We start from the raw sequence: 40,802 nt of genomic DNA on the forward strand, positions 1-40,802 counted from the left end.
GACGACGGTACGGGCTACTTCACTTTCGGTGGCGGTAGCAGCGATAGCCGCCCTGCAAATAACAACAACAACGACATCTTCAACATTTACAAGTTGAACAAGGACATGAAGGGCTTCGATGTGAGTTCCAAGACTCACCTGAAGATCGGTGGCCCGAAGGCGATGGAAGCTTCTTACATCCATAAGTACAAGGGCAACTATTACCTGTCTTACAGTACGGCAGACCTGCGTATTGCCTACGGCATGTCCAAGAACCCGATGGGCCCTTATGAATACAAGGGTATCTTCATGGGTAACCCGAACATCAACGGGCAGAACATCAACGCGAACAACAACAACCACCATGGCATTGCCGAATTCAAGGGCCACTGGTACGTTGCCTACCATGACCGCCGCATTGCGAACGGTTATGACGGCCTCGAAAAGATTCCTGCCGATGACGGCCAGGCGAATCCGGTACCCGCATACCACCGTAGCGTGAGCGTGGATGAGTTCTTCTACAACAACGACGGCACCATGAAGGAACTGACCTTCACGAAGGAAGGCCCGAAGCAGATCGAGAACTTCGATCCGTATGACTGGTACCCGGCTCTCACGAGCTCCAAGCAGAAGGGTATCCGTAGCCGTTCCAACTGGACTCCGGGCAAGGTTGCCGAACACCTGTTGCTCCCGCTTTCCACGAAGGAATCCTGGATTCGCGTGAGTGGCGTTGACTTCGGTACTGCCGCGACCGGTTTCGTGGTGCAGGCCGCAAGCACGGCTGATGGCGACAAGGTTGAAATCCACACGGGTTCTGCGACGGGTACGCTCGCCGGCACCTGCACGCTCAAGAATACCGGTAACAAGAATACCTTTGCCGAGAATTCCTGCGAAGTCACTGGCCTCAAGGGAATCGTGGAACAGGTGTTCCTCGTGTTCAAGGGCAGCAGGGATTCTACCATGGCTATCAAGGCCTGGGGCTTTGAAGGCAGCGGCACGACTCCGCCAGAACCGCAGAAGCCGTTCGGTGGCAAGGCCTGGGCTGTTCCGGGCAAGATCGAGGCCGAAAACTTCGATGAACCGGGTACGGGTCGCGGTGGCGATGTCGATTCCTACAACGAATCCGATTCCGAGAACCATGGCGATAGCGATTACCGCGATGGAACAGGCGTAGACCTGTACAAGAAGGCGACGGGTGTCATCGTGGGTTACAATACCGAAGGCGAATGGCTTGAATACACCATCAACGTGGCGAAGGAAGGCGACTACACGCTCTATGCCGCAGTTGCTGCCGCCGGTAACACCTCGAGCTTCAAGTTCTCCCTCGACGGGACGGACATTACCGAAGAAATCTCCGTGCCCGCAGCCACCGAAGGCGAGGAAAACTACGACGATTACAACAAGGTCAAGGCGAACATCAAGCTCCCCGCGGGCGAACATGTCCTGAGGCTCACGGTTGTCGGTTCCTGGTTCGATATCGACTACTTCAATATCCTCGAAGGCAAGGATGCACCGGATACGGAACCGATTGGCACGGATGCCATTGGGAAAGCCGTCACGTTCAAGGCAGTACCGTACGAAACTTACCGCGTGTTTGACCTGAAGGGCGCCATGGTCGGTAAGATCCGCCTGGACGGTGCGACTGCAGGCGAGGCCCTCCGTGCGGCAGGCTTCAACCAGGGCGTGTACATGCTCCGTTCCCTGACCGGCAACAAGAAATTCATGGTGAATACGGCAAAGTAATACCATAAAAGAGTCCCTAAACACCACACATCCAGTGATGCCTTTTCGGCATCATAAAAGTGCCCCAGGCGAGTCCCGGGGTACTTTTTTTACCCCTGCACTGAAGGTGCGCGTGCACTTAATCGCCGATGCCATAAAGCACAAACCCTGTTCCAAGCGATTATGCGCGCGTTGGGAGGGTCTTAGGGAGGGTGAGCCGTGCGAAACCCTCCCTATTTTTTATTGCCAAAACGTAAATGGAAAAATTTGTCCGGCGTGGGGAAAAGTTGCTTTTTGTGGATAAATTTATAGCGTAGGGATGGCAATGTTGTCATTTTTGGTGTAAAAAGGTGTTAAAATGAAAAAAGTTGCGACTTTTGCAGGTCTTGTCAGGACAGCCGCTTGGGTTTTTGGTTGTGGAATCCTGACACCGATGGCCATGGCGTCGACCGTGAATGTGAACCTGGATGAAGAGCATCAGGTCATTCGCGGCTTCGGCGGCATGGTCCATAACCAATGGCAGGGCGGAGGCGGACTCTCCGAAGCCGATGCCAAGCTTGCATTCGGTACGGGCGATGGCCAGATTGGCCTCAATACGCTGCGCATTCCCGTATATGCAAGCTCCAACGACTTCAACAAGGAAGTGCAGGCTGCGAAGTACGCCAAGAAATACGCTGGCGATGACTTTATCTTGTATGCAACTCCGTGGACTTCCCCGTATGCGGGGGCAAACCAGCATATGGCTTCCTCGAACTACCAGAAGTACGTGGATCACCTGAATAGCTTTACGGCCTACATGAAGAATCAGGGTGTTCCTTTGTACGCAATCTCCATCAGCAACGAACCGGACTGGTGCGGCGAATGGGCTTGCTGGAGCGCCGACGAAATCTACAACTTCACCAAGGGCTACGCCGATCAGATGCGCAAGAACGGCACCAAGGTGATTTCGACGGAATCTTTCCGCTACGACAAGAACCTTTACAACAAGGTACTGAACGATGCTTCTGCCCTCAAGAACTGGGACATTCTCGGTGCACACTTCTATGCGAGCGACAGAACGACTGGAGACAACTTCTTCCAGTATTCTTTGGCTGACCAGAAGGGCGTAGAACGCTGGATGACGGAACACTACACCGAAAGCCAGGGCAGCGGCAACTACTGGCGTACGATTACGAATACGGGTGACCAGGCGAACCAGAACAAGCGCGATACTGTGAACGCCATGGACGTGGCTTACGAAATTCACCGCGCGATGGTCGTAGGCAACTTCAATCAGTACACCTGGTGGTACATCCGCCGTTGCTACGGCCTGATCATGGAAAAGGACTTCGGCAACAAGCTCCAGGTTTCGCAGAACGAAATCGGTAAGGTCTCGAAGCGTGGTTACGTGATGAGCCAGTTCGCACGCTTTATCCGTCCGGGTGCAATCCGCGTGGGAGCGACTGACAAGCCCGAATCGAATCTGTTTGCCAGTGCCTACAAGAGTTCAGAAGGCGACTCCGTGATTGTGGTGCTCGTGAACCGCGATTACAAGAATTCCAAGACCGTAACGGTGAACGTGAAGGGTGCCGATGTGGAAACATTCCACGTGTACACCACGAGCCAGGCGAAGAATGCCAAGTATGAAGGTGAAGTCGAAGTGAAGAACGGCTCCGTGACTATCACCATGGATGCGGGTAGCTCGGAATTCAAGGACTGCATCGTGACGCTCGTGGGCGTGGGCACTCCTGCTGACCCCGTACCTCGTGAACCGTTCGGCGGCAAGGCGATTGATTTGCCGGGCAAGATCGAGGCCGAAAACTTCGACATCCCGGGTACCGGCAAGGAAAACAAGACCTATAACGAAAATGACTCCGATGATCACGGCGAGACCAACTACCGCGAAGGCACGGGTGTCGATATCTACAAGAAGGCGACCGGCTACATCGTGGGGTACAACCAGGCTGGCGAATGGCTCGAATACACGGTGAACGTGAAGGAAGCGGGCGACTATACCTTCTTTGCCGCTGTGGCATCTGCCAATGCGACTTCCGGTTTCAACATGACCCTCGATGGCAACGAGCTCACGGGCGATATCTCTGTCCCCAAAAACGATGGTGAAGAGAACTACGACGACTACAACAAGGTGCAGAAGAACGTGACGCTCCCTGCGGGTGAACATATCCTCCGCTTTACGGTGGTCGGTGACTGGATGGACGTGGACTACTTCACCTTCGTGAAGGGCAAGGACGCGGATGACCCCGAGCCGATCGGTGGCGATACTACGCCGATTGCGGGCGCGAAGTTTGCCGCGGATAACGCTCCGGTCGCTTACGGCATTTACGATGTGAACGGCATGTTCCTTGGAAAGGTCGAAGCTAGAAGCGCATCCGATGTCAAGGCGAAGACGGCGGAACTTGTCCGTAATGGCGGCATGTTCATTGCAAGGCCTGTCCGTGGCGGCAAGACGTTCAGGTTCACCTTGACGAAGTAAAAGTTTTCTTTAGATAAAATCAAGTCCCTCGGGAATGTGTTCCTGAGGGATTTTTTTTGTGACCTGGATTTGCGGGGCAAAGGCCTTTTCGGAATCTATAGCCCGGAAATCTCGACGACTTTCTTGTTGTTGGTCGACCCGATGACGACTTTCACGTCGCGCTTGTGGACTTTGTAATAGGAGGCGAGCAGTTCGCAGATGGCCTCGTTCGCGGCGCCCTCGACGGGTGGCGCCTTGACTTCGACCTTGAGGGTGCCGTCGGGTTGCGGAGTCACGCTTTCGCGCTTGCTCTTTGCGTGGACCTTGATGTTGACTCGCATGTGTTGAACGGGGAGGCTAGGCGAGGACGTTGCCTACGGGACCGAGGGGCGCGCTGGCCGGCTTGGGCTGTTCACGCTGGGGGGCGCTCCGGAGGTCGGACTGGTCGTTTTCCATGGCGGAGAGGAGTTCTTCCTGGCCGCGGATGAGGGCGCGGCAACGTATAAAGTAGTTGCTGCGGAGCTGCTTCAGCTGTTCGATTTCGGCGCGGAGGTCTTCGGCCTGTTTCTTGGTGGTCTCGACTTCGCGGACGGCCCTGGCCTTCGCTTCTGCAACAATCAGTTCGGCTTCTTTTTCGGCAGTGGCCTTCACCTCGTCGACGGTGCGCTGCATGGTGATGACGGCGTCCTGGATGGTCTTCTCGATTTGACGGTAGTAGTTTACGCGTTCTTCGGCGATTTTCAGCCGTTCGGTAAGGTCCGTCCGGTTCCTGGAAAGTTGTTCAAAGGCGTTTGCGGCCGTTTCCAAGAAGGCTTTTACCTCCTCGGCGTCGATTCCCCCGAGGGATTTCTTGTGGAAAGTCTGGTTGCGGATGTCTAGCGGAGTGAGTTCCATGGATGCCTTCCCGGATATTCTGTTTAATTCCAACTTAAAATATAATAAAAGGAGAAAAATTTTTTGGTGCTTTTTTTTCGGTTTATATTATGGAGACAAGGTTATAGATATGTTTGCTTTTTTTCGTGATTTTTGGAAGGCCCAGGACTCGGTCGAAAAGCGCCTCTTTTGGATCGTGTTCCTGGTCGAAATCGTCGTAACGGTCGCCTCCGCTGCGGTTACGTATCTTGAGGGCCAGAGTGTCTGGGGAGCCCTCGCTTGCGTCGTTTCGGGGCTCTTGCTGCTGGGTATAGGCCTTGTTTCCGTGAGGAGCCGCCGCTACGATGTCGGTTACATGGCGATGTTCTATGTGGTGGGACTGCTGCTTGTCCCGGCCATATTCTTCTTTTGCGGGGGAATCTGGAGCGGCATGCCCATGTATTGTTGCGCCGTCATGCTTGTAGACGCCGTGGCGCCGGTGAAAGCGCGGCACAAGTGGATTGCCTTCTGGATAGTCATGCTCTGGATTGCGGGCGTAATGGTTGTTTCGCTCATGGACGTGGACCTTATCCGGAAGTTCCTGAATGTGGTGCCGACGTCCATCTACGCTGTTGACGTGGTGCTTTCGTACGTCATCGTCTCCTTTGCCATCTTCTGCATCGGGACCTTTGTCGTGAACGCCTTTACCAAGGAGAGGGCCAAGACGGAATCGCTGGTAAAAAAACTCGATTACCTTTCCAAGCGCGATCCCTTGTCGGGGCTCTACAACCGCCGTTACGTTATCCAGTATTTCGAGAATATCGTCTGGCACAATAGGAGCCGTTTCTACCTGTTTATGTTCTGCGTTGACGGTTTCAGGGGTATCAACGAGGCCTATGGTCATGTCTTCGGCGACAAGGTGGTCTGCGACATCTCCGTTCTCCTGCAATCCACGGCCGACGAGGGGGAGGGCGAATGCGCGGCGCGCTATGGGGAGGATACTTTCCTCTATGTGCTGTCCTCGGATTCCGATGTGGATGCCTTCATGAAGGCGGACCAGTTCCGCGAGAGGGTGTGCGCTCTCATGTGGAAGGAATTCCCCCTCCTGAACGTGACTATTAGCGGCGGGGTCGTCTCCTGTCGTGACGACAACGAATTCGACCACGAGAGGCTCCTGAAAAAGGTGGACGACCTGCTTGACAGTATCAAGTCCCGGGGCAGGAACCAGGTTCGAAGCATGGTCGGCTAGGCCGGCCCGCTTTTCGACAATGTTAATAAAATGTTGATTAGTTGGGGAAGTCTAGGGAGTTATCCTCTCTGGCCGTTAAAAAAGGAGCCAAAGCGGCTTCCCGCCCTTGATTTGTGCAGATTTTTTGCTATTTTTGGAACTCAAAATTTTGCATTTTAAAAAGGTTTTATCATGAAAAGAACTTTCCAGCCTCACAATCGTAAGCGTGCCAACAAGCAGGGCTTCATGGCCCGCATGGAAGACCGTTGGGGTCGCGCCGTCCTGAGCCGTCGTCGTGCCAAGGGCCGCAAGCGTCTGACTGTCAGCGATTCCATCTACAAGAAGTAAGTCGGGGTGGCCTCGTGGCCGCACTGCGTTCTTACCGGCTGCCGAATCAGCCAGCCTACCGGCAAGTAGCCGTCCAGGGAAAATTCGTCCGCTCTCCGTCTTTGTCGATGCGGTGGATTGAAAGCCCGGACGGTTCTTGTCGTTTTTGCTTTTTGGCCAAAAAGAAGAACGGGAATGCGGTTTACCGCAACCGTTGCCGCAGGATCCTGCGTCCTCTCTTCTTCGGGATGATTCCCGCGATAGAAAAGCCCGTGTGGGCGATGGTCATCGTGAACGATAGTTCCGAAACGATGACTGCCGAGAGGCTTCGGGAATCTGCGGCCAAGATATTCCGCAAAATGGAATGGGGTGCGGCAGGGAATGCGGAAGGTTCTGGAGAAGGTTAGCTGGGCGTTTTCGCAGGTGCTCATCGCGCCGATCCGCCTCTACCAGTTGATCCACCCGTATTTCTTCCACGGGGTGTGCCGGTTCCGGCCGACATGTTCGCAGTATGCAATCGAGGCGATCCGCATTCACGGCCCCTTCAAAGGTTTCTATCTTGCGGTTTTTAGAGTTTTGAGATGCAACCCCTTCTGCAAGGGCGGCTACGACCCGGTGCCGCCTAGAAAGGAAAAGAGATGAACAAGAATACGATTATTGGCTCCATCCTCATGGCGGTGATTGTCATTTGGTGGATGACTATGAATTCCGCAAATGCCGAGGCACAGGCCAAGGCGAAGGCCGAAGCCCAGGCGAAAGCGGCTGCCGCCCAGGTCGAAAGCGCCCAGAATGGCGCCTCCGAACTGGTTCTTCCCGCGGCCGCACCGGAGGAGAAGGCTCCTCCCGTACTCGGCGCCGTTCAAGACGATTCCGCCAAGGCTTCTGACGCTGTGGCGTCCGACTCTGCGACCGCAGCAGCCGACAGCGCCGCTCCGGTGGTACCCGCGGTTGCTCCGCGTACCGTGACCGTCGAGACGAACAAGTTCATCATGACGCTTTCCAACAAGGGCGGCAAGGTGCAGAGCGTCATCGTGAAGGCGCTGAAGGATACCGCCGGCAACTATCCCGAACTCATCCAGGATACGGCGCTCGGCGCCCTCGACCTGAAACTCGGAGCCGCCGACCTGACCGACGCCCTCTTTGCGGTGGACGCTCCCGAATGGATTGTGGTGGATTCCGATACGAGCGTGCAGTTCACGTTCACGGATGCGAACGGCAATAAGGTTATCCGCAGCTACGGCTTTACGAAGGATGGGGCCGCCGTGCGCCAGGTGAATCGCTTTGTCGGGTTCAAGCCTGCCGCCTACGAACTTTCCTGGAAGGGCGGCATGAGGGAAACCGAGGCTATCCCGAAGGGCAAGAGCCTTGGCGGTGCAAGCTACTTCTTCAGCGAAGTCATCTACAGGGATAACGAGATGACCGAACGAGAAACGTTCTCCGATGCGATGACGTTCGACGATGCGAACTACTACTGGGTGGGCATGCGCCGCAAGTATGTCGCCATGTCGGTCCAGTTCGACAAGCCTGTCCCTGCCAAGGTGAACGCGAAGCATGTCGAGGTCCCGACCGAAGCGAATACGGATCCGGGGACCTACAGGCTCACTATCGCGGACGAGACCCGCGGCGCAGATTCCGTGGCCTACAGTTTCATGGTGCTCCCGCTCCAGTGGGACGAAGTCGAATCGCTCGGTCAGGGCTACGAGAAGGTAATCGTGACGGGTTCCAAGTGGTTCCCCGGTTCCAGCGTCTGGTTCGTGTGGATTTGCAAGTGGCTCCTGAAACTCCTCAAGTTCTTCTATGGCCTTATCCCGAACTACGGCGTGGCGATTATCCTTATCACGTTCGTGGTGCGTGGCCTTACGACTCCGTTCATGGTGAAGCAGATCAAGTCTACCCGCGGTATGGCTTCGCTCAAGCCGCAGCTGGACGAAATAAACGTGAAGTACAGGACCGATCCGCAGAAGAAGCAGGCTGCGATTATGGAACTCTATGCGAAGAACGGCGTGAATCCGCTTTCGAGCTGCACGGGCGGTTGCCTCCCGATGCTCATCCAGATGCCGATTTTCATGAGCCTCTTCTTTGTGCTCGGCCGTGCCATGGAACTGCGTGGCATGCCCGCCTTCCTCTGGATTAGCGACCTCAGCCGTAGCGATGTGGTGTGGAGCGGATTCTCTATCCCGTTCATCATGCCGTCCGGCCTTGCAATTCTTCCGTGGATCATGGTCGCGACGACCTATTTCCAGACAAAGGTGACGATGAGCTCCAGTGCCGGCATGGATCCTGCACAGCAGAAGATGATGGTGTGGATGATGCCTGCGATGATGTTCCTGTTCAGTGCCGTGATGCCTTCGGGTCTCGTGCTCTACTGGATTGTCGGCAATATCTGGAGCATTATCCAGTACAAGGTTATCCACAAGAAGATGGACGCCCCTGCCACCGTTTCTGACAAGCTAAAAGGCAAGGACGTGAAAGACGCCGAAATCGTCAGGAAGAAATAAATGAACAGTGCGCCGGCCGGCGCACTGTTTTTTCGGCGCCTTCATTGACATCCGATAGTGAATAATCTAATTTACGGACATGAAGAAAATCATGTCCATAATTTTTTTGTGTGCGGGCTTCGCCCTTTGCGATGAGATTGCGGAAGAATCTTCTGCCGATGTTGTGGAAAATGCTGCAACCGAAACGGCGGCAGTGGAAAATCAGACACAGGCGCTAGCTCCGACAGAAAAAACGGAATTGGGCTCGAGGTTCCGGGCCTTCGGTGAAATCGGTGCCGTGATTTTCGGTGCAGGCGTGCGCTACTACATGAACGAACCCAGGACGTTCTACGTGCAGGGTAGCCTTCAGTACGACGCCTTCGTTGCTTCCTTTATTCGAATTCCGGTACTCTTTTACTTGGGCGGAACCCATTGGCATGGGATTGTCGGTTTGACGATTAACATTGCCGATAACTACAAGACCGGGCAACTGGTGCATGCTGCCGCTGGTATCAACTACGATATCAACCGCCATGTCGGAATTAACATAAAGGTTCTTTCTCCGCTCAGTTGGCCCTCGGAAGTTCCCGTCTCCCCGTCTATTGGAGTACAGCTGGCTTATTAAAAATAAAGTCGCGCAAAATCCTGTGACTTTGTATACACGATTCCTGCAAGGCAAAAATTGCCTGTTTTATTTTATCCGAAACAAATTATATTTTGGCCAGTGAAGTGGTGCCCCAAGGTTCAATTATTGCCTGATTGAAAGCAATAACACGCTAGAATTAGATACTACGGTTACCTGGACTCTGGAATATACTCGATATGAGGGGAAACAGGAGGAGAAAGATTCCATCCAGGTAACCACTTTGTTTAAAGTAAAGTGACGGGCTACTTGTACTCGTCGCCTTCGAGCGGCCTGCCGAGCAGCTTGTACTTGGCCTTGATGGCCGTGCGCAGCAGCGGCCACCCGAACTTGTCGAAAGCGCCTTCCCATACGAGGTCGGCCTTGTGCTTTACGCTGGAATCCACCGGTGCGGGCAGCCACTCTTCCTTGAAGTCCGGCGCGAGTCCGGCCTGCTTGACGAGCGATGCGTAGTCGGTGTTGAGCGCGTCCTTGGCGCCCATGCGGATAAAGTGCTTTTTCTCGTCGAAACTGAAACGGCGCTGCAGGAGCTTGCGCTTGATGAAGCCCTGTTCGAGCAGTTCCCCGTATGCAAATATCGGATTGCGATCCGTCGGGAAGAGGGCTTCCATGCGGACTTCTGCTTCGATAAACTTTTCGCTCAATCCCACTTCCATGTGGCGGACTGTCGCTTCGAAACTTTCCTGCTCGGGAGTTTCGAACAGGTGCATGAAGAATGCGCCGAGGGCGGGTTGTTTCAGATAAAGGAAGAACGATTGCAGGTGCGGACAGAACTCATCACTCCGGGTGAGCGAGACTACATCGGCGTTACTTCTTTCCGCTTCGGCGAAGAACTTCTCGAAGTTGTCCTGGAAGTAGACGATGGAATCGTTCAGCACGAGGAGACGGTCAAGGCTGCCCATGGCGCTCTGCGTGCCGTTGGCTACCGGGCTGTTCACCTTGAGCTTGAGATAGCGGTGCCACATACCGAAATCGAACCCGTGATTTTGCGTGAGGAACAGCTCGATATCGTTGTCGGCGATAAATTCGAGCGATTCCTGCGAGAATTCACGCTCGTTTGTCAGAAGCACGACATGGAAATCGGTTCTCGCGAGATGCGAAAGTGCAAAGCGGACGTAGCCGGGAAGGTCTTTCCCGGTCTGGTAGCTTGCATAGAGCGCGATTTTCTTGTAGCTAGACATCCTACTCCTTGCATCTGCGGTTATCTTCTGCCGCTTCTGCCCCTGCCTCCGCGCTTGCCTGCGAGCTTTTCGCCGAAAGCCTTGGGACCTTTGGCGCCCTTGGTCTTGCGCGGTTTGCTTGCGACATGGAAGTTGTCGTCGTCGCGGTTTCGGGCTCCGCGTCCACCACGGTTGCGGTGTCCGCGTGCCGAGATATATTCCGGGGCGTCGTCATCGAAGTCGCGGTCGTCGTCGGGCTGGCTCACGTACCCGAGGGCTTCCGCCGCGGCGGCGCGGTCAGCGCGTTCATGAACGTCGCGGTTGCGGTAGTCGTTGTAATCGTCGCGAGATTCACCCTGACGGCGGCGCTTCTTCGGTTCGCTAGAGAGTTTTTCGATAATGCTGAAGTCCGCCTGACCGCGCAGCGGGTCTACCCGCAAAAGGCGCACCAGCACCTTGTCGCCGCGCCGGAACGTACGCCCGCTCTTCTTGCCAAAAGCGAGTCCCTGATCTGGGTTGAATACGTAGAAGTCATCGCCGGCAATGTCGCGGAAACGCACCAGGCCTTCGGCAATCGGGTCTGCGATAGAAACGTAGATACCCCATTCCTCGATGCCCGTGACGGTTGCCTCGAAGTCGTCGCCAATGTGGCTCTTCAAAATCCAGCAGCTGCACACCTTGATGGCAATGCGTTCGATTTTCTGGTTCTTGACTTCATTTGCCGAAATCAAGTCGCAAACTTCAATCACGCTGTTCTTGCGTTCGGCGGTAATTTCCTTGCCCTTGCGTGCGAGTTCACGGTGGCACCACAAGTCGGCGTAACGGCGAATCGGGCTCGTAAAGTGGGCGTAATCCTGCCAGTTCAGCGCGAAGTGGCCGAAGCTGTTGCTGTCGTAATGCGCCTTCTGCATGCTGCGTAGAATGCGGTTGGTCAAAGTCTCGTCGCCCTGGGCGCGCTTCACCAAATGTTCGTACAGCTTGAATGCCGTCGGGTTCAGGTTCGTGTCGCCGCTGCGGGGCTTGCCCAGGTCGCGCAACATCACCGGAGAATCCTTGAACAGGTCCGGGTACATGTAGTACAATTCCATGATGTCCTTGGTGTCCGGCGCCTCGTGGATACGGTAAATGCCCTGGAGCTTGCGTTTCTTGAGTTCCTTCGCGCAGCAGTTGTTTGCGATGAGCATGCATTCTTCCACCCACGAATTTGATTCGTCGGTTACGCGCGGGTAAATCTTTTCCGGTTCTCCCTTTTCGTTGAACTTGCAGCCGAATTCGGTGCTCTGGAATTCCAGCAGGCCATCCTTGGTGCGGTTCTGCTTCAAAAGCGCCGTCACCTCGGCGAGCGCCTTGATATCGTCGTCGCCGTTCTTCATCATTTCCATTGCCTGCTCGTAGGTGATGGACTTGGTAATCTTCACGATACTGCGGTGGAAATCCCAGCTGAGCACGTTCGCGTGCTTGTCGAGTTCCATCATGCAGGTGAATGCGCAGCGGTCCACGCCCTGGTGCAAGCTACAAACATTGCTCGAAAGCTTGTCCGGGAGCATCGGCACGGCGGTCCACGGCAGGTACTGCGTGTAGCTCCTTTCCAAAGCCTCTTCGTCGAGTTCGCTCCCTTCGGGTACGTAGTAGCTCACGTCGGCAATGTGCACGCCCAGCCTGTAGCCCTTTGCGGTGCGTTCCACGCTAATGGCGTCGTCGTGGTCCATGGCGCCATCGGGGTCGATACAGAGAATCGTGAGCTGCCTGTAATCCACGCGGCCCTTGAAGTCCTTGCCGCACGGTTCCTTGACGCTGTCCACATATTTCTTGATGGCGGGGCTGAAGTCTTTGGGCAAGTTCGCGTCTTCCATGAACTTGGTTTTGACTTCGTCCCAGCTGATGTTCATGGCTTCGGCGGTGCGGTCGACCTTTGCCAAGTAGCTGTGCTTGAGTTTCGGGTGCGGGTACAGCGTAAAGCTGATGGTTTCGCCTTCCTTGCCCGGAGCCTGCCTGCGGTGGCACATCTCGTACACCTTGCCGGTTTCGAGTTCGTGCACTTCCCATTCTTCTTCGCCCGTCTGGTGCAAAATTCCGCGCTTCACGCGGGTTTCGTTTTCCTTGCCCGTCTGCCTGCGGCTGCGGGCGCCAAGGCGGCGGTTGTCTTCGGGGTACTGTTCCGCAATCTTCTTCACGCGTTTTTCGCGTTTTTCTTCGACGCTTTCGCCATCGCCCAGCTGGTATTCCTTGTGGCTGGTACGCTTCAAAAGCCCGCGGTCCACCATGTCGGCGAGCAGTTGCTTGAATGCCATCTTCTGCTTTTTCGGGAGGCCGAGCGCGCTGCGCAGGCGGCTTCCGACCATCGGTTCGTCGCGCAGAATTGCAATAATCTGATCTTCACTAGGTAAATGCTGTGCCATTTTAGGCCTCCTTTGCGCCGGTATCGGCGTCTAAATTCTTTTGGGCAATTTCTTGCTGCTTGTACGGCAATGCGGATTCGATTAGGTCGTGCATCTCGTCTCGCAAGTCGTTCATGGGTGTGTTCTCGAAACTTTCGGGTGTCTGGAGCGGGTGGACGACAATGCGGACTACGCCCGGATTCATGGTCCACTTCACCTTCGGGAGACATTCGCTGGTGCCGATGAGCGTTATGGGCAGCAGGGGAAGCTTGTTGTCCTTGGCCATACGGAAGATGCCGTTCTGGAACTTGAACATGCGGCCGTCCTCGCTGCGGTGGCCTTCGGGGAAAACGGCGATGTTGTACTTGTCATCGAGGCGCTTCCGGACGAGTTTGCCCATGCCGGCATTCATGCGCGGGTTCTTGTGCACGGGAATGCAGCCGATGCTGTTGAGTACCCAGCCGAATACCGGGGCTTTCCAGAGGGCGGCCTTCGCGATGAAGGCGGTGTTGCCGAGTGCGGGCCAGATGACGTTGATATCGAGAAAACTCGCGTGGTTCGCGACGATGATGAATCCCCTTTCCTTGGGAATGTTCTCCTTGCCTTCAACGACAATCTTGATTCCGAACAACTTGAAGATGACATTCTTGAAATAGAAACTGCAGACGTTCGTGATTTCGGATTTGCGTCCGCAGATACTCTTGTAGATGATATAGGGCGTTCCGAGAATGATCATCCCGGTGAATATGGTGAGGTAGTAAAGAATAGCGCGAACGAATCCCATAAAAACCTGTAGGTTGGTAAATCCTTCCATAATGTATATTTTTTAAGGCGAGCGAAACATTAAATTCAAAATTTAATGCGATATAAGCAAAAAGACAGCCCCTAAAAGGGCTGTCTCCAAACTCGGTCGATTCTGTTAGTGCGACTTTATTTTCCAGTCGAGCGTCTGGCCGGCGGCGAGGGGGACGACTCCGTTGACTACTTCAGGAACGGTCCACGATTCTTTCACGACTTCAATCTGCTTTGTGGTCCGCGGGATTCCGTAGAAATCGGCGCCGAAGCCGCCGATGAAATTGGCGAGTTTGTCGAGGTGGCCTGCGCGTTCGAATTCCTGTACCAGGAGCGGGACGGCGACAGGTGCGCTGTAGACGCCCGCCGCACCGCAAGGGCATTCCTTTTTGCCCTGCTGGTGCGGGGCGGAGTCCGTGCCGAGGAAAAACTTCGGGTTGCCGCTGAAGGCTGCCTCGCGGATGGCGGCACGGTCTTCTGGTCGCTTCGGAAGCGGCTTGCAGAAGTGGTGCGGCCTGAGCGCGTCTCCGACGACGTCGTCGAGAGTCATCATCAGGTGGTGAACCGTGAATGTCGCCGCCACATTTGCGGGGAGCTTCTTGACGGCTTCGACCGACTTTGCGGAACTCAGGTGCTCAAAGACGATTTTCAACTTCGGGAACTTTGCCGTAAGCGTCTCGACGCGCTTGATAAACGCAGGTTCGCGGTCCAGGCAGAATTCGCCCGGTTCTTCGCCGTGTACGCACAGCACGAGCCCGAGCTTTTCCATCATCGCAACTACCGGGAAAACCGCTTCGAAGTCGCTGATGCCATCGGCACTGTTCGTGGTGACGCCTGCGGGGTAGTACTTCCCGGCGACGACGCCCACCGCCATCATGTCCTTCAAATCCTGCTCCGTGTAGTTCGGGTTCAGCTTGAAAGTCATGAGCGGTTCAAAGTCGGGCCGTACGCTCTTCGCAGCTTCGAGAATTTGCTTCTTGTAATCGCTTATCGCCTTCGCGCTTGTCATCGCGGGAACGGTGTTCGGCATGATGATGGCGCGTCCGAATTGCTGCACGAGGTCGCGTACGTATCCGGGCATGAGTTCGCCCTGACGCAGGTGCGCGTGAAAATCGTCAGGTAAAGGAAGGTGCATAATATGTTACCCGCTTGCGCGAAGGTCGCGGAAGAGTTCTTTTGTAATTTCGGTGTCCCCGTGAAGCCACGTGTCGAAGGAATGGGGCTCGGTCAATGTCTTTTGGGCAAGGAAGGTTATCTTGCAGCCTAGTTCCTTTGCTACCATCAAGTCGTGGGTGACAATGATGATGGACGTCTTGAACAGGGTTCGCATGTTGTCGATCAACGGCAGCAGGTTTCGGCGGTTGTAGTTGTCGAGGCCTGCAGTCGGTTCGTCCATGAGCAAGAGCTGCGGGCCCATGGCCCAGCTGCGGGCGATTGCGACACGCTTCTGCATGCCGACGCTCAACTGGTGCGGGAACATGCCGGCGCAGTCGCGGACGCGCATGAGGTCCATGGCCATGTTAATCTTGTCTTCGATTTCCGTCGGGGTGCCGACTTTGTGATAACGTAACGGAAGGGCGATGTTGTCTCGGACGCGGAGGTTCGAAATGAGGGCGCCGTTCTGGAATACGAACCCGACCTGGCGTTTTGCCACTTCGAGGGCCGTAAGTCTCTCGGGCGGGATGTATTCCCCGAAATAGTAGAGTTTCCCAAGGTTCGGGCGGGCAAGTCCTGCGATGACGCGGAGAAGCGCGCTTTTGCCCTGTCCGGAGCCGCCGCCGATGCACAACGTTTCGCCTTTCTTGAGGACGAGGTTTGCACCAGAAATCAGTTCCTCTTCGCCGGGCTGGATGCCGGATTCGAAAAAGCCGAGCGCCCTTGGCTTGGAAAAAGCCGTTCCGATCAGTCCCCGGTAGGACAGGTGCAGGTTGTCAATTCTGAGGGCCTCGTCAAACATCAGATTATCTTCGAAATCTCGTTGAAATAGTCGATGAAATAGAACAGGGAAAGGAATACGTCGGCGCAGACAATGTAGAAGAACGACTTGATGACGGACTTGCCGGTGGCTTTGGGCACCTGGCGGATGTCACGGGGAATGTTCATTGCCTGGTAGCAGGCGTTGGTGGTAATGATACTTCCGAAAACGAGCGGCTTGATGACGATGAAGATGAAATCCATGAATGTCATGGCGTTGAGGATTTCGGTCGACAGGTAGTCCCATGTGAGCTGCAGGTTGATGGCGTTGCCTGTGATGGCGATGGCAATCTTCGTCATCAGGAATCCGGCACAGATAGCGCTTGCGCTGAAGACTATGGTCATGATGAAGGTTGCAACGGCGCCGCCGATGAGTCCCGGCATTACAAGATAACGGATGGGGTCTACGCCCATGGATGCGAGTGCGTCGACCTCGGAGTTGATGACCATGCCGCCGATGTAGGTGGTGAGCGACGAACCGCTACGGCCTGCAATCAGGAATGCCGTGAGGATAGGCCCGAGTTCACGAATGATGACGACGACCATGAGGCCGCCGACCACGTCCGAGAATCCGACCTTGCCCATCATGGTAATGACTTCGACAATGACGACGGTTCCAAAAAGGGTCGCGACGACAAACAGGATGGGGAATATTTCGACACCGGTGAAGAATGTCTGCAGGATGATGTTACGCGAGTCGGTCTTGAAGCTGCGGCTCCTGGAAAAGAGGGACATGAACGCACGGATGAACAAGGCAACCTGCTGCCCCGCAGTCTTGCGCAGCAGGAAGAGTCCCAGCGAGTGGAACATCTTGCCGATGACGGTTAGCTGTTCGTCCTTATTTGTTTCCATCTACTATGTTCGTCCCGTTTATCGCACTCAGTATGTCTTGCCAGAGCGTTGCAATCCCGTGGCCCTTGACGGCACTTACGCACAGGGGCTTTTCGGGTAGGGAGAGACGTTCCTGAATCTGCCTCAGCCCTTTGGCCAGTTCCGACTGGTTCACCTTGTCCCGCTTGCTGGCGATTACCAGCACCGGGCAGCCCGTGTTACGGATGCTCTCCACCGTATCGATGTCGGTGGGGGTGCCTCCGTGGCGTATGTCCACCAGGTACACAAGCCCGCGCAGGTCCTTGCACTTTTCCACGTACTCGCGGATAAATTCGGACATCTGGTCGCGCTTCGCGTTGCTCACCTTGGCAAAGCCTACACCAGGTAAATCTACAAGAAAAAACTGGTTGTTGACTTTGAAGAAATTGATTTCGCGGGTCTTTCCGGGGGTAGAACTGACCTTGACCAGCTTTTTTTGCCCCATGAGGGCGTTCATGAGCGATGACTTGCCCACGTTGGAGCGTCCGAGGAAGGCTACCATCGGGAGTCTTTCTTCGGGGAGGCCCTTGAGGTTTACCGCCGCCTTCACGAATTCCGCGGACGTGACGGTGAAATCGCCGAACTTTACCGGGTTCACAGGCTTACCCTCCCTTCGAAGGCTCGGAGCATGGTGATTTCGTCGACGAATTCGAGGTCGGAACCCATTGGGATTCCACGGGCAAGCCGGGTTCGCTTGACGCTTGATCCGGCAAGCATGCGGTCTATCATGAGGGCGGTGCTGTCGGCTTCGGGGCTAGACCCGAGCGCGAGGACGAGCTCTTCGATGCCTTCGTCCTTGATCCGCTGGACCAGCTGCGAAAGGTGCAGCTGCTCGGGGCCAATCCCGTCGAGCGGGGAGATGACATTCCCGAGCACGAAGTAGAGGCCCTTGAAGATGCCGGAGCGTTCGAAGGGCAGGATGTCGGAACTCTTTTCCACGACGCACATGGCCTTCGCGCCCTGCCGTTCACTGCAGATGGGACATTGCTCCTCGTCGGTAAAGGCGTGGCACTTGGGACAGGGATGGACTTTCTCGATGGCGTTCGTGAGGTTGCCCGCGAAGCGTTCGATGTCGCTTTTGGGCCGTGTCAGTACGTGATAGGCGAGACGGCGTGCCGTCTTTTGGCCTATCCCGGGAAGGCCTGCGAATTCGGCGATGAGCGCCTCGAGGCTTTCCGGTTCAACGCTCATGGGCCCACGTGTATGCGTCGTTGACGCAACGGTTGAGGAGTGCTGCGGAAATGTTCAGTTCCTTGAGGAGCGCGACGATGGCGGCCTGGTCGTCCTGTTCCACGGCATCTGCTAGTCGGAGGAGTTCCCCGAGACGTCCGGAACGCTGCAATAGCGCTATCCGCATTTCTTCGTCGGCAGGCGAATCGGTGAGGATGGACTCGAGCGGTGCGCCGAGGAGAGCGTCCATGCGGCTGATGAGGCCGACCATGAAGGCCTTTGCGGGCAGGTCGTCGTCGGTGCCGCGGACCACGCGTGCGAGGAGTTCCAGGAACTTCGCGCGGTGGCTCGCGTTCTGGAACAGGGGCGAGCTTTGCGGCGTCATGCCCATCTCGGGGCGAGCGTAGAGCATGAGCATCAGCCATTCCTGGATGTTCCTCATGCCGATCCAGATGATGGCGTCGCGCACGTTCGCGATGCTGTGGCTCCTGAACTGGGCGTCCGAGTTCACGAAGCGAAGCAGGTTCGCGGCCACGTTGCCGTTCTCGGAAAAACATTCGCAGAGCTTGTCGAGGGTCGGATGCGTGCGGAGCAAAAGCAGTATGCGGAGAATCGCGGCAGAGGTCGCGTCGATCTTTCGGCCCGTCACGAGCTCGGGCTTTGCGAAGAAGAACCCCTGGAAGTAGTCGTATCCGTCGGCGAGGCACTTCTTGAAACAAGCCTTGGTCTCGACCTTCTCGGCGAGGACCTTGATGTTTTTGGCCTTGAAGAACCTGGCGGCTTCGGCTAGCGCATCTTCGCTGTTCTCGACGATGTCCATCTTTACGTAGTTGACATAGGGAAACAGGGGCTTGCAGCGGGCAAGGAACTGCTCGTTGTAGATGAAGTCATCGAGCGCGATTTCGAAGCCGCGGGCCTTGTAGCGCTCAACGGCTTTTACCAGGGCGTCGTCGACTTCCACGTCTTCGAGAACTTCGAGCACAAAGCAGCGAGGGTTCAACAGCCCGAACAGGTTGTCGAGCAGCATCTCCCGGCTGCAGTTCACGAACGCCTTGTGGTCGCCGATGAGCTTCGGGAGCCCGATGTTGTTGAGCACGTTTTCGAGGACCTGGGCGGTCGCGAGGACGTCGCTTGCGATGACTGCGGTGTCGCTAGTGGGCGAGTCGCGGAACAAAAGTTCGTAGGCGAAAATTTTCCCATCGCGGTCGAGGATGGGCTGGCGTGCTAGGTAGGCAAGAGAATGCATACTAGATTCGTGCGCTCTTGATACCGAACAGGAGGATGCTGCGGGCGCCTGCGTCCCAGAGCTTGTCCATGATGGCGTTCGCCTCTTCTTGCGGGACCATCGCCTTCACGGAGTACCACTCGCGGCCGTGCAGCTTGGTCACCGTCGGGGCGTCGAGCCCGGGCGTGAGTTCGCATGCCTTCTGCAAGAGTTCGGCGGGGCAGTCGTACTCGATCATCATGTACGACTGGGCCACGAGCTTGCCCTCGATGCGGCGGATGAGCGTATTGACTTCTTCGAGTTCCGTCTTCTGCGGGTTGCAGAACAGGGCGGCGTTGCTGCGGAACAGCGGGTCGCCCACGATGCGAAGCCCGGCCTGCTTGAGGGTCGTGCCGGTTTCCACCACGTCCACAATCGCGTCTGCCACGCCGAGGCTCACGGAAATTTCAACGGCGCCTTCAAGCACCACGAAATCCATCGGCTTCTTGTAGAAGCTTTCCACGATGTTCGGGAAACTGGTGGCGATGGTCTTGTCCTTCAGTTCGTCGAGGCTCTGCACCGGGCTGTCGTTCGGGACGGCGGCGCACATCTTGGAAGCGCCGAAGGGGAGGTCCAGAACCTTCACCGCGGGGCTCTTCGCTTCGGCGTTGAAGTCGATGCCGGTGATGCCCGCATCGATGATGCCGCGACCCACGTACATCGGGATGTCGCTCGGGCGCAGGAAGAAGAATTCGATTCCGTTCTTGGTATCGAGCTGAGTCAGAGTCTTGTAGGGCTTGGATGCCTTGTAGCCGCAGGCCTTCAGGAGTTCCTGCGTGGGTTCGAAAAGCATGCCCTTGTTCGGGAGAGCTACCTTGATCATAGTTTGGCGTACACCTCTTCGAGAGTTAAGCCCTTTTCGGCCATCATCACGGCCACGTAGTAGAGCACCTGGGAAAGTTCGAGACACTGCGCGTCGCGGCTTTCGAAGCGGGCGGCCTGCCAGCTTTCGGCGGCTTCTTCCACGAGCTTCTTGCCGATGGCATGCGGACCCTTCTTGAACAGTTCCGTGGTTCCCTTGCCTTCGGGCATTTCTTTTTTGCGCTGGCATGCCAGTGCGTACATTTCTTCGAACGTCATGATAGACCTCTTTATGTTTTTACACAGTAAAAGATAGTTTTTTAGAAGTGTCGCGAAGGCCGCACGGGCCGAAAATCAAGTTATATTTTGCGTGTGCAGAAGAGAAAGAAGAAATTTATCGGTATTGCGGTTGCGGCTTGCGTGGTTGCGGCGGTTGTCTTTGCGATGTTATGCGTTCGGGGTGCTTCCGCCGATGAAAAAACGCACGAGACCAGGCCGCTTTTCGATGTGCTCGACAGCGCGAACATGATGCTCGTGACGCCGGTAGGTCTTGGTGACCATGCGAAGGGCAAGGTGATTAGCGGTCGTGCCTACCAGAACTTCGTTCAGTTGCTGCGCCTTGCCGATGCGAAGGAAACGCTTCTCGATACCTTCCATACGGAATGCGCGACGGGTGTGCGTGTACAGCTCTTTCATGATACTTTGTCTGTAGCGGAACTGCGTGTTGCCGACAAAATCGGGCGTGTCGGTGACGATATCGGCGTGTGGGAACCCGAAAAGCCTGTGACGATGCGGAAGGTAAACGCCTTTTTGCGGAACCAGGGCGTGAAGTTCCGGCCATGCCCCATAGGGTCGGCCGATGTGTCGGAGGATCCTGACTTTGCGCTGAACGGAATGATTCTTGACCGCGATACGGCAGTCGGGAAGCCCCTTTACGATTTGCTGAAAGATTCAGAACACGCGATAGTCAGTTTTACGGGAATTGCCTTACCGAAGAACGTTACGCGCAAGAATAAGAAAAAGACAATTGACGTTGTTGCCCAAGAATTGCAGAAACATGGGAATGTTGAACTCGATTCCAGCCAGTTGCAGGAACTCCTTTCGCTGTTACGCACGCCCAAGCGGGAATCCTTTTCCGGTGGGTGCCTGTGCATCTCCAGGGCGACGATCTCGTTCTACCAGGATTCCGTAAAAACGTTTAGGCTGCATGTAATCGGAAGTGACTACGGAACTTTCGAAAAGCATGACCTCCTGTCGGGTGTCGGTGCGAGCGGCATATGGGAAAGTGCAAACCCGCAGGCGCTCAAGGCGTTCTTTGACCGCATCAGGGCCCCGCTGGAAGAAGCGGAGCGGGGAAAACTCCCGATAGAGACGCCAGTACTGATACTAAAGTGAATCCTTGCAATTTTGCTGCCGTTTAATGCAAAATTGGATAAAAGTGCCCGTTTTTTTACAAAAAAGGCTGTTTTGTACATTTTTTTACACACTCTTATTGACTTTTTGTCCATGAAAAAGGGTTGTTTTGCAGGAATATTCCTGTTTGTGGAAAATAATTTTATGGAAGACAAAGGAGTGTGTTATGGATGTGAAGAAGTTTTCGGAGATTTTGACCATCGTGCTATGGCTGGTGGGGGGAATCCTGATGCTTACGGCGGTTGCGCATGCGGCGCCGAACCCCAATTTCCATATCTATATCGCTTATGGCCAGTCCAACATGGCCGGTAACGGCGATATCGTTCCTTCCGAAGACCAGGACAAGTACAAGGACAAGTTCCTGATGCTCGCCTCGCATAACGCAAACGCGAGCCAGCGTAGCGGCAAGACGAATCAGTCTATCAAGACTGGCGAATGGTACACGGCTATCCCCCCGATGTTCCACCCCTTCGAGAACCTCTCCCCGGCGGACTACTTTGGCCGTGCGATGGTCGATTCCCTCCCGGGCGTAACCGTGGGCATTATCCCGGTCGCTATCGGTGCGGTGAGCATTCGTGCCTTCGACAAGGACCAGTATGAAAGCTACTTCAAGGGCGACGGCAAGGACATTATGAGCTGGGGCTGGCCCAAGGATTACGACAACAACCCTCCGGGACGCATTCTGGAACTCGCCAAGAAGGCTAAGGAAGTGGGCGTCATCAAGGGCTTCATTTTCCACCAGGGCGAAAGCGACGGCACCGACGACAACTGGCGCCGCACCGTCTACAAGACTTACAAGGATATTATCGACGCGCTCGACCTCGACGAGAACGAGGTTCCGTTCGTTGCCGGCGAACTCCTCCAGGAAGGCAACAACTGCTGCGGAAGCAAGAATGGCGGAATTGCGCAACTCAAGAACAACTTCAAGAAGTTCGGGCTTGCATCCTCAAAAGGTTTGCAGGGTAACGGCAAGGACCCGTACCACTTTGGGCGCGCGGGCGTGATTGAGCTCGGCAGGCGCTACTGCTCCGAGATGCTCAAGCTTATCGACAAGACGATTGACCCGGATGCCCCGCCGGTAAACCTGGTGGACCCGAGCCAGTCTACGGTTCCTGACGAACCGCCCGAGGAATATGGACCCTACACCGATCCGATCGAAATCCCGGGCAAGGTGCAGGCCGAAAACTACAACAAGGGTGGTGCGAATAAGGCCTATTACGACCTGAACAAGGGTAACGAGGGCGGCAAGCTCCGCAAGGACGACGTGGATATCTACCAGCCGAACATGGGCATTGTCGTGGGGTACTGCCAGAAGGGCGAGTGGCTCAAGTACACCGTGAACGTGGCTGCCGATGGTGAATACGAGATTTCTGCCAACGTGGCGGGTGAGAACGGAACCGGTAGCTTGACGCTTTATATGGACGACCAGCCTATCGGTACCGAGATGGCCAATACCGGGAAAGGCTTTGATGCGTTCGAAGTTGTAAGTGGTGGCAAGGCTTCGCTTAAGGCGGGCGAGCACGAACTGAAAATTGAAATAACCAACGACTGGATTGATATCGACTACGTGGAATTCAAGGCGGTGTCGGCTGGTACTGACGGTCTTGCGCTGCCCCTGAACTTGATGACCGAAGCCGAAAGCAGTTTTGCGATAATGGACCTGCAGGGGCGCGTGATCTCTGTCATAAAGGCTCGTAATATGCGCGAGGCGGTCGAAAAAATGAAGAATAATGTGATGTCCGACATTGCCCCGAAGGGTGTTTATTTTGTAGTTTCCAATCCAGGAACAAAAAACCAGAAGATGCAAAAGGTGGTACGGTATGAATAAAGGCGAACTCGTAATTGTCAAACAAATAGTCTTTTTTATGGCTATTGCCGTCACTCTCGGCTTCATCTACGGATAGACTTTCTCCTAATCATATATCGGGCCCCGGCTAAGCCGGGGCTTTTTTGCACACCCCTCCCTAGTTATCTATTGACAAAATATCAATGGAAAACATGTCGGAAGCATATAAAAAAGCCCGTTTTGAGGGTAATTTTAGGATGTGGAACTGCGTGGGGGATGGTGTGCCCTGCGCAAGAAAGGAGTTTCTGTATGGGATGTTTCAAGTTTCTGACCCGCGCAGCCCTCGCTGCTGCTGCTTTTACCGGCATTTCCTTTGCCGTTACGGTCAATAACCCGATTATGTACGTCGATAGCCCGGACCCCTCGATTGTCCGCGTTGACGACGCTTACTACATGGTGACGACGACCATGCACTTTGCGCCTGGCGTGCCCGTCTTCAAGAGCACGGATTTGGCCCAGTGGCGCACGGTGGGCTATGCCTACCAGACGCTCACCAACAACGACCAGCAGAACTTGAATGGCGGCAAGGACGCCTACGGTAAGGGCTCTTGGGCTTCGAGCATCCGTTACCACAAGGGATTTTTTTACGTGTTGACTCCGTCCTACACGACAGGCAAGACGCATTTGTACAAAACCGCCGACGTGGAAAGCGGCCAGTGGAGCGAAGTGCAGCTCCCGTTCTACCACGACCCCTCCTTGTTCTTCGATGACGATGGCACCGTGTGGGTGTTCTATGGCAGTGGCGACCAGATTAGCTACGTGCAGCTCAACGACGACGCGAGCGGCGTGAAGGCCGGCGGCAAGAGCGGCAAGCTCGGCGGCGTTAGCATCAACCAGGTGACCGGCACCAGCAACTACTACGTGCAGCAGGAAGGCTCGCACATGGAAAAGGTGAACGGCGAATACTACCTGTTCACGATTTCTTGGCCGGCCGGCAAGAGCCGTAGCGAAATCGTTTACCGTTCCAAGAGCCTGCTCTCCGGATTTAGTGGAAGGTATTTCCTCTCCGATAACGGTGTTGCGCAGGGTGGCATCTTTGATACTCCCGATGGCAAGTGGTATGCCCTCCTGTTCCGCGATTCCGGCCCGGTCGGCCGTATGTCGCACTTGGTCCCGATGGAATGGAAGGACGGCTGGCCGGTTCCGACCAGCGGAAGCAAGGCTCCCTCCACGATTGACCTGCCGGAATCCCCGCTCCCGGGCTATGGCATGGTCACTAGCGATGATTTTGAATCTAGCGAACTTGCGCTTGAATGGCAGTTCAACCATAACCCAGATAACAAGAACTGGAGCTTGTCTGCAAATCCGGGCTTTTACCGCATTACAACGAGCCGCACCGATAGCCGCGTGGTGACTGCGAAGAACACCTTGACACAGCGTTCCTTTGGCCCCAAGAGTTCTGGCCGTACGCTTGTCGATGGCACCGGCATGAAGGATGGCGACATGGCCGGCCTCGTTGCCCTGCAGGATGACAAGGGCTTTGTGGCGCTCGCCAAGGATGGCGGCAGCTACAAGGTGGTGATGTACACCGGGAATAAGGACGGTGAAAGCCTGAAGGATAGCAAGGCGATTTCGGGTTCCAAGGTTTACCTGCGTATCGATTTCGACCTGCCGATTGACCGCGGTACCGCATACTTCTACTACAGCACCGATGGCAATACCTGGACAAAGATTGGTAGCGACGTGAAACTCAATTACGACCTCCACATGTTCGTGGGTGTGCGTTGGGGCCTCTTCAACTTTGCAACAAAGCAGGCGGGCGGCTATGCGGACTTTGACTGGTTCAAGGTCGGTGTTGATGCGAACGATGAAATTTACCTTGATGGCGCTGGCTCTGAACCTGTCCCGCAGACTCCGTTCTGTGCCGCCGGTGAAAACTGTCCCGCCGTTGCTCTCCCGGGCAAGATCGAAGCCGAAAACTTCGATGTTCCGGGTAAGGGCAAGGATGGTACCTCTTACTATGATGGCGATTCCGAGAACCACGGCGATAGCGATTACCGCAAGGGCACCGGCGTTGACCTCTACGAGAAGGCGACTGGAATCATTGTGGGCTACAATAGTGAAGGCGACTGGCTCGAATACACGGTGAACGTGAAGGAAGCGGGTGATTACACCATGTTCGCGGCTGTCGCTGCTGCAGGCAATACCTCGAGCTTCAAGCTTTCCTTGGACGGCAAGGACATCACCGAAGAAATCGCGGTGCCTGCGGCAAGTTCCGGCGAAGACAATTACGATGACTACAACAAGGTGAAGGCCAACGTGACTCTCCCTGCGGGCGAACACGTGCTCCGCTTCACGGTGGTGGGCTCCTGGCTCGATATAGACTACTTCACGTTCGTCGCTGGCGCAAACGCTACGGACCCGGAACCCATTGGAACGGACTTTGCAAAGACAGTCCGCTACAATGTGCAGGGCTCGCAGACCTATCGCGTGTTCAGCCTGAACGGCACGTTCGTTGGCGCGGTTGATGCAGTCAGCACATACGAGGCCCAGTCCAAGGTCCGCGCGATGGTTTCTGAACAGGGTGTTTACCTGATTAAAAACCGAAATGGCCTTACGCGCCGCGTGATGGTAACGAAGTAATTTCTTGAACAAATTGTCAATGCTTTATTTCCCCTGCGGCATCCCGCGGGGGATTGTTCGATATATCTTTAGATATGGTGTAGTATGTCTCTCAAAAAAGGAGAAGAGATGTTTGGAAAAAGATTTATCCCTGCGAAGGCGATTTCTGCTTTTGCATTGATTGCCGCGACTGTTTTCTCGGTTCCGGCGCTTGCAGATAACATAACGGTAGACGGCAAGAGCCGTAGCATGCTTGTGTATGCGCCTTCGGGCATCGAGAAGAACCGCCCGCTCATCATCCAGATGCACGGCATGAACCAGGATGCGCCCTACCAAAAGAACGCTGCGAAGTGGGAATCCATTGCCGATACCGCGCGCTTCGTGGTGGTGTTCCCCAATGGCGAAAACAAGGCCTGGGATATCTCCGGCAACAAGGACCTCAACTTTATCAAGGCCATTATCAACGAGATGTATAGCAAGTACGGTATCGACAAGAACCGCGTGTACGTTTCGGGCTTCTCGATGGGAGGCATGATGAGCTATCACGTGGCAAACAAGATGGGCGACCAGATTGCGGCCATCGCGCCTGTTTCGGGTGGCGGCGGCGTGAACTCGCCCAAGCGCGCCATGCCGATTATGCATACGCACGGCACCACCGATGACGTGGTGAACTACAACAGCACCGTGAATACCCTCAAGGGCTGGGTCAACGCGCAGAAGTGTTCCAGCAATTCGCAGAAGATCAAGCCGTATCCCTCGACAAAGTCGGGCTCCGCTGCATCGCTTGAAATCTGGAGCGGCTGCACCGATGGCGTCGAAGTTCGCCTGCTGACGATTGACGGCAAGGGCCACTGGTATTCTATGGACGAGGCCGTGAGCGTCAATACGAGCGTGGAAATCTGGAACTTCGTGAAGAATTACTCGCTTGATGGTTCCAGCATCACGCCGCCGCCTCCCGCGATTGTGGTGCCCACGAATCGCGACAGCATCTTTAATGGCGGTTTCGATTCCACCTCCGTGGCTTGGGACCTGCAGGTGCACGGTGACGCGCAGGCGACGGGCGAGGCCAAGGGCGGCAAGTACCAACTGGATATTTCTGCCATCGGTACCGAGAATTACCAGGTGCAGCTTATCCAGCACGATTTGCACCTTGAAAAGGGACAGTGGTACGAAATCAGCTTTGACGCGAGCGCGGGTGCGGCCCGTACGCTCGAGGTGAACGTGGAACAGCACAACGACCCGTGGGCATCTTACCTCAAGGAAAAGCAGAACTTTGAACTCGGCACTACGTCAAAGACGTTCACGTTCAAGTTCCAGATGACGGCCGCGACCGATACGAATAGCCGCCTGAGTTTCAATGCGGGCGCCGCCACCGGCACGCTCACGCTTGATAATGTGAAAATCGCGAAGACGGAAGCCCCCGCCGATACGGGAACGACCGCCCTGCGCGGGGTGCAGTTTGTGCGCGAACAGCCGGCGGCGTATGCCGTGTTCGACCTGCGCGGGCACAGGCTCGGGACTATCGAAATGCACGATGCGACCGAGGCCGAAACACTCCTACGCGCGGGCTATACGAAGGGAGTCTATCTCCTACGCGGCCTGAAGGGTGAAAAATCGCTCCTGGTGCCCGTTTCCCGCTAAAAAACGCTGAAATCGCTGTCATTCTGGAGACCCCGAAGGGGGCGATAGAATCCATAGCGCGCCATTGACAAATAATCAATGGCGTCTTCCTTTTGAATGTGTATTTTATGCCTTTTGGGGAGTATTTTTAAATCAACAATTCAATTGTGGAGTGATGAAGATGTTTGGTTTAAAGAAATGCTCGCTCGGCGGGGCTTGTGCCCTTGCCTTTTTGGGTATGGCCTCTCAGGCCTTCGCGCATCCGGATAGCCTGGTGCTTACGCCACCGCTGGGGTGGAACAGCTGGAACGTGTTCCACGAAAACATCAACGAGAAGCAGATTCAAGAAATTGCCGATGCGATGGTCAATTCCGGCTTGAAGGACGCTGGCTACATTTACCTGAACCTCGACGACAACTGGATGGATACCAAGCGCGATGCCCAGGGCAACCTCCAGAACAACCCGAAGACTTTCCCGAGCGGCATGAAGGCTATTGCCGATTATGTGCATAGCAAGGGCCTGAAATTTGGTCTTTACGGCGATCGCGGTAAACGCACCTGCCACCATTACAACAGCAACTGGGATAGCCAAAGCGGTTCCAATGGTCACGAAGAACAGGATGCCAAGAAGCTCGCCGAATGGGGTGTGGACTACTGGAAGTACGACAACTGCGATTCCGATCCGAGAACCCAGGAAAAAGATTACACTGCCATGTCCAACGCACTCCGCAATTCCGGACGCGATATTGTGTTCAGCATTTGCATGTGGGAATACAAGGATTGGATGCCCAAGATTGCCAACCTCTGGCGCACCACTTTCGATATCGGTCCCGAATGGATTTCTACCTCCTGGTACCGCGGCGTCTACGAAATCATCGATGCGAACAACAAGTATTGGCAGATTGCAAAGCCCGGCCACTGGAATGACCCGGACATGCTCGAAGTGGGCAACAGGGGCCTCTCTTACGAGGAACAGCGCTCCCAGATGACGATGTGGTCCATCATGGCGGCCCCCATCATGATCAGTTCCGACGTGCGCAACATGAGCAACGAGACCAAGGAACTCTACCTGAACAAGGACATGATTGCCATCAACCAGGACTCCCTGGGCGTTCAGGGTCACCGCGTCTCCGATGTGAACGGCAAGCAGATTTGGACCAAGCCCTTGAAGAATGGCGACCTTGCCGTGGCGCTCCTCAACAACAATACCTCTACCCAGACCGTTGAATGCAACTTTGCAGACATTGGCGTAGAAGGCGAAGTGGAAGTTCGCGATGCCTGGAAAAAGAAGGACTTGGGACCGGTTTCGCATGTTTCTATCGAACTTCCGGCTCACGGTTCGGCGCTCCTCCGCTTGGTTCTCAAACCGGTTCCTCGCAAGCCGTTCAAGGGTGAGGCTCTCGCCATTCCGGGCAAGATCGAAGTGGAAGATTTCGACATTAACGGCGTGGGTCAGGGCAACACCACCTACAACGAGAACGATACCGAAAACCACGGCGATAGCGACTACCGCCCGGGTACAGGCGTGGACCTCTACAAGAAGGCTTCGGGCATCATCGTCGGTTACAACCAGGCGGGCGAATGGCTCGAATACACCGTGAAGGTTGCTAAGACGGGAACTTACGCGATGAACGCCTCTGTGGCTTCTGCGAACAGCACTTCTAGCTTCAAGCTCTCCATGGACGGCAAGGACATCACCGAAGAAATCGCGGTGCCTGCAGCGACCTCGGGCGAAGAAAACTACGATGAATACAATACGGTCAAGGCCGATGTGGAACTGACCGAGGGCGAACACATCCTCCGCTTTATCGTTACCGGCGACTGGATGGATATCGACTGGATCAAGTTCAGCGAACCGGGAAGCACCGAACCGGGCACGGATGCTATCCGTCAGGTGATGCCTGCCGTTCGTGGCGATGCCTCTGCGCCTCGCCTCGTCAAGAAGGGCAACACGCTCTTCATCGAGAAGAACGGCAATCGCTTCGACCTGACGGGTCACCGCCTCCGCTAAAAAATCTCCTCCTAACCCCCAAATACACCCCGCCAGTAATGGCGGGGCGTTTTTGCTATTACTTGACGATGGAAAAGGTGGACTTTGACGCGAAAAAGAAATATGACAATGCCAAAAGCTCCCGTGATCAATTCGCCAAAAGGGGAAATGACGATGCGGTACAGATGATTGAAGAAGAAATGCAGGCGTATGCCAAGCGGATGCCGCGCGAAAAAGCATTTGTCCGCTGTGTATGGAAAGGAAACTGACCTTATCGGCGAGCAAAAAGAATGATTCCTGTGCCCGAAATGGCTAAAAAAGGGCGTTTTTGACATTTTTTCAAAGGAAATTTCTGTATAGGTGCTCCTGGCGGTGGTGGAGAGATTATTTTATAGATGGGATGAATGTCTTTTCGAGAATGCGCCTATGTTGAACATCAACGAAATCAGTGATTACAGGGACCTGCTCAAGAATTACTATACCCAGCGCAAGCTGGAGATGCCGCTGTATTCCTACAAGATGATGGGTCAGAAGCTGGGGCTTGAGACGAGCCAGATCTTTCGCGTGTTGAACAAGGAACTTCACCTGCCGAACCATAGCATTCCCCTGGCGAAGGACCTGTTGGACCTGAAAGGGCGAAATGCCGAAATTTTTGAGATCCTGGTGGCGGCGGCCAAGGCGAAATCGCAGTCGAAGAAGGAAAAGCTCTATAAGATGGCGCTTTCGCTACAGGATGTGGACTTGCGCAAGTTCAGCGCGAGCGAATACCTGTTCTTGAGCAAGTGGTGGATTCCCGTGGTGCGTGCGCTGATCGAGATGAACGGAGGCCATGCCGAAGTTCCCCGCTTGGTCAAGCAGATTTCTCCCACCGTTTCTGAGGACCAGGTACGCGAGGCCATCGCGGTACTCAAGGACTTGAAACTGATTACGCCCTTGGCCCCGGAACGCTATGCGGCGACAACGGCAAACTTTACATCGGCGGGGTCAGCCACGAAGACCGCGGCCATCCGCAGTTACCAGAACCAGCTCCTGGCGCTCGCCCAGAATGCCCTGATAGCCGTGGAACCTGCAAAGCGGAATATTTCTTCGTTGCTGGTGGGCGTGGACGACGAGTGCTTTGATGACTTGAATGAAATGACCCTCGAATTCAGGCGCCAGGTGCAAAAGAGAGTTGCCGAAGTGAAGGAAGCCAGTCGCGCCATGCAATTCGTGTTCGCCTTTTATCCGGTTGCCGAGATTTCTAAGGAGCCCAGGGGCTCGCAGTCTAAAAAGGTGGGGGTGAAAAGATGAAAAGGCTGCTTTTACTCCTTGCTGTTTTCTTTGCGTTCTGGGCGTGTTCCAATGAAAAGGATATTGCCGGAATCAGTACCGTTGAAACGGAAAACGCCTTCTTGATTCAAGTTGTTCGTGAAGATTCGTTGCCGGCGGCAAACGTGGTGGCGCGTATGCGTTCCGCCGATTTTGTCCGGAGCGTAGATGCGGATTCTGCGAAGGCGGAATTTTTCAATGAATATGTGACGGATTCCTTGGGCTGTATCCGTATCGGTAGCCTTGCGGTCGATGTGGCGACCCTCGAAATTGTGGATAGGGGAGAAGGCCTGTTTAGGAAGATTTCTGCGGAAGATGTGCAGGACGGGGATTCCGTTCGTTTCGTCATGGAAAAGACGGGAAACCTGCGGGGAAAAGTGTATTTGCCCGAAGACGTCGATTACGCATGGGTTCAGGTGTATGGAACGGATCGCCTTGTAAAGACCGATAGCGAGGGCTTCTACGAGATGGATTCGCTTCCGCCATCCGAATACGGCCTGCGCGTCATTGTGGGCGATAGCGTTGTTGAACATTCGGCGAAAGTTGTTGCCGCCGAGGAGATTCGCGCGAATGTCTGCGCGTTTGAACCGGATTCTGTCAAGGTCCTGGACTTCGAATATGCGGATGCGCAGTTTGTTATCAAGGAACTCGGTATCAGCGATGCGGGCTACATGTCCGCTACGGATACGAGCGTGAAGGTAACCCCCGAAGTGGCGACTGTGCCCGAGACTCGCGAGGATATTGCGGAATTTATCGTGGAAGCCGGAGCGGGTCGCGAAGGGAACGCCATCCACTGGGAATCTTCGGCAAAGCACGGCAACTGGTCGTTCTATGGAATCTGGGTTTGCAAGGAGGAATCTCCGTGCGACCTGTCTGCTATTGATTCCATTGTCTTCTATGCCCGTGGAACCGGGGTCATCTCGATTGCCCTTGAAACCTTGGGAAGTTTGAACACAGAAGGAAAAACCTTGGCGTATGACACGCTCGCGACAGACGATGAATGGAAACGGGTCTGCATAAAACCGTCAAATTTTAAACCCCGCGATGATCTATATGGAAATCTCGGTTGGGATGTCATCAGCAAGGCGGTGACAACCATTTCGATTGCCGCCTACGACGATACGGAATTCTGGATAGATGACATAGTGCTTTATGGCGTAAAGCCTAGCGATTTTCGTCCCTGACTTCGTTTTTCCCGGTTTTACACCGGGAATTTTTTTACGCATTTTTGAAATTTTGTCAAAAGAAAAAGGATTGGAGGGGGTGAAATCCATAGGGTATGGATTTAATTTTTGATTGGTTGTCTGGATATAGGGAAAGGATGGTATAAGATGTTTGGTTTCAAGACGAGGCGGCTTGCCTTCATTACATTCGCTGCAATGTGCGGCTTCTTTACACAGGGCTTTTCACAAGACCTGCTTTACCCCGACATGTTCGCTCTGGGCGACGTGCAGCTGCTTGACGGTCCACTCAAGGAACGCCAGGACCTGAATGTGGAAACTCTCCTGAGCTACGATGTCGATAAGCTGATAGCCCCGTTCTACGAAGAGGCGGGAATGAAGCCGAAAGCGTCCAAGTTTTCGAACTGGGCGGGGCTTGACGGGCACGTGCTTGGACATTACTTGAGCGCCCTCGCGATGCACTATGCCGAAAGTGGCGACGAGCAGGTGAAGGAGCGTCTGGAATACATTTTGAGCGAACTCAAGACCATCCAGGACTATAATTCTAGGGATAACGATTTCAAGGGCTACATCAGCGGCGTGCCCAACGGCAAAAAGATGTGGCTCAGCATGAAGGGTGGGAATGCGGGCGCGCAGAACGGCTATTGGGTACCCTGGTACAACATCCACAAGCTCTATGCGGGCCTGCGCGATGCCTACATCTATGCAGGCTACGAACAGGCGAAGACGATGTTCCTGGCACTTTGCGACTGGGGCCTTACCATTACGGGTGGGCTCAACGACTCCAAGATGGAATCGATGCTCGGTACGGAACACGGCGGCATGGCCGAGGTCTATGCCGACGCCTACGCGCTTACCAAGAATGCGAAGTACTTGAACGAAGCCAAGCGCTGGTCGCACAAGTGGCTCTTGAACGCGATGGCCGCAAATAACGACAACCTCACGAATGTGCATGCGAACACGCAGGTGCCGAAGGTGGTTGGTTTTGCCCGCGTTGCCGAACTCACGGGAGACCAGACCTATGTGAAGGGCTCCGAGTATTTCTGGGACCGCGTCGTGAACAAGCGAAGCATCGCGATTGGCGGAAACAGCATTTCGGAACATTTCCCGGCGCTTGACAACCACAAGAAGTATGTGGAAGAACGCGAAGGACCGGAATCCTGCAATACCTACAACATGCTCAAGTTGACAGAACGCCTGTTCAGCATGGATCACAATGCCAAGCAGGCGGATTTCTATGAACGCGCTCTATTCAATCATATCCTTTCGACTATTCACCCGAAACACGGCGGATACGTTTATTTTACGCCGGCACGTCCGCGCCATTACCGCGTCTACTCGAAGGTGAATGCTGCCATGTGGTGCTGCGTGGGCTCGGGCATGGAAAACCCGGCCAAGTACAGCCAGTTTATTTATACGAAAGACGGGGACAATCTCTACGTGAACTTGTTCTCGGCATCGCTTCTGAACTGGAAAGACAAGAAGGTGACAATCAAGCAGGAAACGGCATTCCCGAAGGGCGAAAGTGCGAAGTTTACCATTACGGGTGGCGGCAGCTTCGACATGAAAATTCGCCATCCGTATTGGGTGAAGGAAGACGCTTTCAAGGTAATTGTGAACGGCGATACCGTGGTCAAGAAATCCGACCCGTCGAGCTATGTGTCTGCGGGCAAATCCTGGAAATCCGGTGACGTAGTCGAGGTGCTGTTCCCGATGTACACGCATGTGGAAGACCTTCCGAATGTCTCTGACTACGTGGCTCTTTTGCATGGTCCGATTGTTCTCTCCGCAAAGACGGGGACGGCGAATCTGAACGGCCTTGTGGCCGATGACGGACGTTGGAGTCATATCGCATCGGGAGCGCTTGAATCTTTAGATCAGGCGCCCATGCTTGCGAGTAAAAAAGAAGACATCCCCTCGAAAGTGGAACCCGTGAAGGGAGAGCCGCTGCACTTCAAGGCGCCCTACCTGTTTGCTGCCAAGAAAGATGCAAACCTATTGCTGGAACCTTTCTACGAAGTGCACGATGCCCGCTATATGATGTACTGGATGGTGCTTACCGACCCCTCTGTTCTGGAGCGCTTGAAAAAGGAACAGGAAGAGGCTTTGGCGCTCGACGAGAAGACGGTCGACAAGGTGGCGCCTGGCGAGCAGCAGCCTGAAGTGGACCACAAGATGAAAATCGAGAATTCTACGTCGGGAACGGCCAACGGCGAATTCTACCGCGATGCGGGCAAGTGCAGCGGTGGCGACGGCGGCCTGATTAGCTACGAGTTCGAAACCAACAGCGAGGATTCCCTGAGCCTGATGGTGCGCTACTGGGGCAACGAGGGCTGCACCCGCATATTCGACATTAATATTGATGGCGAGAAACTCGTGACCGAGACGATTTCGAATCGCTGGAACAAGAATGAGTTTGTGAACGTGACCTACCCGATTCCGGACAATATGGTGAAGGGGAAGAAGATTGTGCGCATCTCGTTTACGGCAAGTTCCGGCATGGTGGGCGGCATTTACGGCGTGCGACTGCTCCGCAATAAACCGAAGCCCGAACCGGTGTCTATTGCTGCGAAAAAATCTGTCAGCCCCGACTTGAAGGCGCGCATTGCCGGTGGAGAATTGCAGATTGCTTCCGGAGCAGCGCTTTCTCAGGGATTTGCTGCAAGGATCTATTCGATGGATGGCCGTCTCGTAAAATTCGAGGCGCTCCCTGCAGGGCAGAGTACCTTCAGTATTGGCATCTCCGACATGAAAAGCGGCATGTATATCCTGAAAATCCAGCGTGACGGCTATAGCTACGCTTCTACGATTTTCCGGAAGGAAAAGTGAGGAAACCTCACTGCTTGATGATTACCTTGCGCAGGGTCGAACCTTCCTGCACGAGGTAGGCGCCGGGGGCTTTCATCGTGCTGATGAGACGGCCCTGTAAGTCGAAAATGAGCGCGGCGCCGCGGCCGGTGCGCAATGCGGGCGAATGGTTTTCGCGGGGCATGGCGATGGAGGCGGCACTTTCCGCGGTGCTGGACGAACTGCTCGTGGAGTTGCTCGACATCCCGTATTCGAATGCGCCGAGGTCTGGCGCTTCGCCTGCAAACAGGAATCCCAAATCCTCGCCCCTGTCGATGGCGCGGCTCCCCTTCTTGAGTTTCAAGAAATCTACATAGGGCAAGCTGCCGTCGGCGTTGCGCGGGCCCAAGATTCCCGGAATCGTCGAGAGATCCTTGCCCGTGACGGTCATGCTCGGGTCGTCAAGACTTTCAAAGTCGTCTTCGGTCAGGTCAAGTTTCAGGTTCCACGTGTTGTTCTCGCCGGCGGGGCATTCCACGTAGTGGTCGATGTTCTGGCTCGGTATATACTCCCAGCACTCCCCGACTTGCGAATTCTTGTTCGGGAAGGCAATGTTGTTCTTGAGCACGTGCGCGTTGTCGCCGGTGAGGGGCGCCACCTCGGCAATGCGGTTCCCTTCGGAATCGAAGAGCGTCGATGCCATGGCAAATTCGCGGTCCTTGTTCATGTAAGACGTGTTGTTGAGCCACTTGCTGCCCACGCCGGTGTAATTCGCGTAAAAGCCCGTCGCCTTATTTTTCCAGGCGGCGCAGAACTTGATGGTATGCCGCCCGCCGCCGAGGGTGCTTTCGCCCATCTTGATGCCGTGCCCGTTGCCGTTCTTCGGGTTTCCAAGCCCGTAATCGCTGTAGCCGTTCCCCATGGCGTAGCAGTTTTCCAGCACCACGGGGAATTCCTGGTTGATGAAGTCGAAGCCGTCGTCGCTGTTCCACCAGGAACGGCACCCGATGAACTTCGTGGTATCGCCCTCGCCGGGTTTCTGGTAGTGCGCGCCGAAACCGTCTGCGTTTTCGCCGTCGCCCTGCCAGCCCAAGGGGTCGTAGTTGTCGTGTGCATCGCAATTCAAGAAGATGTGCCCGCCGCCATCCGGTGCGCCGTCGTTCGCGAAGAATCCGGGGCCCGCATTATGGTGGCTGTCCATATTTTCCAAAAAGATATGCTTGCTCGCATAGAGGAAAACGCCGGAATTCGAGTTGTGCTTCATGGGCGTGTTCCGCACCTCGAAACCCTTCAAGTGCAGGTACTTTGCCGAAATCACGATGGGCGAAGTGTACATCGCCCCTTCGGGTGTGCCGTCGCTATGTTCCACGCCTGCTGCCACGGGCAAGTTCGCTCCGTCAAAAATCGGGCGTTCGCCCGGATAGGCCAGGTAATGGATGCGGTTGTCGTCGCTCGTGCCGCTTGCAGTGAGGACGATTGCCGCAGTCATCCTGTAACGCTCGAAAAAGACCGTATCGTGCAGGTCGTAGATGCCGCCGCGAATCCACACGGTATCGCCCGCATGCACCACGGTATTCGCCTTGTTGAGCGAGGCGAAGGGCTTGTCCTTCGTGCCCGCCGCACTATCGCTACCGTCTGTCGCCACATAATACACGGCACCGAACGCCTGAGCCGCCGCGAATGCGAGCGCGAATGCAAATGCGTAACTGTTCACTTTTTTCGAGCGCATGTTTCGCTTCCTTTTTTTGAGTCCGCCTGAACTCCGATGCGAATCCCTATGCATCTAAATATATACTATTCTACGGGCGTCTTCTGCTCTTTGCGATATGTCCGGTTAAAAATCGGAAAAATTTATCGCAACGGGTGTTGTCCTGCTTGTTTCGGCGTATCGTAATGACGATGTCTCGCTTGAATTCTGCATCGGTTATCCGGAGCAGGCGAATGCGGCGGTTGTTTACGCGCCCCCACGAGAACTCTGGCCAGAATCCCACGCCGATTCCGCCTGCGATTGCGTCTTTTACGGCAAGCGCATTGTCGCTTTCGAAAATGATGTGTGTCTTGAATCCGACGCGTTCGCAGTATTCGTTGCAGATATTTCGTAGTTGCTTTGAACCATAGAGCCCGATGAAGTTTGTCCCGGAGAGTTCACGCAGCGAGATGCTGTCGCGCTTGCGGTATTCGGCCGTGTTGGGGACTGCGAGGTATATTTTTTCGGTGCAGATGAAATTTTCCTCGTTTTGGTTTGCTTCTTTCGTGATGGCGGGGGCCTTTGCGTAGGTGCGTACGCAGATATCGTATAGGGTCGTCTCTTCGTTCTGCACGAGATTGAATCTCAGGTCGGGATTGCATTTTTTGTAGAGAATCACGGCGTTGGTAACGAGTGTAGAGGCGGCGAGGACATTTAAATTTATGGTGAGGGCGTCTTCGTTCGCCAATGCGCGGAGCTGTGCGGGGAGCGCGTCGATGTCGTCGTAGAGGGGCTTGACTTTCCGGTAAAAATATTCCCCTGCTTCGGTGAGCTTGATGTTTCTTCCTTGCGTTCTGAAAAGTTTCACGCCGATTTCGTCTTCGAGTTTGTGAAGGGCGTGGGTGAGTGCCGGTTGCACGATGCATAGTGTCTTTGCGCTCTGCGTCACGTGTTCGGTGCGTGCGACTTCCAGAAAGTAGCGGATGTGCGTAAGTTCCATAATTCGGTCCTTTGGAGGTCTTTTTGTCGATTCATCAAAAAATTTGATGAATTAAATATAAATAATCTATTAGACAATATGAATTGTCTATTCTAATTTTGAGCCCGAAATCAATAAAACCCGCCTTCGGGCGGTAACATCCGCCTCCATGCGGTAACAACATAAGGAGTTGTATCATGAAAAAACTGATTGCCGTCACAGCCATTGCATGCATCGCTATCGCCATGAGCGCCTGCCAGGACAATCGAGATTGCACCTATAGCGCAGACAAGCACACCCTCGCATGCCCCGAAAAGACCTATGCAACTATTGACAGGGGAGGAAAGACCTGGATGGCAGAAAACCTAGATGTCTATAGCCCAGACTCCAGCGTCTGCTACGACAACAATCACGACAACTGCGTGTCCATGGGCCGCCTTTACACCTGGAAGGCGGCTTCGGGGGCGGTATGCCCTGTTGGCTGGCGACTGCCGACTCAGCAGGAATTCAAGGATGTATTTGGCGATGCGTCTGTAGATGACCTCAAGAAGGCGGATGTTTTCAACATGCAGTTCGCGGGGTTCGAATACTATGATGGCAAGTTCGCCGACAAGGGTGCGAGTGCGAGCTTCTGGACGGCCGAAGCCTATGATGATTCCAGGGCCTACATGGTGCGCGCGACCGATTCGGGTGTCGCGTACGAACACTTCAACAAGAACATCTTTGCATCTGTCCGCTGCGTAAAAAACTAATCTTCCCATAACAAATCACCAACCGCGAGTTCCCAATGACCTGGTTAATAGACCTATTTACAAAGCCTTCGGTAGGGCAGCAAGTTGTAGTAATCGCGTTTACCGCCGCTATCGGCCTCATGGTCGGAAAAATCAAGGTCAAGGGAATTAGCCTTGGCGGTGCGGGTGCGCTCTTTGTCGGTATCCTCCTCGGGCATCTCGGGCTCCGCGTAGAAGGAAACGTGCTCCATTTCATTCAGGAATTCGGGCTGATCCTGTTCGTCTACACCATCGGCATGCAGGTGGGGCCCGGGTTCATGGATTCCATCCGACGTCATGGTCTCGTGCTGAACGTGCTTTCGGTCGGGATTGTGCTGCTCGGCGTGCTTGTGACTCTTTGCCTCTACTTCTTTACCGGCATGCATGACAACGTCCCTGTGCTTATCGGGATGCTCTGCGGTGCCGTGACGAATACGCCGTCGCTCGGTGCTGCGAATTCTGCATTTGCTGCGGCCGGGGTGGATACCTCTCTTACGGGAATTGGTTACGCGGTTGCCTATCCCTTTGGCGTCATCGGCATCATCTTGGTGATGATTTTGATGCGCGTCATTTTCAGGCAGGACCCGAACAAGGCTGCCGAACGCTATACCGCCGATATCGCCGCGAATAGCAAGGAAATAGTATCGTGCAGCCTCACGGTCGATAACCAGAATTTGTTCGGAATACAGCTGAAGGAAATTCCGGACTTGATTTCGAGCGGCGTCGTGGTGACGCGCTTGCTGCGAGGCGAGAATATCTTTACCCCGAACGGGAAAACGGTGATAGAGCGTGGCGACAAGATGCATATTGTGGGAATGCCGGAAGCGGTCACTGCCATGGAAAAGATTATCGGCCGGCGCCTTGAAACTCCCATCACCAAGTTCGCATCGGATCCGGCAAAACCGATTCAGGTGAAGACGATTCTCGTGACGAACAAGAAGGTTCTCGGGCGTACTATCGGTTCACTTGCTCTTGCCGAACGCTACGGCGTGAATGTGAGCCGTGTGACCCGCGGGGGTATCAAATTTACGGGTCGCCTCGACTTGCGCATCAAGTTTGCAGATAAGTTAATGATTGTCGGATCTGCCGAAGGTATCGAGGCTGTTGCGAAGGAACTGGGCAATTCTCTCACGGCGCTGGACCATCCCGAAATTTTACCGGCGTTCCTTGGGATATTCCTTGGCGTCATTGTCGGGAGCATCCCGCTTGCGATTCCGGGAATGCCTACGCCATTGAAACTCGGCCTTGCGGGTGGTCCGCTTGTTGTTGCAATCCTCCTGAGCCGCAAACGCAAGATTGGCCCCCTGAATTTCTTCATGGCGAACAGCGCGAATCTCATGCTCCGCGAATTTGGCCTGACTTTGTTCCTCAGCTGCGTGGGTCTCAATGCGGGTATCCGGTTCTTCGATGTCCTGTTGAACGGTGATGGCCTCTATTACATGGGGCTTGCTGCCCTTATCACGTTCCTTCCGCTCGCGGTAATGGCGTGCGTCGGGCATCTTGTGTTCAAGGTGAACTACCTTTCGCTCTGCGGTGTGCTTGCTGGAGCCACGACCGACCCCCCGGCACTTGCTTTCGCGAACAGCCAGGCGGACAGCGAGGCTGTAAATATCGGCTATGCGTCCGTCTATCCGTTGACCATGCTGTTGCGCATTCTAAGCGGTCAGGTGCTTGCGATTCTGCTCCTCGCCGCTTGATAAGACCTTATTTCGACCCGTTTCGCAAGGGACGGGTTTCCTTGTTTACGATAATTGTGTATTTTTCACGAAAAAGGCGCTGCACCGCGAGGTGCGGTTTTTGAGGTATATATGCAAAAACTAGTTATCGTGACTTTCGTGCTTCGTGCGTTTGGATTTGTGCTCGTTCTCCTGAGCCTGTTCGGGCACGACCTGATTCTGAACGTATTCCCCGGTCTTGAGGGAATGTCCATCAACCCGATCTTCTATTCGGGTATCGGTGTGTATTTTGTGGGTGCGCTGATTTACTTCTTTGTGAACAAGAAGCGCCGTGCCGACCGTCGCCGCGAAGAAATCGCGGAAGCCGAACAGCGGGCCTTCCAGAGTTCCGCCAGAGGACAGGACCAGGATGGTGGTCAGGACGCATAGGTGAATTATGGGTGATTTGATGATACAGATAGAACATTTGCACAAGACCTACCGCAGCGGGTTCTTGATGAAACCGAAGCCTGCGCTCAAGGACGTGAACTTCAGCGTGGAACCTGGCCAGGTCTACGGCTTTATCGGGCCGAACGGGGCCGGCAAGTCCACGACCATCAAGGTGCTGACGGGTCTTTTGAATTTCGATTCGGGCAAAGTGCTCGTGAACGGAATCAGCCCCCGCGATGTGAAGAGCCGCCGCTTTATCGGCTATTCTCCGGAGCAGCCCTATTTTTATGATTACCTCACGGGCCGCGAACTCTTGCGCTTTTACGGAACGCTCGTCGGACTCGATGGCGCAGAACTTGACAAGCGCATCGCCTGGGCGCTCGACCTCTTGCACGCGAACAAGGACTGGATTGATCGCCGCCTGCGTTCTTACTCCAAGGGCATGATGCAGCGCGTGGGCATTGC

Annotated in this window: 36 protein-coding genes; 21 read left to right on the forward strand and 15 right to left on the reverse strand. The window is 54.8% G+C overall.

The window, feature by feature from the left end; all coding sequences use genetic code 11:
• Positions 1–1,722, forward strand: a 1,722-nt coding sequence (locus B4B27_RS10020) for a carbohydrate-binding protein (protein ID WP_290726158.1), incomplete at its 5' end; no start/stop codon positions are given.
• 337 nt (positions 1,723–2,059) lie between these two features.
• The gene (locus tag B4B27_RS10025) at positions 2,060–4,174 is read left to right on the forward strand and encodes a carbohydrate-binding protein (protein WP_290726159.1); all 2,115 of its coding nucleotides are present in this window, start codon (positions 2,060–2,062) and stop codon (positions 4,172–4,174) included.
• A gap of 95 nt (positions 4,175–4,269) precedes the next feature.
• Here B4B27_RS10025 and B4B27_RS10030 read toward each other — a convergent pair whose 3' ends face one another.
• Both B4B27_RS10030 and B4B27_RS10035 read right to left on the reverse strand, forming a co-directional pair.
• Positions 4,270–4,494: a DUF167 domain-containing protein gene (locus tag B4B27_RS10030; protein ID WP_173382192.1), complete on the reverse strand. Its 225-nt coding sequence runs from the start codon at positions 4,492–4,494 to the stop codon at positions 4,270–4,272.
• A gap of 16 nt (positions 4,495–4,510) precedes the next feature.
• Positions 4,511–5,047: a DivIVA domain-containing protein gene (locus B4B27_RS10035; RefSeq protein WP_173382193.1), complete on the reverse strand. Its 537-nt coding sequence runs from the start codon at positions 5,045–5,047 to the stop codon at positions 4,511–4,513.
• A gap of 109 nt (positions 5,048–5,156) precedes the next feature.
• On the opposite strand from B4B27_RS10035, the gene B4B27_RS10040 reads away from it, so the two are divergent.
• The 6 genes from B4B27_RS10040 to B4B27_RS10065 all read left to right on the forward strand — a co-directional run bounded on the left by B4B27_RS10040 (position 5,157) and on the right by B4B27_RS10065 (position 9,662).
• On the forward strand, positions 5,157–6,254 hold the full coding sequence (locus B4B27_RS10040) for a GGDEF domain-containing protein (RefSeq protein ID WP_290726160.1): 1,098 nt from the start codon (positions 5,157–5,159) through the stop codon (positions 6,252–6,254).
• Between the two features lie 171 nt (positions 6,255–6,425).
• Entirely contained in the window at positions 6,426–6,581 is a 156-nt protein-coding gene (rpmH, locus tag B4B27_RS10045) for a 50S ribosomal protein L34 (RefSeq protein ID WP_173366331.1), read from the forward strand.
• 14 nt (positions 6,582–6,595) lie between these two features.
• Positions 6,596–6,967 (forward strand): ribonuclease P protein component, encoded by a 372-nt coding sequence (locus tag B4B27_RS10050; protein ID WP_290726161.1) that lies wholly within the window; start codon positions 6,596–6,598, stop codon positions 6,965–6,967.
• A complete protein-coding gene (gene yidD, locus B4B27_RS10055; protein ID WP_173382195.1) occupies positions 6,942–7,202 on the forward strand; it encodes a membrane protein insertion efficiency factor YidD in 261 nt (86 codons plus the stop codon). The genes B4B27_RS10050 and yidD overlap by 26 nt, the downstream gene beginning before the upstream one ends.
• Positions 7,199–9,058: a YidC/Oxa1 family insertase periplasmic-domain containing protein gene (locus B4B27_RS10060; RefSeq protein WP_290726164.1), complete on the forward strand. Its 1,860-nt coding sequence runs from the start codon at positions 7,199–7,201 to the stop codon at positions 9,056–9,058. The genes yidD and B4B27_RS10060 overlap by 4 nt, the downstream gene beginning before the upstream one ends.
• Before the next feature lie 91 nt (positions 9,059–9,149).
• A complete protein-coding gene (locus B4B27_RS10065) occupies positions 9,150–9,662 on the forward strand; it encodes a hypothetical protein (RefSeq protein WP_290726166.1) in 513 nt (170 codons plus the stop codon).
• A gap of 263 nt (positions 9,663–9,925) precedes the next feature.
• Here B4B27_RS10065 and B4B27_RS10070 read toward each other — a convergent pair whose 3' ends face one another.
• The 11 genes from B4B27_RS10070 to hisE form a co-directional block, all read right to left on the reverse strand.
• On the reverse strand, positions 9,926–10,861 hold the full coding sequence (locus tag B4B27_RS10070; RefSeq protein WP_290726168.1) for a hypothetical protein: 936 nt from the start codon (positions 10,859–10,861) through the stop codon (positions 9,926–9,928).
• Positions 10,862–10,881: 20 nt separating this feature from the next.
• Positions 10,882–13,239 carry a ribonuclease R family protein gene (locus B4B27_RS10075; RefSeq protein ID WP_290726170.1) on the reverse strand — a complete coding sequence of 786 codons (2,358 nt, stop codon included), beginning with the start codon at positions 13,237–13,239 and terminating at the stop codon, positions 10,882–10,884.
• Between the two features lies 1 nt (position 13,240).
• Complete coding sequence (locus B4B27_RS10080; RefSeq protein ID WP_290726172.1) at positions 13,241–14,032, reverse strand: lysophospholipid acyltransferase family protein; 792 nt, start codon at positions 14,030–14,032, stop codon at positions 13,241–13,243.
• 105 nt (positions 14,033–14,137) lie between these two features.
• Complete coding sequence (pyrC, locus tag B4B27_RS10085) at positions 14,138–15,145, reverse strand: dihydroorotase (RefSeq protein WP_290726174.1); 1,008 nt, start codon at positions 15,143–15,145, stop codon at positions 14,138–14,140.
• Between the two features lie 6 nt (positions 15,146–15,151).
• On the reverse strand, positions 15,152–15,967 hold the full coding sequence (locus tag B4B27_RS10090; RefSeq protein ID WP_173382202.1) for an ABC transporter ATP-binding protein: 816 nt from the start codon (positions 15,965–15,967) through the stop codon (positions 15,152–15,154).
• A complete protein-coding gene (locus B4B27_RS10095) occupies positions 15,967–16,836 on the reverse strand; it encodes an MlaE family ABC transporter permease (protein WP_173382203.1) in 870 nt (289 codons plus the stop codon). Before B4B27_RS10095 ends, B4B27_RS10090 begins: the two co-directional genes overlap by 1 nt.
• Positions 16,823–17,452: a ribosome biogenesis GTP-binding protein YihA/YsxC gene (yihA, locus tag B4B27_RS10100; protein ID WP_290726177.1), complete on the reverse strand. Its 630-nt coding sequence runs from the start codon at positions 17,450–17,452 to the stop codon at positions 16,823–16,825. Before yihA ends, B4B27_RS10095 begins: the two co-directional genes overlap by 14 nt.
• The gene (gene recR / locus B4B27_RS10105; protein ID WP_173366323.1) at positions 17,449–18,045 is read right to left on the reverse strand and encodes a recombination mediator RecR; all 597 of its coding nucleotides are present in this window, start codon (positions 18,043–18,045) and stop codon (positions 17,449–17,451) included. The genes yihA and recR overlap by 4 nt, the downstream gene beginning before the upstream one ends.
• On the reverse strand, positions 18,035–19,270 hold the full coding sequence (locus tag B4B27_RS10110) for an EAL and HDOD domain-containing protein (protein WP_290726180.1): 1,236 nt from the start codon (positions 19,268–19,270) through the stop codon (positions 18,035–18,037). The genes recR and B4B27_RS10110 overlap by 11 nt, the downstream gene beginning before the upstream one ends.
• Position 19,271: 1 nt before the next feature.
• Positions 19,272–20,111, reverse strand: a complete 840-nt coding sequence (gene hisG, locus B4B27_RS10115) for an ATP phosphoribosyltransferase (protein WP_290726182.1) — start codon at positions 20,109–20,111, stop codon at positions 19,272–19,274.
• On the reverse strand, positions 20,108–20,368 hold the full coding sequence (hisE, locus tag B4B27_RS10120) for a phosphoribosyl-ATP diphosphatase (protein ID WP_072812962.1): 261 nt from the start codon (positions 20,366–20,368) through the stop codon (positions 20,108–20,110). The genes hisG and hisE overlap by 4 nt, the downstream gene beginning before the upstream one ends.
• Positions 20,369–20,461: 93 nt before the next feature.
• Here hisE and B4B27_RS10125 point away from each other — a divergent pair, with 93 nt between their 5' ends.
• From B4B27_RS10125 to B4B27_RS10165, 9 genes are all read left to right on the forward strand, one after another.
• On the forward strand, positions 20,462–21,484 hold the full coding sequence (locus B4B27_RS10125; protein ID WP_290726185.1) for a hypothetical protein: 1,023 nt from the start codon (positions 20,462–20,464) through the stop codon (positions 21,482–21,484).
• Between the two features lie 184 nt (positions 21,485–21,668).
• Positions 21,669–23,330, forward strand: a complete 1,662-nt coding sequence (locus B4B27_RS10130) for a sialate O-acetylesterase (protein WP_290726187.1) — start codon at positions 21,669–21,671, stop codon at positions 23,328–23,330.
• 267 nt (positions 23,331–23,597) lie between these two features.
• A complete protein-coding gene (locus tag B4B27_RS10135; protein ID WP_290726189.1) occupies positions 23,598–25,931 on the forward strand; it encodes a family 43 glycosylhydrolase in 2,334 nt (777 codons plus the stop codon).
• Between the two features lie 108 nt (positions 25,932–26,039).
• Positions 26,040–27,551 (forward strand): carbohydrate binding domain-containing protein, encoded by a 1,512-nt coding sequence (locus B4B27_RS10140; RefSeq protein WP_290726191.1) that lies wholly within the window; start codon positions 26,040–26,042, stop codon positions 27,549–27,551.
• 154 nt (positions 27,552–27,705) lie between these two features.
• On the forward strand, positions 27,706–29,541 hold the full coding sequence (locus B4B27_RS10145) for a carbohydrate-binding protein (RefSeq protein WP_349678247.1): 1,836 nt from the start codon (positions 27,706–27,708) through the stop codon (positions 29,539–29,541).
• 68 nt (positions 29,542–29,609) lie between these two features.
• On the forward strand, positions 29,610–29,789 hold the full coding sequence (locus B4B27_RS10150) for a hypothetical protein (protein WP_173365212.1): 180 nt from the start codon (positions 29,610–29,612) through the stop codon (positions 29,787–29,789).
• Between the two features lie 157 nt (positions 29,790–29,946).
• Positions 29,947–30,810: a DUF4423 domain-containing protein gene (locus B4B27_RS10155; RefSeq protein WP_173382563.1), complete on the forward strand. Its 864-nt coding sequence runs from the start codon at positions 29,947–29,949 to the stop codon at positions 30,808–30,810.
• Positions 30,807–32,012: a hypothetical protein gene (locus tag B4B27_RS10160; protein ID WP_290726194.1), complete on the forward strand. Its 1,206-nt coding sequence runs from the start codon at positions 30,807–30,809 to the stop codon at positions 32,010–32,012. The genes B4B27_RS10155 and B4B27_RS10160 overlap by 4 nt, the downstream gene beginning before the upstream one ends.
• A 147-nt stretch (positions 32,013–32,159) precedes the next feature.
• A complete protein-coding gene (locus tag B4B27_RS10165; RefSeq protein ID WP_173382561.1) occupies positions 32,160–34,838 on the forward strand; it encodes a beta-L-arabinofuranosidase domain-containing protein in 2,679 nt (892 codons plus the stop codon).
• A 7-nt stretch (positions 34,839–34,845) separates the two neighbouring features.
• On the opposite strand, the gene B4B27_RS10170 is transcribed toward B4B27_RS10165, so the two are convergent.
• Complete coding sequence (locus tag B4B27_RS10170; RefSeq protein ID WP_290726197.1) at positions 34,846–36,525, reverse strand: right-handed parallel beta-helix repeat-containing protein; 1,680 nt, start codon at positions 36,523–36,525, stop codon at positions 34,846–34,848.
• A gap of 70 nt (positions 36,526–36,595) precedes the next feature.
• Entirely contained in the window at positions 36,596–37,483 is an 888-nt protein-coding gene (locus B4B27_RS10175) for a LysR family transcriptional regulator (RefSeq protein WP_290726199.1), read from the reverse strand.
• Positions 37,484–37,659: 176 nt separating this feature from the next.
• Here B4B27_RS10175 and B4B27_RS10180 point away from each other — a divergent pair, with 176 nt between their 5' ends.
• From B4B27_RS10180 to B4B27_RS10195, 4 genes are all read left to right on the forward strand, one after another.
• Positions 37,660–38,214 carry an FISUMP domain-containing protein gene (locus B4B27_RS10180; RefSeq protein WP_290726201.1) on the forward strand — a complete coding sequence of 185 codons (555 nt, stop codon included), beginning with the start codon at positions 37,660–37,662 and terminating at the stop codon, positions 38,212–38,214.
• A gap of 35 nt (positions 38,215–38,249) precedes the next feature.
• Positions 38,250–39,929: a putative transporter gene (locus tag B4B27_RS10185; RefSeq protein WP_290726203.1), complete on the forward strand. Its 1,680-nt coding sequence runs from the start codon at positions 38,250–38,252 to the stop codon at positions 39,927–39,929.
• A 111-nt stretch (positions 39,930–40,040) separates the two neighbouring features.
• Positions 40,041–40,337, forward strand: a complete 297-nt coding sequence (locus B4B27_RS10190) for a hypothetical protein (protein WP_290726205.1) — start codon at positions 40,041–40,043, stop codon at positions 40,335–40,337.
• 19 nt (positions 40,338–40,356) lie between these two features.
• A partial coding sequence (locus tag B4B27_RS10195; RefSeq protein ID WP_290726438.1) for an ABC transporter ATP-binding protein occupies positions 40,357–40,802 on the forward strand: 446 nt, incomplete at its 3' end.

Origin of the sequence: Fibrobacter sp. UBA2449, assembly GCF_002342555.1 — a bacterium.
Classification (GTDB): domain Bacteria; phylum Fibrobacterota; class Fibrobacteria; order Fibrobacterales; family Fibrobacteraceae; genus Fibrobacter.

Excerpts from the sequence above, each read along its gene's own strand:
- B4B27_RS10030 (WP_173382192.1), bottom strand. The coding sequence starts at position 4,494 with ATGCGAGTCAACATCAAGGTCCACGCAAAGAGCAAGCGCGAAAGCGTG.
- B4B27_RS10160 (WP_290726194.1), top strand. The coding sequence starts at position 30,807 with ATGAAAAGGCTGCTTTTACTCCTTGCTGTTTTCTTTGCGTTCTGGGCG.
- B4B27_RS10110 (WP_290726180.1), bottom strand. The coding sequence starts at position 19,270 with ATGCATTCTCTTGCCTACCTAGCACGCCAGCCCATCCTCGACCGCGAT.
- B4B27_RS10060 (WP_290726164.1), top strand. The coding sequence starts at position 7,199 with ATGAACAAGAATACGATTATTGGCTCCATCCTCATGGCGGTGATTGTC.
- B4B27_RS10080 (WP_290726172.1), bottom strand. The coding sequence starts at position 14,032 with ATGGAAGGATTTACCAACCTACAGGTTTTTATGGGATTCGTTCGCGCT.
- B4B27_RS10040 (WP_290726160.1), top strand. The coding sequence starts at position 5,157 with ATGTTTGCTTTTTTTCGTGATTTTTGGAAGGCCCAGGACTCGGTCGAA.
- B4B27_RS10190 (WP_290726205.1), top strand. The coding sequence starts at position 40,041 with ATGCAAAAACTAGTTATCGTGACTTTCGTGCTTCGTGCGTTTGGATTT.
- hisG (WP_290726182.1), bottom strand. The coding sequence starts at position 20,111 with ATGATCAAGGTAGCTCTCCCGAACAAGGGCATGCTTTTCGAACCCACG.
- pyrC (WP_290726174.1), bottom strand. The coding sequence starts at position 15,145 with ATGCACCTTCCTTTACCTGACGATTTTCACGCGCACCTGCGTCAGGGC.
- B4B27_RS10090 (WP_173382202.1), bottom strand. The coding sequence starts at position 15,967 with ATGTTTGACGAGGCCCTCAGAATTGACAACCTGCACCTGTCCTACCGG.
- rpmH (WP_173366331.1), top strand. The coding sequence starts at position 6,426 with ATGAAAAGAACTTTCCAGCCTCACAATCGTAAGCGTGCCAACAAGCAG.
- B4B27_RS10185 (WP_290726203.1), top strand. The coding sequence starts at position 38,250 with ATGACCTGGTTAATAGACCTATTTACAAAGCCTTCGGTAGGGCAGCAA.
- B4B27_RS10025 (WP_290726159.1), top strand. The coding sequence starts at position 2,060 with ATGAAAAAAGTTGCGACTTTTGCAGGTCTTGTCAGGACAGCCGCTTGG.
- B4B27_RS10070 (WP_290726168.1), bottom strand. The coding sequence starts at position 10,861 with ATGTCTAGCTACAAGAAAATCGCGCTCTATGCAAGCTACCAGACCGGG.
- B4B27_RS10075 (WP_290726170.1), bottom strand. The coding sequence starts at position 13,239 with ATGGCACAGCATTTACCTAGTGAAGATCAGATTATTGCAATTCTGCGC.
- hisE (WP_072812962.1), bottom strand. The coding sequence starts at position 20,368 with ATGACGTTCGAAGAAATGTACGCACTGGCATGCCAGCGCAAAAAAGAA.
- B4B27_RS10150 (WP_173365212.1), top strand. The coding sequence starts at position 29,610 with ATGGAAAAGGTGGACTTTGACGCGAAAAAGAAATATGACAATGCCAAA.
- B4B27_RS10130 (WP_290726187.1), top strand. The coding sequence starts at position 21,669 with ATGGATGTGAAGAAGTTTTCGGAGATTTTGACCATCGTGCTATGGCTG.
- B4B27_RS10180 (WP_290726201.1), top strand. The coding sequence starts at position 37,660 with ATGAAAAAACTGATTGCCGTCACAGCCATTGCATGCATCGCTATCGCC.
- recR (WP_173366323.1), bottom strand. The coding sequence starts at position 18,045 with ATGAGCGTTGAACCGGAAAGCCTCGAGGCGCTCATCGCCGAATTCGCA.
- B4B27_RS10135 (WP_290726189.1), top strand. The coding sequence starts at position 23,598 with ATGGGATGTTTCAAGTTTCTGACCCGCGCAGCCCTCGCTGCTGCTGCT.
- B4B27_RS10175 (WP_290726199.1), bottom strand. The coding sequence starts at position 37,483 with ATGGAACTTACGCACATCCGCTACTTTCTGGAAGTCGCACGCACCGAA.
- yidD (WP_173382195.1), top strand. The coding sequence starts at position 6,942 with ATGCGGAAGGTTCTGGAGAAGGTTAGCTGGGCGTTTTCGCAGGTGCTC.
- B4B27_RS10065 (WP_290726166.1), top strand. The coding sequence starts at position 9,150 with ATGTCCATAATTTTTTTGTGTGCGGGCTTCGCCCTTTGCGATGAGATT.
- B4B27_RS10035 (WP_173382193.1), bottom strand. The coding sequence starts at position 5,047 with ATGGAACTCACTCCGCTAGACATCCGCAACCAGACTTTCCACAAGAAA.
- B4B27_RS10095 (WP_173382203.1), bottom strand. The coding sequence starts at position 16,836 with ATGGAAACAAATAAGGACGAACAGCTAACCGTCATCGGCAAGATGTTC.
- B4B27_RS10170 (WP_290726197.1), bottom strand. The coding sequence starts at position 36,525 with ATGCGCTCGAAAAAAGTGAACAGTTACGCATTTGCATTCGCGCTCGCA.
- B4B27_RS10145 (WP_349678247.1), top strand. The coding sequence starts at position 27,706 with ATGAAGATGTTTGGTTTAAAGAAATGCTCGCTCGGCGGGGCTTGTGCC.
- B4B27_RS10165 (WP_173382561.1), top strand. The coding sequence starts at position 32,160 with ATGTTTGGTTTCAAGACGAGGCGGCTTGCCTTCATTACATTCGCTGCA.
- B4B27_RS10140 (WP_290726191.1), top strand. The coding sequence starts at position 26,040 with ATGTTTGGAAAAAGATTTATCCCTGCGAAGGCGATTTCTGCTTTTGCA.
- B4B27_RS10155 (WP_173382563.1), top strand. The coding sequence starts at position 29,947 with ATGTTGAACATCAACGAAATCAGTGATTACAGGGACCTGCTCAAGAAT.